Raw genomic sequence first — 57,671 nt, 5'->3', positions numbered from 1 at the left:
TCGCGATCGGTATGGGCGGAACGCTCCTTACGACCGCGCAGTCGGTCCCGGACCTGCGGGTGCATGCCCTCGTCCTTTCCGGCGGCGGGACACCTCGGGAAGCCGAGGAACGCTCGGCGCTTGCGGCGTTCTGTCCGGACACCGACCTCACCGTGACGATTCTGGACATTCCCGACGGTCGCGCGCCCGCGCATTGGAATCGAATCAAGGACGAACTCGCTGCCTTTCGCCGTACGTGCAACCCCGACATCGTGTTCGGTCCGCAGCGCGACGACGCTCACCAGGACCATCGGCTGCTCGCCAAGGTCCTGCCGACGGAATTTCGGGATCACCTGATCCTCGGCTACGAGATTCTCAAATGGGAAACGGATACTCCGCGCCCGACGATGTTCCATCCGATCGAGACACGGTCGGCGCAGGAGAAAGTGCGCCTGCTGCACGAGCACTACCCCTCGCAAGTGGTTCACGATTGGTTCGACGATGCGTCGTTCCTCGGCCTGTCCAGGCTGCGGGGCGTGCAATGCCGAAGCGAACACGCCGAGGCGTTCGTAATAGAAAAAGCGACGATTTCATTTGGAGGGCAATGACATGCGGGTTCTCGTAACCGGTCATCAGGGATATCTCGGCACGGTGATGGTGCCGATTCTGCAGGCGGCGGGGCACGATGTCGTCGGCCTCGACTCCGGGCTGTTCGCAGAATGCATCCTCGGACCGGCACCGGTGGACCCGCCAGGTCTCGCAGTGGATCTGCGCGACGTCACGGTCGATCAGCTGCGCGGCTTCGACGCCGTGATTCACCTTGCGGCGCTGTCGAACGATCCGCTTGGCGCCCTCGCCCCCGAAATCACCTACGACGTCAACCATCACGCGTCGGTCCGGCTCGCAAAGCTTGCGAAGGACGCCGGGGTCGCCCGCTTCCTCTACGCCTCCACCTGCTCCGTATACGGTTCCGCCGGTGAGGAACTCGTCACCGAGACCGCGCCGCTACGGCCGCTGACGCCGTACGCCGAAAGCAAAGTTCGTGTCGAGGACGACGTCGCCGCGATCGCCGATTCGGGCTTCACACCGGTATTTCTGCGCAACGCAACAGCATTCGGCTTCTCGCCACGGCTGCGCGCAGACATCGTGTTGAACAACCTTGTCGGCCATGCGGTTCTGACCGGTGACGTCCGTGTGTTGTCCGACGGCACACCGTGGCGACCCCTTGTGCACGCCCAGGACATCGCAGCGGCTTTCGCCACCTGTCTGACCGCTCCCGTCGACAAGATCAATTGCATCGCGTACAACGTCGGAACAGAGAAAAACAACCTCACCGTCGCGCAGATCGCAGAGGCCGTCGTCGACGCCGTCCCGAACTCGAAGCTGCTGATCACTGGTGAGAGCGGCGCCGACCCACGCTCCTACCGCGTCGACTTCTCGGCCATGCGCAACGCACTCGGCTTCGAAGCACAGTGGACGATTCCAGAAGGTGCGGTCGAGCTGTACAAGGAATACACGTCGGCTGGACTGTCGAGCGACGACTTCTTCAAGCGTTTCACTCGCCTGCCGCACCTCGAAAAGCTACAGGCGGCAGGGATTCTCGATGAGACGATGCGTCGGCGACCCACCGCAGAGGCGTGAACACGCTAGACCGATTGCAGCAACTGCGCCCAACTGCCTGCGGCGGCGTCACGTGCGGACACGATCGCGACGGCACGCGGCCACTCGATCGCCAGCTCAGGATCGTTGTAGGCGACGCCCAGATCCTCCGTTGGATCATGTGGTCTGTCGATCCGATAGCAGACGTCGGCCGTATCGGTGAGCGCTTGGAATCCGTGCAGAAAACCCGGCGGCACGTAGAGGTGCCGGAACTCGACGTCGTCGAGCAGAAAGGCTTGCTGCTCACCGAAAGTCGGCGATTCCCTTCGGATATCGACGAGCACGTCGTGAACGGCACCATTGGCGCATCGCACGAGCTTTGCTTCGCCACGACCCGATCGTCCATGCATGCCGCGGACAACCCCCGCGACCGAACGCGACTGCGAGTCCTGCGCAAACGACGCGGCACGCACCGGACCCGGAGTTGCACCGTCGAACACATCGACATCGAAGGTTCGGGTGAACAGACCTCGGTCGTCGCGGAACGGCTCCGGGATGAAAACGAGTACGTCCGCAAGGTCGGTCGATTCGATTCGCATCCATCAATGATGCCCGATTGGTTCGGAGGTACGTCGTGATCTGCAGAGCCTGCGCAAGTTCGGACACAGTGCGCGTGTTGGATCTCGGAAAGGCGCCCGCCGCAGACTTTTTCCCGCTCGCAGAGGATCCGGTGTCGACGTCGGAGACAACCCACGATCTCGCGATGGATCTGTGCCGTGTTTGCGGACTCGCGCAACTGGCCGACGACGACACCGTCACCGACGAACCCCGCGGCGTCGAACCGCAGGCGCTACGTGATCAAGCGGAAGACGCCATCGCACGCGTTGCAGCAGCCGGCTGGTTGCGCGGCACCACCGTCATCGAGTTCGGTAGCCCCCACGGCGGTACGTGGGTACCACTGTTGCTGGAGCGCGGTTTCTCGGAGGCTGTCGCCGATTCGGCCGCTGCGGTCGTGCTCGACTGCTTCGGGATCATGCACGAACCCGACCAACGCGCGGCTTTCGCGCGCCGTGCTGCGGCGACGGCGCGCGACGGCGTGCTACTGCTGCAGTTCCATTCACTCGCAGCGATCGTGCAGCAGGGGCAGTGGAATGCGCTGCGGCACGGCCACTTCGGCTACTACTCTCTCACCGCACTGACCGCACTGCTTCGCGACGCGGGGATGCACGTCCACGCAGCATGGGAGTTCGACCTGTACGGGGGCACCGTTCTAATCGCAGCGCGGCACGACGAAGTCGAGCCGGACGAATATGTGACTACGATCCTCTCGGCCGAAGCGGCGATGGGACTGCAAGATCCACATGTTGTCGCCGCGCTGCAGCGCGCTGCATCTGCCGAAACGAAAGCGTTGGACGAATGGCTCGACCACGAGGTCGCGGGTGGTCGGCGGGTGTACGCGTACGGTGCGGCGTCGCGTGCCGTCGCGTTGTTCGCACTTGCGGGCGTGAATGCGTCCCGACTAACGGCGGTCGCCGACGCTGCACCGGCCAAACAGGGGCGTCGAATGCCCGGCACCGATGTACCCATCATCTCGCCGGAGTCGCTTGTCGCAGCCGCCCCGGACACCGTGCTGCTGACTCTGCCCGATCTGCTACCCGAAGTTCGCCGACGCTATCCGGAAATCAGCGACCGCTTGACCCTCGGACCGGCCTGAAGGTGTCAAGCGTCAGGCGTGCGACGATTGAGGACCTTCGCGGGAACGCCGGCAACATGCACGTCGTCCGGCACATCCTTGATGACGACCGCTCCCGGCCGCACCTCTACTCGGTTGCCGACCCGCACACCGAATACACCGCAGTTCGGGCCGAGAAAAACGTCGTCCCCGATAACCGGGTAACTACCGTGGGCACCGCTACCGATGGTTACGCCCTGATGAATACGACAGCGCGCGCCGACCGTCGCTCCCCCGTTCACAGTGATCGTGCCGATGTGCGCGATCGACAGTCCTGGGCCGAAAACGTTGCGCGGAATCGTGTATCCAAGGCGCTCGGCAAGAAATTTCGTCCGCAACGCGTACCACACGAAGAAGCAGCGGCCGATCGGATCCCGACGCACATTCGCCCAGTACTCCGACTTCCGAAGCAGACGCTGGAAATACGCGCTGCGCTGCGTAAGTCGATACCGCAACCGCCACCGATCCAGATCGTGTGCAGCGAGGTCCTCCGCAAGAAACTGCTTCAAACTGTCTTTGGAGTCGATCACCGAATGATGATCGCTTATTGCGCAGTGTCAGCCAACTCCGGCATCGGCGTATTCTCCGTTTCCGGAACAGAACGGCGATTCGGTCGTCGTATTCGAAAGGGGTCGCTGTGAGCCGGATCGGTTGGTACGCGCGCCGATTGCGCACCATGAATGTGCGTGAAATCGCTTGGCGAGCAGGCCGGTTCGGGCAGAAGAAACTCGCGCGCGAGGTCGATTGGAAGTCTGCCGAACGCCGGCTGTTCTCTCGCGGCGAGCCGAATTGGGACGAACTCCTACGGCATTTCCGCACCGGCACAGGGCGGCCCGTGCTACTTGACGGCAAACGTGCCACCGACGTCGCAGTGGCTAACCCGGATGCGGCGAAGGCCGTGGTCGAGGCCGCAGAGCGGATACTTGCCGGAGAAGTCACCTATTTCGGCTACCCAGCTGCCAACGTAGGAACGCCGATCGATTGGAATCTCGATCCGCTGTCGGGTTATCGCTGGCCAACCACGCCGGCGGACAAGCTCGATCATCGGACGGCTGCGGGCGACCCCAAGTGGATCTGGGAACTGAACCGCCTTCAGCATCTGCCATGGTTGGCCCAGGCCTGGCTATTCACCGGCGACGACCGTTTCGCCGATGCGGCCTTCGATCAACTCGACGGCTGGATGGACGAGCAACTCCCCGGTGTCGGAATTGCCTGGCGTGGTGCCTTCGAGTGCGGTATCCGAGCCACGTCGGTCGCCATCGCACTGCAGGGTCTTCGCACCTCACCGGCTCTCACTCCGGAGCGGTATCGGCGCATCGTCACCTTGCTGCACGAGAGCGCTCGGCGCTGCTGGCGTGAACGCTCACTCTTCAGTTCTGCAAACAATCATCTGATCGGCGAACTTACCGGCCTGGCAACGGTCGCGATCTTGTTTCCGGAACTGGCGAACGCGCACAAGTGGGAACGACGCGCGCTTGGCTTGCTCGAGGAGCAGGCGCCGCTGCAGATTCTCGACGACGGTGCCGGCGCCGAGCAGGCTGTCGGCTACCAGGTTTTCACCGCCGAACTCATCGGTGTCGTCGTCGCGCTGCTGTCCTTGCGCGGCGACCAGCCCCCCAGTCGGCTCGTCGATGCAATCGACCGAAGTGCCGAATATCTAGGTGCCATCGTCGGTCCGAACGACCCGCAGCCTCGATACGGCGACGACGACGAGGGTTTCGCTCTGCGGCTCGGCCCCGAACCCCTCCGCACCGTTCGCGATCACCTCGGCATCGTCGCCGCTCTGACCGGAAACGACGCGGCGAGGCGCTACGGCACGCCCTCGATCACGTCGGCGTGGCTGTCCGAGGCGCTCGGCGTCACGCACGGCGACAGTTCGCCACCGGCTCTTGGAGTCGGGTTCTATGCGGCGACTGGCGGATTGGTCGTGCTGCGCGGTGGAAAGCGGCGAGCCACAATGGACGTGGGTCCTTTGGGGTACCTGTCGATCGCTGCGCACGGACACGCCGACGCGCTGGCGGTCACGCTGAGCATCGATGGGCACGACGTCATCGGCGATCCGGGCGCCGGAAGCTACTATGGCCACCCCGAACGCCGAGTTGTCTACCGCGGCACTCGAATGCACCCCACCGTCTGCGTCGACGGGCAAGATCAGTCACTGATCGGCGGACCCTTCATGTGGACAGATCAGGCCGATGTCGTGGTCCGTGCCGTCGACATCGACGGTGGCGTCGTGGACGCCGAGCACAACGGCTACCGTCGCTTGGCGGAGGCTGTCACTCATCGACGATGGCTGACGGCCGGACCGGACTTGTCCTACCTGGCCGTCGTCGACCTGCTCAGCGGCACAGGCCGACACGAAGCACACCTCGGTTGGCCGCTTCATTCGTCCTTGAGTGCGACATCGAGCGCCTCGGGGCACTTGGTCGACCGAGACGGTCTTCCTGTTCTTCAGCTCGAGTATGCGGCGACCGGTCCGATCGCCACCGAACAGACGAGGGGCGACACCGCAACACATCTCGGCTGGTGGTCGGAGCGGCTCGAAGCACAGGACCCCGCGTGGCTGATCGGAGCGCGCGCCGACCTAGCCACTCCCTTCGCGATGGTGACTATCCTCCGCCCGCTGGACGGTGAAACGGGCGCGCCGATAACAGAACTCGACGTCAAGGTCCATGGCAAGCAGATCGACATCGCGTGGTCCGACGGCGATACCCCCCACACGATCACTGTGGATACGACGGTCGATGGTGGTATCGAACTTACGCCTTGACAGCTGCAGGATCGACTCAACAGCTCCGATTGCCAAGTGCACGAACATAACCCGCCGTTTGGTACAGGTAGGCCCAGGCCCAGTAGCCGATCGAAAGCTCCTCGCGGCTCGGCGTCATGACCACGTCACCGTCGAAGCACTGTTCGATGATGTAGCGCGCTCGCGAGATGTGCGGCAGGTAGGTGACAACGATGACGGATGTCCAGCCCCGCTCTTCCGAAAGTTGGCGGAGTTCGCGCGCTTCACCTTTCGTCGTCGCAGGATCGGGCGCGAAACATTCGAGGGCGATCCCCTCGGGTGGAAATTCACATGGTTCGCGGACCTCGTCGATATCGGTATCCGGTCCGTACGGGTTGGAGAACAACACGACCGGGGCGTAACCCCGCCGCGCCAATTCGATTCCGTAGGTGTATCGATCGGTGCCGTAACCACCGAGAACCAGAATGACATCGGCTCGCTGCAGAGGATCGATCTGCGGCCGCACGAACACCGGAAATCCCGCTCCGACGAGCGCAAGCACCACAACGATGAACACGACAGCGCAACGCAGCAACCGTCGTTTCGACCGCTGTGGAGCAGACGGGGTCATTCCGTTGTCGTCGACTCTGCTGACTCGGTCGGCTTGTCAGCGGTTCCCGCTCGACGCGTACGCGCACGAACGGCGTCGACAATCGGTTCGAGCAACGCAGGCGCGAGCAGTCGAATCAGGACCAAGAAGATCAGCGCGAACACGACACATTCCGCCAGCACCAATCCGAGTCCGCCGATCAACCCGTGCTCACCCGCACGGAGCACGAAGTATTGAACCGGCCCGACGATTGCGACGGCAACGCATGCTGCGACCAGCGGCGGCAGGAGGCAACGAACGAGCTCGCCGACGTGCAATCCGACGACGGAGCGTGCGGCGGCCAGACCCGTCAAGCCGGTGAGCACGGCAGAAACCGAAATTGCCACGCCGACGCCGCTGAGTCGCCACGGCAGTAGAAGCAACAGCAGCGAAATCGCGCTGACAGCGCCGACGCCGGTCATCCAGTACAGCCGCTGCGGTTGACCGGCACCTTTCATCGCTTCGGCCGTCACCGACATCAGCACAACCCCGAGGCCCGCAGCCGACATCGTGACGACCATCGTGCCTGCCTCGTGCCATTGCGCACCGAGCAGCAGAACGATCGCGGGCTCGCCTATCACGGCTAGCAGACCGACAGCTGGAACAACGGCAAACCACATCCACGTCAGCGCGCGCATGAAGCCGGCGCGAAACCGCTCTGCGTCACCCGCAATCCTCGAAAACGCGGGAAACAACACGTAGGAACAGATCTGAATGATGGCCATGACCGGCGTGAACGCGAGCCGACGACCGTAGCGATAGTTACCGAGGGCGGCAGCGTCGAGCCGATGTCCGACGATCACGACCTCGAGCGATTCCACAGCACGATCGATCACACTGTCGATCAAGAGCGGGAACGCGAAACTTGCCATCTGCCGCCACAACCGAAACCTGAAACGGCCACGCAACGGTCGCCAACCGGACAGCCCCCACGCAGCGATCACCGATAGCACCAGCGACACGTAATAGCCGATGACGAGTGACCACACGCCGAAATCGTTGGCAGCGAGCACGATCGAAACGACTGCAAAGGAAATCGCGTTGATCGGATCGACGATGATGCGGCGCTTGAATTGGAAGGCCCTCTGCATCAATGCGTCCGGTACAGCCATCAACGCGGTCAACAGCACAGTTCCGGCTGTTACCGCCGTGACGAGGCCGACCTCCGGCTCGTCGAACACGTTCGCGGCGACGGGTGCACAGGCGAGGATCGCAAGTGCGAGCAGAACACCCGTCGCCAAGGTGACCCAGAAGACCGTCTCGGCGGCATCGTCGATATCGCCCTCGCGCTGAATCAGCGCGTGTGACAGCGTGCTGTGCGAAAAGATCACGACGAACGTGGTGAGAACCGTGCCCGCGGTGAAGATTCCGACTTCGACCGGAGTGAGGAGGTGCGCTAGTACGACTGTTTGGATCAACGCTGTCAACTGAACAGCGATGAGTCCGATCGCGGACAGTGCCGCACCACGGCGCAGCCCACCGCTCAAACCGCCGCTCGTCGCGCCACCGGCTTTCTCGCCGGTTTCGGGTCCCTCGGTAGGTGTCACCGCTTGATTGCCGAAACTAGCCTGCCGACGGCATGCGACAACTTCGTCGTGATCTTCTGCTTTGCCGGGTGCGCTACGCGCAGTGCGCCTGGCGCGATGTTGACCGCAGCAAGGACCATCGCCGCACGAACTGTTCTGCGTTGTGCGAATGCTTCGCGCGCGGCGAGGCGAGCGCCGACATCGTCGCCGGACAGCAACGCGAACCGCGCCCGTCGTAGCAGCACCCAGTAGCGCAGTGTCCGCAAAGTCGATTCCAGTGCGGCTTTGGCTTCTTCGTCAGATGGAGCCGCGTAGGAGAACGAACGCTCCAGTTCTTCGGCGAAGGCCTCGACCGCCTTGGGGTCGCGCGTCAACGAATCGCTGCGCAACCGGAAGCGTGCCAATCGCTGCGGCAGCACCCGAATGTCGTAGCGATCGACCATACGTAGCCAGATGACTACCGACTCGTGAAGTTCCTGGTCACCACGGTCGTAGCCGCCGACCTCTTCCCACACGCTCTGTCGAATCGCCGCCGTGTAGTACGGCACATATCCGCCGACGAGGTCGGTCAGGTTGAGCCGGTGTTTGGGATCAGGCTTCTTCTTGATGTTGGTGGAGCGGTAGTACCCGATCGGTAGGTCGAGGCCGTCGTCGTCGAATCGGAAGGCATCGCAGCCCACCGCGTCCACCCCAGGGTCGGAATCGACGAGTGCCGCCACTGCGCGACAGAAACCAGGCAGCACTTGATCGTCGCTGTCCAACACGACGAAAAAGTCACCACTCGCCGCCTCGGCAGCAGCCATGACGCCACCGGCGTAGCCCTTGTTCTCCTGACGCACCAACCGAATTCGTTCGTCGGACGCGTAACTCTGCACAATGGCGGCGATCGCGTCGTCCATACCGTTGTCGACGACGACGAGTTCCCAGTCGGGGCTCGTCTGTGCCAACACGGACTCGATGGTGTCGCCCAGGTAGGCCTCCGTTTTGTACGCAGTCGTCAAAAAGCTGAACTTCTTCGATTTCTGCGCGCTCATCTCGACTACCAGCCGATGCCCAGGTAGCCAGGCTGCAGGCGACGTTTCTCCGCATCCGGAAGCCTGACCACGTCGATCACCGTCTTGTCCGGTCCGATGTTGTCGATCGACTCGACGACGTTCGCTTCTTTGGTTCCCGCGATGAACACCTCGCCGTGTTCGACGACCGCAGCGATGTCGCCGGTCAGCAACTGGCCGATGTGCGGTACACGGTCTTCGATGTACTCGCGGTTGGCTCCCATCAGTCGAGACAGCGCCACGTTCGCGTCGTAGATCAGCACGTCGTAGCCTTTGCCGATCAAGCGCTCCGCGAGCTCGACCATCGGGCTTTCCCGCAGATCATCGGTGCCGGACTTGAAGGACAGACCGAAGATACCGACTTTACGCCTACCGAGGTTCGTCACCATGTCGACGGCCCGCTTCAACTGAGTTTCGTTGGAAGCGAGCAGGTTTGCCAGTACCGGAATGTCGATGTCGTTCTGTCGCGCAGTATGTGTCAGCGCTCTGACATCCTTCGGCAGACACGAACCGCCGAAAGCGAAACCGGGCTTGAGATAGGCGGGGCTGATGTTCAGCTTGGTGTCGGCGAGAAAGATGTCCATGACGGCATGCGAGTCGAGGCCAAGTTTTTGACAGACTGCGCCGATCTCGTTGCCGAAGGCGACTTTGAGAGCGTGAAAGCTGTTGTCCGCGTACTTCGTCATCTCGGCAACTGCGATAGGAACGCGGAATCGCGGGCCACCGAGCCCCTCGTACAGGTCCATCACGAGTGCACCGCTGCGCTCATCGCTCTCACCGACGACGGTCTTCGGCGGATTCTCGAAGTCGAACACGCTGCTGCCCTCCCGGAGGAATTCCGGATTCACACACACCCCGAAATCGATGCCGGCCTTCTTGCCCGACGCCTTCTCCAAAGCAGGGACCAGAATGCCCTCGCACGTTCCGGGAACCATCGTGCTTCGGAAGCAGACGACGTGCCAGCCGTCCTTGGTCGCGAGAGCGGCGCCGATCTCCTCGCTCGCACTCTCCAGATACGCCGTCGAAAGACCACCACCGGGAGCAGAGGGCGTACCGACGCACACAATCGAAATATCCGTGGCATGCACGGCCTTCGCCGCATCGTCGGACACGGTCAGGTGTCCCGATGCGACAACTTCGGCGGTCAGCTCGCCGATGCGCTCTTCGACCACCGGCGCCTTGCCTTGCCGAAGGAACTCAGTCTTCTGCGGATTGACATCCACGCCGATCACCGAGTGCCCTCGGGATGCGAGGCATGCAGCCGAAACACAGCCGACATAACCGAGCCAGAAAACGCTTACCGCCAGTACGTCACCCGAATGCGGGGTCAGTTCACCCGCCCTTGTCATCACAACGAGAATGATCGCAGAAAACACACCGCTCGTTAGCCAAAGAACGCACGCGGTCACACGCGGATGGATGAATAATTGGACATTGCGCCGTTAACGCTCGGCAACTCTGGTGGCCGACGCCGTTCGTCGTCACAGCAGAAGTCGAGTAGCCAGTTCGCTGTGAAATACTCGCGGACGCCGCAGCGATGGCATATCGAGACCTCGTCCACGCGCACGAAAGCAGGTCACATGACACCGCCAGGTGGAGCAAAGAGCCTCAAACATCGCATCAGGCGTGCACATCCCTTGCGTTTTCCGATGCGCCGCACGCTCGATGCACTCGATCACGCCGACGCGACGCGGATCAAAGGGTTTCAAGAGAAGCGCCTCCGCGCCCTCGTGCGTGTCGCTGCCGCACGGGCGCCCTTCTACCGCGAGTACTTCCGGACCTCCGGTATCGACCCGCGCGACATTCGCACTCTCGAAGATCTGGCACTGCTACCGCTCATCTCACGGACCGATCTGGCCGAACGAGCCGAAGATTTTCTCGTCTATCCGCGCAAGCTGATGTGGGCCGCCCGGTCGAGCGGAACGTCCGGCGCTCCGATCGCCAGCTATCGCACCATGGGATCGTCGGTCTACGAGTTGTCGGTGCTCGAACGCCAGTGGGGTTGGTTCGGTCTGCCGGCGGATTCGAAGCGTGTCGTACTACGCGGCAGCGACTTCGCCGCTGATCAGGACGGTAAGCCGACGCAGCTGCTGCCCGGCGCGCGGCAGCTGATGGTGTCGAGTTTTCACCTCACGCCGGAGCACCTCGGCGACATTCTCGACGAAATCCGTCGCTTTGCGCCGGACGCGATCGAAGGCTGGCCGTCGAGCATCGCACTTCTTGCTGCGCTGCTGCGTGAACAAGGTGAGAAAGTCCCCGTCACAGCGATCATCACGTCGTCCGAGGTGATGACGCCCGGTCAAATCGCACTCATGCGCGACGTCTTTGCCGGACCTATCGTCGACCACTACGGCCAGACCGAACGCGTCACGATGGCGGGAAGCTGCGAAGCGGGAAGCTTCCACGTCTTTCCCGATTACGGCATCGTCGAGCTGCATCCTGTCGATGGTTCCGACACGAGGTGGGAAATCGTAGGAACAGCGTTGCACAACTGGGGCTTTCCGCTCTTCCGCTATCGCACCGGCGACGAAGTCGGCCCCGCAGCGACAGGACCGTGCGCATGCGGTCGATCCTACGAACTTCTCGGCGCGATCGATGGCCGAGTCGAAGATTCGTTCACCGCTGCCGACGGCCGGCTCCTGCCGTTACCGTCGACGATCATCGACGACCTCGACGGCCTCCGCGAAGCGCAGATTGCCCAGCTTGCGCCGGGAAGGTTCGAGGTGAGAGTGGTTCCCGGCGACGGCTACGACGCTGACGCGACGATGGCGCATGCTCGGCGCAATGTCGATCGGATGTTCGGAGCGGACCAGATTTTGACGCTCAAGGAGTTCGACCGTCTGCAACGACCCGCGAGCGGCAAGCTCAAATCGGCCGTGGTGGAGAACGCAGTCCCGACGCCGACATCTGGACCCGTGCCAGAATGAAGCGTGAGTGACCCTGGCCGGCCCGAGCCGACGAACTGGTTCCGCCGTTGGCATCTCTACGCGATCACGCTCGGCGCAACCGTCGTGCTCGTCGTTTCGTACTTCTCGGATCTCGGGACCGAGTCGGTCCAATTGGTAGCGCCACCGATTCGTGACAACACCTCGCCGCTGCCCTATCCGCGCACAGGGACCTATTTCATCGAGCACGACGCGTTGCCGACCGTCGAAGAACTCGCGCGATACGACGTCGTCGTGATCGACAGCGAGTGGCAACACCGCGCACCGAAATCGTTCTTCGACGATCTGCGGCGAGCGAATCCCCAGGTGCGATTGCTCGCCTATGTGAACCCGGTTTATGCGCTTCGAGAAATTGGGTCGCGAGAGTACTGGGCTAACAACTACAAGATCTGGCAATTCGGCGACGACAAGGTGAGCCGCTTTCCCGACGAGTGGCTTGCCAGAACCGCGAACGGCGAACTGGCCGATGTCTGGGACGGCCGCTATCTGACCAACCTCACCGACGAAGCTCCGCGGGTGAACGGTCAGTTGTACGTCGAGTACGTCGCAGATTGGGTGATCGATCAGATCTGGTCGACCGGGATCTGGGACGGGATTTTTCTCGATGTGTGGGGCGATCGGCTCTACAACACCGATCACGAGTCGTGGGATATCGATCGAAACGGGACCGACGAACTACCAGAGCAGATCTATGGTCCCGATACACCGATGGACCGTGGCCTGACCATCGGTGAACAACGGATGCGCGCCGCGATGCCGACCGCGCTACTGGTGATCAACGGTGTCCGCGTACTTCGGTCGGCGATGATCGACGGACGGGTGTGGGAAAGTTTCACGGACCCGCTCGCTGATCGAGAGGCGCTGGCCGACCTGACCAATTACGTCGACGTCTCGACCGGAACCGACCATCGGCTACCCGGCATGATGATGACCATCGACACCCGCCGTGTCGAAGCCGGTTCGCCGCAGGATTACCAACGCGCCCGCTTCGAGTTGGGCGCAACGCTGCTACAGGACGGCTACTGGGCTCCGATGGGCAGCAACTACGGCGAGATCGCCTATTACGACGAGATGGACGGGGGTGGACTCGGCCGCGGATATCTCGGTCGAGCACGCGAAGACAATCCGGACATGGCCGCGTTGAGCAAGCCGAGTGTCGACGGCACCGGTTCGCCCGCGACAGGCGTCTTCCGGCGGGATTTCGACAACGGGATCGTGCTGGTCAATGCGGGCGATGCGCCGCAAACAATCACACTGGAGCGGACCTATCGACGATTGCGTGGAACGCAGGATCCGAACACGAACAACGGCGAAGAAACAACGGCGGTTACGCTCGCACCGAAGGACGGCATTGTCCTGCTTCGATAGTCTCTTCGACGTCCCTCCGACCGTTGGACGACCGCAAGTACGAGCACAAGTTACGGTGGTGAAAATGTCAGTACGACGGTACGGCGCAAAGGCTTCCGTGGCACGAAGCGCACTCGGCGCCGCCGCGATCATCGGGCTGGCGCTACTCGCCGGATGTACCGATTCGACGACTATCACCCTCCCACCGGTGACAACACAAGCTCCAGACAGTCCATACAACCAAGACCGCAAGACTGGTGTACCCGAAGGCGAGGCGGTCGGGATCTCGTTGACGAAGATCACCGTCCGCCGAAACGGCGACACCGATCGTGTCGAGTACCAGTTCACCGGCGACGCGATTCCTGGCTGGACCGTGCAATATGTGAGCCAGCCGGTTCAAAATGGCACGAACCAACCGTTCCCCGTAGCGGGCCGATGGATTCTAGAGGTCCTCATTCGCGAAGCACCGAACCCTTTCGGTACGACCGCACCGCCGTACTCGGGTCCGGACACCCTGACGAGTCCCGAAGCCAAGTCGATCGCCGAGGTCCGCTACTCGACTGTCGATCGGCAGGTGACTCAATCGTTTATCGGATTGAATGCCGATCAACCGGTGTTTCGAGTCACGTCGCTGGAGAATCCGACTCGAATCATTGTGGACATCGGCGCCTAGCAATCGGCATTCCTCGTCCCCACGACGGCCAAGTAACGTAGAACTCGTTATGCGGGATGAACATGCCGGGCGCGACTCGTACCGGTGCATCGTGCGGATCGATGCGATCACGTTTTCTCAACGCAGATCTTGACGGAGGGCAATTGTCACCCACACTAGGTACCCATATCGAAAGGGTCTGGCGGCGGCGTCGCATGGTCATCGCGATCACGCTGGTCTGCGCGGTCGGATCCGTAATTGCATCGCTTGGTAATCAGACGACTTATACCGGTCGTGCTCTGCTGTCGGCATCGACGCAAACACGTGCGCCCGAGCAGGACGCAATTCTTGCGCAGGGCTACTCTTTCTACTTCAACGATCCGTCATACCAAGAAGTCGTGCGTGAGCGGTCGGGTATTCCGGACGACGTCACATCGTTCGTCGCACAGTTCGTGTCGGCAGGTCCGCTCCTCTATGTCCAGGCAACCGCGACCGATGCCGAGGTAGCGCGCGAGGCCGCAGGGAAGCTGGCACAAACCTTCATCGGCGAGATCAACGGCCATCTCGACGCGAGTCGCCAGCAGACGATCGACGACATGACGACGGCCTTCGACAAAGTATGGGGACCGAAGCTCGCGGCCGACGATCCCGAGGCCGACACCGCCCTGCTACAGCTGCAGAAGGAGATCGACGACCTCAACGGCAACCAGACCAACCGGCTCACTATTCTGCAGACCGACAGCGGCACCGTCGCCATGCCGGCGAGCAAGGTGATACCGCTCGCGAGCGGCGTCGTCGGCGGGCTCGTCCTCGGCTGCGTTGTGGCACTTCTGCTCGGAGCGCGAACGCGTCGGCTCTACACCGAAGCCGATGTCGCGGAGAAGACCGGCGTACGGGTATTGGAGACGATTCCGGTCGGCGGCGGTGGAGTCGACGAGGAACGTCGCCAAGTTCGGCTGCGACACCTCGCCAACATCGTCGCCAAGTCGAGCGCACAGTCTCCGGCGGTTGTCGCTGTGTGCCCTACCACACCTGGCACGGTCGGCAGCGAGGTTGCATTCGCTATCGCCCAGCAGAGAGCAATTCAAGGCGTCCATACGGTTTTCGTCCGCGCGAATCTCCGCGACGGTGCACAGGACGGACCCGGGGTCGCCGAATTCTTGAGCACACCAGGCGCATTGCACGTCCAGCGCGCCGCGGGTCCAGCCGAACTGGACATCGTTTCCCAGGGCGAGACCACGGGCGACCCGTACGGTCTGTTCGATCGCGAGCGGGTTCGTGAGCTCATCGGGCAAGCGGGCGACAACGCAGATCTCGTTGTGGTCGAAGCACCCCCGATCGCCTCCGCCGCCGAGGGTCAAGTCATCTGTGACGTCGCCGATCGCACGCTGCTGGTGCTCGAAGCCGGACGTACGACCGTCGAGGACGTTGCCGAAGCCATTCGCGTGCTCGAGCAGATGGGCGGCGACGTCATCGGCGCCGTTCTCGTCGAACGAACTCCACACCCTGCCGACCATTCGCGGCACCGCGTTGGGGCCGGCGCAACCGAAACGGTTCGGGCGGCGGACGTCCGCAGCGCGCGATGACATCGACGACATCACCGAAATCGGAGACACCGATGAAATCGGCCGCCCTGGCGCGGGTGGGCGATACCGTCCGGCAGGGCACGATCGAGCACAAACCGACCAGGTTCGCCGTCGCCGCCTTTGCCGTCGTTCTCGGACTAGCGGTGACGTTTTATGCCGCACCTCTTGTACCCTTCGGCCTCGTCGGCGCTGTCACCGGTTTGTTGGTCGGCATCGCACTTGTTGTTATCGGGCTGCGAAACCCTGTGTGGGCGTTCGTGTTTCTCATCGTCAGCATGTTCGTCCGTGCTGCTTTGCCGAAATTCCTGCCGACCGATCCCTTTCTGTTCGCGTTTGCAGGTCTGATCGTGTCGACGATCTTCTGGGTCGCGGCGCAGCCGGAGCGCCGGATTCGATTCGGCGCCGTCGAACTGACCATGGCGCTGTACGTCCTGTGGAACATCCACTCGATTCTCACGCCGCACGAGTACCGCCCGATCATCTATCCGCTGACCGAGGAGACCCTCAGTGTCACGCGCTATCTGCTGATCGGAACGGCGATACCGTTCGCGACCTACGTGATCTCGCGAGCAATCTTCAACACCGAACGGGCAATGCGCATCCTGATCGCCGCAATTCTCGGTTGCAGCGCGTACTCGGCATGGGTCAGCATTCTGCAGTTCCATGGACCTCGTGCACTCGTCTGGCCGCGCTACATCGTGGACACGCCAGGCTGGGAGGGACGAGCAAACGGACTACCGAACCAACCCGAGGTCAACGGCCTGATCCTCACGGTCGGATTCGTTCTCGCTTTGGTGCTGCTCGGCATGAAAGACCAACCGCGCTGGCGCAAGCCGATCTACGTGGCAATCACCGCCGCCTGCGGCTACGGGGTGTTCCTCACCCATACCCGCGCTATCTGGCTCGGCTTCGCGGTCATCATCATCATGGGCCTCGTCCTTGCCAAGGGCTATCGAGCCGGCTTCGTCATCACGACGCTCGGTGTTGTCGGTTACATCGTGATGAACTGGTCGACCTTCACCAGCGCGGACCGTGACGCCGGGGGCGTCGGGTCGACGAACGAAGTTTTCGACAGGCTCAACGCCGCCGCGACGGCACTGTGGGCCTTCTCCGAGAAACCCTTCACCGGCTGGGGGCTCGGGCGGTTCGTCTCGGTCAACACATATCACCACCAGCAATGGTCACCGCAGACCAAATGGGAACGCGGGCTGGGTATTCCAGCCCACCTGAACGAACTCGGAATTCTTGCCGAACTCGGTCTCATCGGACTGCTCCTGTGGTTGACCGTCCTGTTTCTCGTCTCGAAGAAACTCCTCAGCAGCTACCGCAGCCTGCCGGAGCGAGGCATTCTGGGTCGCCCCGTCGGCTTCGCCGCTCTGACAGCCTTCGTTTCGATCGTCCTCGCAGGCCTGTTCGTCGACCTACGGATGTTCGACTATCCGAGCACCATGGTGATGGCGTTGGTCGGCGCTACCGTCGGCACCGCCGAACGACTGACCCGACCCTACGAGCTCCCGCCGGATCCCTTGCGACCGTTACGAAAGACTCCGCTGTGAGTGCCGCCGCGAACCGAGCTTCTTGACCGGAGCTTCGTGACCTACTTCTTGGTTACCGAGGTTGCGAAGACACGTTCGTAGAAGGCGATGAGATTGCCACGCGAGGTGTCCCAGGACAGTTCGCGCTGCACACGATCGCGGCCGAACTCCCCCATCTCCTTACGTCGGACGGGATCGTCGAGCAATTCGTCGATCGCGACCGCGAAGGCAGCTTCGTCGTTAGCCGGCACATAGACTGCAGCCTCGGCAGCGGACACGCGTGCTTCCACGAGTTCGAAGGACACCAAAGGCCTTGCCATTGCCATGTATTCGACAACCTTGTTCATCGTCGACACGTCGTTGAGCGGATTCTTCGGATCAGGCGAGAGGCAGATGTCCGCAGTCGACAGGCAGGTCTGCAGGAACTCGTCGGGCACCCGTCCGGTGAACTCGACGATGTCGTCGATACCGAGTTCCTTCGACAGCGCCACCATGTCGTCGAAAGCGTCGCCGCCACCCATGAAGACGAAATGTGTGTCCGTGCGCCCGATCTCGTTGCGCAGATGCGCGACTGCACGCAGCGCGTAGTCGACACCGTCCTGTGGTCCCATCACACCCAGATAGGCCCCGAGATACTTCTTGCCGCGCGACAAGCTCGGATCGGGGTCTCTGGGTATGAAACGCGAGAGATCAGGCGCACTTCGAACGACGGACACACGCTCGGCCGCCATCTTGCCTCGCTCGATGGCTACCTTTCGATAGCTCTCGTTCGTCGAGATGACGGCATCGGCCAACGCAAAGGTCATGCGCTCGACCAACTTCGATACCAAGAGCAACGGCCCGCCGCCGCTGGAGAACCGAGAAAGGAACAGCTCGGGTACCAAGTCGTGCTGATCGAAGACGAACTTGGTCCCGAACGGCCGCAGGACGAGGGCGATGAGGAACAGCAGGTCCGGCGGGTTGCACGCGTGCACGACATGAACGGGCCCGCGGCGACGCACCTGCACGGCAAGCCGAAGCGTGTGCCACAGCGCGAGCGAGTACTCGCGTAGATATCCGAGCGGTCCGCCCGTCGCGGCGCGTAGCGGATAGCGAAGGATGCGAACGCCTTCGATGGTCGCCTCTGCCTCGGTGTCCTGCTTCGCGCCCTTCGGGCAGATCACCGTGACCTGATATCCGGCCCCGACGAGCGCTCGGCTTTCCTGCCACACGCGGCGGTCGAAGGGAACCGAAAGGTTCTCCACCAGGATCAGAATGTGCCCACTCATCGAATCACTTCCGTCGATTTTCCGTTAATTGCTGTTGGTCAGCGGGTTTCGTGCAGGCTCGATGCCGGCAACATCTTCGAAGGCGCGCTCCGCCGCGGCCACACTGGTTTGCAGACTGAACTGCGACTCGACCCTCGCGCGAGCCGCGGCACCCATCCTTCGGCGCAGCTCCGGGTCGGAAAGAATATCGATCAGACGATCGGCCAACGCCGCTGAATCGCGGGGTGGCACAAGGTATCCGGTTTCGCCGTCCGCGATCATTTCCGGTACCCCGCCGACGGCCGTACATACTGCTGGCCGCCCAGCCGACATCGCCTCCAGCAACGCCATCGGGAAGCATTCGACACTGTAGGAGGACAGCACGAACACGTCCATCGCGCGCAGCAGATCAGCTACGTCCGAACGGGAACCAGCGAAGACCGTGCGGTCCGCGATACCGAGTTCGGCGGCCAGACTCGTCGTCTCCGCGCGCATGACGCCGTCGCCGACGATGAGGAACTTTGCATCGGGCAGCGCCTGCGCAACCAAGGCGGCAGCGCGCAGAAAGTTGGCGTGGTCCTTCTCCGGACGCAAGGCCGCGAGGATGCCGACGACCAGATCGGTCGGCCCGATACCGAGGTCGGCGACCGCACGACGATCGTCCGTCGGATCGAACGACGAGGGATCCACGCCGTTGTAGATAACTCGGAATTTGTCGGCTGGATAGCCGAGTTCGTCCACGACGTAGCTTGTTTGGGCCCGAGCAACACCGAAGTATGCGCTCGTGAACCGGTCGAGCACGCGATCGGCGACCACTCTGACTCGTCCCCTCGGCTCGGTGTCGCCACAGTTGTGCACCCAGACGACGGTTTTGTCGATTCCTGCCCGACGCGCTGCGATGCGGCCGAGCATCTCTGCGTTGTACCCGCGCATGACCAGCAGATCCGGTTTTTGCCTGCGAAATTCCCGCACGAGGTCGGCGAGGGCCGCCAACATCTGCCGTTTCGATCTGTGCAACGCAATGGCGGGGACACCTGCCGCGGCGAGATCACCGAAGAGGGCACCTTCTTCACCGAGGCAGATCACGGACGGTGCGAAGCGGGCGCTATCCAGATTCGGCATCAACGTCGTCACATGCCGTTCCGCGCCGCCGACACCGAGATCGGGAACGAGGTACAGAACTCGCAACAGTCGAACCTTCTCGCTATCGGTCATCCCTGGAGCTCCCTGTACAACTCGTCGAACTTGCGCCACAGGACGTCCGCGTCGAAATCTTCCCTGACCCGTTGCAGCGCAGCAGATCCCAGTCGGGTGCGCGCATCGTCGTCACGTACCAGCCAACCGAGTGCTGCCGCCAGCTTGTCGACGTCGCCAGGTGGAACAAGGACACCACACGTCTCGTCTATCAAATCGGTGATGCCACCGACAGGGCTGGACAGCACACACAGACCGTTCGCCATCGACTCGAGGATCGCCATCGGCTGGCCCTCGTTGTGGGATGGCAGTGCCAGGACCTGAGCCGTGCGTAGCAGTTGCGGCACGGTATCGGACGGGATCCAACCCAGCACGTCCACGCTGTCGTCGAGGCCTTTCGCGGTCACCAATGCTCTCGCGCGCTCGACCTCACCGTCACCTGCGATGGTCAGGCGGGCGGGGATGCGCCCGGCCGAGTACTCCGTCCCTATATCGGCAAGCATCGCTGCCCATGCTTCGATCAACGCGAAAGTGCCTTTACGGTCACCGACTCTGCCGAGGAACAGCACGTGGACAGGCTCGTCCGCTCCGGGTTGCGTGATCGGGGCTTGCGCTTGCACGCTGTTCGGTACCGCGACGATTCGCGCAGTCGGCGCGATTGCCGACAGCCGCGCGACCCAACTGCGACCGAGTGCGACAACGACGCTCGCGTGCGTCAACGAATCGCGGATCGCCCATTGCACCCATCGCGGTGATTTCTCGTAGAAGAGATCGAACTCGGCCCCATGGATGTGGACCACAACGGGAACCCGAAACAGACGAGCCAACAGGTGCAATAGGTATTTCCGGAAGAAACTTCCGTAGGAGGCCATGTGCAGATGCACAACGTCCGGTCGCCGAAAGATCAGTTGGAAGACGAAGTTCACTAACCCTGCCGCGAAGGTACCCACCTTCACTGTCGGATTGCCATCACGATGAGTCGCGACGTGATGGACGTTCCAGTCCGACCAGATCGGCATCCCAGCCATCACACGGACGAAGCTGGCAACGCCGCCGCGGGTGGACATACTGGTGGACGCCCACAGAGCTCGTTGTCGAGTCATGCGCACCACTGGATGCGACGTGCCGCGAGATCGACCATCGGTCAGTCGGATCCGTGGGACGTCGCGGTCGACGCGGTCTGCTCCACGCCGGCCGCGTCCTGGCCCGTCGACCGGTCGGCAGCTGCAGTCGGCGCGCTCGGAAGAGCCGGCGGGCCGTCGTCGCGAACGTCGATCAATACCGATCCGAGCAGTGTCGTATCGACCTGATCGAGCAATCGGAGTGCTTCTCTGGCCTCGTTCGAGCGCGACGCGGCGGTCTCGAGTACCAGCACTGCTTGTCCTGTCGCTGCGCAGATGACCTGTGTCTCCGCCGCATCGAGCAGCGCCGGTGCAGCGACGACGACGAGGTCGAATTGTGCAAGCAGTTCATCGACGAGGGCACCGAAGCGTTCGCGCGTCACTGCGGTAAAGGGATCGCCCGAGATGGTTCCCGGCGACAACTCGTACAAATCGGCGCTACCGCCGCTGACCAACACCGAGTCGAGAGATGCAGACCCGAGCAGGATCTCGCCGACGCCTCGACCGTGCGTGTGGCGGAGATCCGCGTGAACGAGCACAGTTCGTACGCCTTGTTTCGCGCGCGCAACCGCAAACGCACGAGCCACTTGTTCGGTTCCTACCGTCGCATGTGGCGATGTGAACGTGATGGCGCGTGTCGTGGCCGCTAGGGCCACCCGCGTCACCAACTGCCGAATTCGATGATCACGCAGTGCTGGTTCGGCAGCAGAGCGCGGGACGGTCGACAACGGCTCGAGTCCGACCTTGCTGACGACGTCGCCGGTGGACCGTAGTCGCCTGGAGAACGCGCCGAGACCGAGTGCGGCGATGACGCCGAGAACAATGCCGACGCCCAATCCGATTGCGGCCATGGGGGCGTGCGCCGGCGAATTCACGCTGGCTTCGGATTCGAGCTGCAGGTCGAGCAGTTTGTTCGAGGTGTCACCGTTGATCTGATTGATCTTGTCCTGCATCTGCGTCAGCGCGATTTCGCTGACGATTCCATTGGCGGCACGAATGTCGTCGAACGGCTTGCGGACCGACGCGATGGCCGAATCCTGCGCGGCTCGCAAACTTGCATTGATCTCGTCGCGGAATGCGGTCGCGGCCTTCGTCGCTGCAGCGGCGGCCAGCTCACTCGAATCGGCGGTCGCATCGATATACAGAATCGGACTCGATGCGGCAGTTCGAGCAGACAGGCTCACGTCGCCGGCAATTCCAGCAGTTTGCTTGAGCTTGTCCTGATATTGCGCGTCGCTGAAATAGTCGGCGTATCCGACTGAGAGAACAGCATCCTGCTCGGGCGCTCGATTGGGTGAGCCGATCGTGAGCGAAGCACGGCTGGTGTAGGTGGTCACATCGCTCTGAGATACGAAGAGCGACAGCGCAACCGTGACGAGGGCAACGCCGAGAACAACCCACTTTCGAGCCCACACTCGATCGATATGAACCCGTATGCCGCTGCTCAACTCGCCTCCATCGTACCGCTGATAGTTCTTTTGCCATGTTGCGCGCTGCGCCCGCGCGCCGAAAGGGGACCGAGCGATGCCGAACGGGACTGTCGCTATCCGTGCGGTACTCCTGGCCAACGAGAGCTTACGTTGAATTGGTTGCTCGGCACTCACTGATTCGCCGGTTTCCGAATCTCCGCCCCCCTTGGGTGGGCGCCGAATTGCTCGGCCGACGAGTCGCAGTCCGACTCGGAAGAGTTCGCGGGTAGCTGCCGGTGCAAATATTGCGAGAATGCCGATATAAACGACGAGGTATACGAACGTCGCTAGTGACAACAGTAGAACGGCCGTGAGCAGCGATCGGTACTCGGCTCGAAACACGAAGTTTTCGAGAGCCCACGTGACCGCGAGCGCGATCGCCGCGGCGGGTAGTGGCGGCAGGACCGCGAGGACGACCTGACGCACCGACACCTGGACAACCGGGATTGCGAGACCAACCACGACACACGCGACGATGAGCGCTGTTGCCGAGACGGCGATGCCGACCCCGATCAGTCCGAACAGATTGACCAGCAGCAGCAGTAGGCCGATGCCGAGCAAGATTTCGGTCATCGTCTGCCAGTTCAGCAGCCGTGTCCGGCCCGCACCTTTGATCGCCTCTTCGCTCACGCTCATCCAGGCTTTGCCCAAACCCAAGCCCGCCATGGCAACAACGAGTGTTCCCGCGGCACGCCACGGCTCGCCGAACACGACGACGACAGCCGGTTCACCGAGCGCAATGATCAGCCCGCAGATCGGTGCCGCGGCGGTCGTGGCCCACTTGAGTGCGCGAAGATAGGCAGCTTTGAGTCTCTCGGTATCGCCCGCGATACGGGAGAAGGCGGGGAACAAGGAGACCGCGCCGATCTCGATGACCATGCGGACCGGTATCTGGGCTATCCGCTGGCCGTATCTGTACTGGCCGAGCGCCGCCGAGCTCAAGGTCCGACCGACGACAGCGGACTCGACTGCCTGTTGAATTCGAGAACCCATCAAGCCGATGACGACAGGTGAGCCGAAGCGGGCAAGCTCCCGCCACAATTTGTACGACGCCTTACCTCGTCCCGGGCGCCAGTCGGTCAAAGTCCATACCGCGATGATCCAAACGATGTAGGAGACGTAGGTCCCCACGACCATGCTCCATACACCGAATCCGCAGGCGGCGAGGACAACCGAGACGACGGCGAAACTCAACGCTACGGCCGGGCTGACGATCAGTCGTCGTTTGACACTGAAATTTCGCTGCAGGAACGCGTCCGGAACGTTGGTCAAGGAGAAGAGCAGCAGCAAACCGGAAGTGAGCGCAGCAATCGCCGCGGCGGTGCTGCTCTTGAAGATCATCCCGATGATCGGTGCCGCAGCGAGCGCGCACAGACTCATCACGACGCCGCTGGCAATCGTGGCCCAGAAGACCGTTTCCGCTGCGTCCTCCAGATCGCCCTCTCGCTGCACCAGGCCCGCTCGCAGACCGCCTTCGACGAAGTTGCTCAACAACGCGGTCAGCACGGTGCCTGCCACGAAGAGTCCCACTTCGGTCGGGCTCAGCAGCCGAGCCAGAGCGACCGTCTGTCCTAGGGTCACGATCTCGCCGAATACGAGGGCCAGCGCCGACGCCCCCGCGACCCGTCCGATGCTCTTCGTCAGTGTGTTCGGGTCCGTGAGCGCGTCGTCACCGGATTTCGCCGTCGCACCGTCGACAGCAGCGTTGCTCACAGGGCTCCGTCGTGGCGGTCGACGAGATCGAAGACCGCGTCGAACGCACGCTTGCTCGCGTCGATCTGCACGACTGCGCGATCCCGCAGATCCGCACGAGTGGAGTCGGTCGTTTTCCACGCCGCGCTGATCGCGGTGTCGAGTCGATCGGACAGGTCGTCGTTGGAGAGGTGGACGAGGTCCAGTCCGCCTCCGAACATGTCGACGAGGCCGAGAAACTTGTCGTCGTAGTATTCGGTTGTGGTCAGTCCAACAACCGGGATGCCTTGGCTCAGCGCGAACACCGCCAGATGATATGCGCCCGTGACCAAGATCCGGCACTCGGCGACGCGAGCCGCGACCTGTTGCGGAGATGCGAATCTGCCGAGCGGTGCACGGACCCGCGCCGCGCCGCGCACCAGCGGCATCGTCGTCTTGCGATCGGGCGAACCTGGGTGCTCGGCAATCATCAGAGGGACAAGTCCGACACCGAACGAGGCCGCGGCAGCGCGCACGACGGTACCCACTGTCTTCTGCGCGACCTGCGCCACCGGCGCGTAGTCCGCAACACGCAGACATATTCCGATGTCTGCTCCAACACTGTTGCGCCGGGTCGCGTACGACATTTCGATCGCGTCGTCACCGGTGATCATGACCTTGTCGGGTGAAACGCCCAGTTCAGCGAGGAGCGCTGGTCCGCGGCGGCGTTCGCGGAGCGCAATAACGTCGACTCCTGGCAGCACCGCTGCTGCACGCGACCGCAGATCTGGATCACGTAGCGGTCCGAGGCCCTGGCCGATGACGGCGACCGGAACTCCGGAACGCTTCGCATAGCCGAGCAGGTCGAGCACACGCCTGGCTTGTGGTCGATCGGAATCTGTCAGGTAGCCACCGCCGAGCGCGACGACCAATGTTGCTTCGCGCACCGCGCGCGCCGCATCGGGAACCGCAGCACTGACGTCTGTCGGTTCGGTCGTTGCGGCGGCCGCGGTCTGCGGTTGCGCACTTCGTCGATGTGAGACGTTCGACACCAGATCGAGGAGCCGATCTCGACCGTGCCGTGCCCGTGGCGCGAACCAGGCGCACCCTCGCAGTCGAGCGACAACACCAGGGCCGACGAAGGCAGGTCCAGCAGTCGCCGCCAGCCGTTGGAGCCGCCCCGGTCGGGCCCACGGATCCTGGGAATAGCGGGTAATTCCCCGAGCCCCGGGGCAATATGCGGACAAGAGGAGCGGCGAATCGGTCATAACGCCGATTTGGGCGCTGGGCCAATGCTTCTGGAGCCTGTCGACCGTGACAGCCAGCATCGCGAGATCACCGTTGTTGCGCAGCCAATACTCGCTGTTTTCGATGAGGATACGGTATTCACGTCCGCTGCTCGGCCGCGCAGTCACTGCGTCGTTGTCCACCATTGTTTCTCCGAGCAATCGATTCGGCACGTCGAGCCAACGGTAACCCAGTTCGTTGAGAGGGACCTTATCGATGGAGTGTCCGATCGCATGGGAAAAAGCCAGTTGTCGTCCGAAAGTGCGCAGCGTCTCGGGAGCGGGTGCTGTGGCTACGGGAATCGCCGGGATTCGCGCTGACGTATCGTGACCACGGTAGCTGATGCTTCCAACAAGCAAGTTCGTTACGACGGCGGCGGCCTCCGGTGGCCTGATTGCCCGAAATTCGCTGGGTATGTGATCGGCATCGCATCGGTGTCCTGCTCATTTCCGATAGCTGCTAATGTTTCCGGACGCCTCCCGTGGCGGCCTCGCAGCTCCGAAAGCAGGTCTAGTTGGTGCGCTCCAGGGCTCTGTCGACACCCTCCGCCGTATCGATTCCACGAGCCGCGTTCTCGCAGGTCCATCTCGGACCCGTGTCGTTCGCGGGACGCGCTGTCACCGTGCGTACCACCCGCTACGCCGATTTCGCGCGCTGGCGCGACATTCGCCTGCGTGATCGGCGCTATATCGAACCGTTCTGGCTTACCTCACCACTCACGTGGGAGGAGCGCCACACCGAAGCGCACTGGATCCGCGAGTGCATGTACCAACGTAGGACGTTGATCGACCGGCGGACCCTTCCGCTTTCGATCGAGGTCGACGGCGAGTTCGCAGGCCAATGCAACCTGTTCCAGGTAGATCTCGAATCAGGTACCGCAGAATTGAGCATCTGGCTCGGATCGCACGCAGGCGCACACGGCGTCGGGGCGATGGCGGGCGCCATGGTCGCCGACTACGCGTTCGACACCCTCGGCCTGCGCCGGCTGATCGCGCCGGTCTGCACCGATAATCATGCGGCCGCACACACCGCCAAGCGCGGAGGAATGACGCGCGAGGCAACGTTGTCCAGTTTCTTGGACGTCGGAGGAAAGCGTCGTGACCACGACCTCTGGGCCGTGACTGCCGACCGCGTCCCGACTGGCGGGTTGATAGAGCTGGTTCTCGCCTCTGCAGGCAACGACGCCCCGAAACAAGCTGTCATGGCGACGACGACGAAGCATACGTTCACTCCTTCGCCTCCCGCACTGATCGGATTACCGAAATCCAGGGACGCAAAGGTTGCCATTGCACGCTTTTTCATCGGCTTTCCACGACGCCTCCTCGAAAGCCATCCAGGCACAGCGGGACCCGATCTGCTGCACTCCACCGGGTCGCAGGCCACGGCCGTCGCGCTGCGGTCGAGCCGGATCGCCGACGGCTCGGCGTGGCGGCTCAGCCGTCGGCACACCGACCTGATCCGTCCCGTCTCAGCGGAACTTTCGGCCCCGATTCTGCGCCGCATTCCCCTGCACGCGAACGCCTTCCGGATCCGGTCACGAGTCGCCCTGCGCCGAACATCTGCACTCGCCTACGCGCTGGAGGTTGCAGGACAACCTGTCGGCACGTGCGAACTGCGCGGCCTCGATCCGCACCACGGGACGGCCGAACTGCATGTCGTCGTCGACTGGACCAATCCCCTCGTCGACCCGAGTACCACTGCCACGGGGGTGGAACTACTTCTCGGCTACGCATTCGATGTATTGCGTCTCGAACGCGTCGCGGCGACCATCGACGCAGGCGATGCCCGCGCAATCGAGGTGGCATCTCGTTGCGGCCTGAGTCGAGAGGGAACCATGATCGGCGCAGAACTCGACGCGGACGGCAACCCTGTCGACCTCGATCTGTGGGCAAAGACATCCGGGCGCTCCTGATGTCGACGATCAACGACGACCCGACCTCACCGACACGCAGCTTCGAGCGGTCGAACGCATTGCAGTCCCGGCTGCACGAACTCGTGCCCGGCGGAGCGCACACCTACGCGCGCGGCGCCGATCAATATCCGGAGTTCATGGCGCCCGTTCTCACCGGGGGGTCCGGTTGCACCGTCTGGGACGCAGATGGCAACTCCTATGTCGAGTACGGCATGGGACTGCGGTCGGTCACCCTCGGCCACGGCTACCGGCCCGTTGTGGACGCCGTGTGCGCCACCATCGCGAACGGCACCAACTTCAGTCGACCTACCGAATTGGAAGTGCTTGCCGCAGAAGATTTTCTACAGCTGGTACCAGGCGCCGACATGGTCAAGTTCGCGAAGAACGGCTCCGATGCCACCACAGCCGCGGTCAAACTGGCTCGCGCAGCAACGGGGCGCGAGAAGATCGCGATCTGTGACCAGCCTTTCTTCTCCGTCGACGACTGGTTCATCGGCACCACCGAGATGGCGGGCGGGATACCTGGCGAAACCACCTCCCGAACGGTCACATTCCGCTACAACGACCTCGAATCGCTCGCCGCGGTGCTGAGCTCGGACGATGTCGCGTGCGTCGTCATGGAAGCAGCGACAGCAACAGCCGAACCAGCACCGGGCTTCCTGCAGGGTGTGCGCAACCTGTGCGATCGACACGGCACTCTGCTCGTCTTCGACGAGATGATCACCGGCTATCGGTGGTCGGCGGGTGGTGCACAGACTGTCTACGGAGTGCAGCCGGATCTGTCCTCGTGGGGGAAGGCCATGGGTAACGGGTTTCCCATCTCGGCTCTCGCAGGCAAACGCCGCTACCTGGAATTGGGCGGTCTGCGGACCGACGAAGATCGGGTATTTTTGCTGTCGACCACACACGGGCCCGAGACCGGAGCTTTGGCTGCGTTTCGGGCGGTCGTCCGCGCGTACGCAGAGGAGGACCCGATCGGTCGAATGGAAGCCACAGGGCGGTTGCTGGCGGATGGCGTGAATGCCGTTTCGGCCGACCTGAATCTTTTGGAATACGTTCATGTGGTCGGCCGCCCGTCGTGTCAGGTCTTTATCACCAAGGACACATCGAAACGACCGTCGCAGCCGTTCCGCACGTTGTTCCTGCAGGAGATGTTGCGCAACGGCGTACTGGGTCAGTCGTTCGTCAACTCGGCCGCCCACACTGTGACCGACGTCGAAAAGACGATCGACGCCGTCCGCGCGTCTTTGCAGGTTTACGGCCGAGCAATAGAATCCGGCAGCGTGGACGGTTTCCTTCGCGGTCGACCGGTCGCACCTGCATTGCGGCGCCATGCCGCGCCGCGCCGATTATGACTTTCCCGCGACCGTCGTTCGCCATATCGAATCTCGTCGCTATTCATTCGCGGACTGTGCAATTGCGGGTACGGTAGGCGTGCCCCGAATGACATCGTGGCCGCACAGAGCTTGTTATTTCGAGGAGAACACGTGGGCTTGAACGTCGTCATGATTGCGACCTATCCATTCGAGCCGGGCAAAATCGTCGGCGGTATCGAGTCCGTAACCAGCACGCTCGTGCCCGCGCTCGCCGCCCAGGACGACATCGACACTCTGACCGTCCTCCGCTTCCACGATGGGGAAGTGCCGGTACACACCCGCAAGGAGGGCGACAAAGTCGAGGTCCGCTATCTGCGTGGTCAACCTAGGCTCAGCGTCGCAACTCGATCGATCCTCGATGTGCGCCAAGCGCGCCGCATCATCAAGGAACTGCAGCCGGACGTGGTGCATGCGCAAGAGATAGGCATGCGTGGCGATATCGCCACTCAAATCACCCAGAATGCTGTTGTGACCGTGCACGGCCTGGTGCACGTCGAGACCAAAATGCAGGCGCAGGCCAGCTTCAAGGAGAAGCTGCGGTTCTATTTCGTGGAAAGCATGGTCAAACGAGTTCTGCGACGTGCGAAGGTCGTTATTTCGATATCGGAATACGACGCCAAAGAATTGGCTGGCCTGGTGCACGGCACACGGATGAGCATTCCCAACCCGACCGCGTCGGAGTTCTTCGAACTTTCGCCATCCGGTCCGACCGAGCCACGCCTGCTGTTCGCAGGTGTTCTGTCGCCTCGCAAGAACCCGGAAGGTCTGCTGAATGCGTTCGCGATCGCGCGCGAGAAGGTTCTGGCTGCCAAGCTGATCATGGTGGGGCCGCAGCCGGATGCGGCGTACGCGCAGACCATTCGCGATCAGGCCGACCGACTCGGCCTCGGAGACTCGATCGAATTCGTCGGACTAGTCGAGAACGAACGTCTACGCGACGAGATTCAGCAGGCAAGGGCCGTCGTTCTCTTCTCACGCGAGGAGACAGCACCCACAATTCTTGCCCAAGCAATGGCAGCGGGAAAGCCAGTAGTGTCCTCGCGCGTCGGCGGTGTGCCGGAGATGGTCAGCGACGGCGAGAACGGTTACCTCGTCGAACAGGGTGACGAGGCTGCTTTCGCCGAACGAATGATTGCGTTGCTGGACGACCAGAACTTGGCCCTCGAGCTGGGAGCCCGAGGGCACACGATGGCACTCGATCGCTTCGAGCCGAACGCAGTTGCACGTCGCACGATCGATGCCTACCGACACGCGATAGGTGCGCAGCAGCACTGACAGCGTCGACTCGGTAACAGAAGATCCGTTCGCCGAGATGATCAACCCGAAACCACTCGTCCAGGTAGCCAATTTTTGAAGGAGAACGTCTCTGTGACTCAGTCGAACGAACCGTTGGAGTGGCAGGGAAAGTCTGTCCTCATCACCGGTGGAGCCGGTTTCATCGGAAGCCATCTCGCGGGCCTACTCGTCGATGCCGGCGCCGACGTGACGGTGTTCGACACCTTCGCCTCGGGCAGCCGCGAGAATGTGGCCGCAATAAACGATCGAATTTCGCTGCAGGAGCGTGATATTCGTGAGCTCGACTGGGAGGCCTACCTCTCCGAGAATCACGTCGACGTGCTGTTTCACCTCGCTGCGAATGCCTACGTGCCACCGTCCGTCGAATCGCCGTCCTTCGACTACGAGCTGAACTTCGCGCCGGTGTTCCGTCTGCTCGAAGCACTGCGCAAGCTGAAGTGGCAGGGCCGGATGGTTTTTGCCTCGACCGCTGCCGTCTACGGCAACTCGGTACGGATCCCCATCAGCGAAGAAGACCTCACCGTGCCGATCTCGCCGTACGGCGTCGGCAAGTTGGCAGCCGAACGCTACCTCGCGGTATTCGCCAATCTCTACGGCTTGAAGATGGCATCACTCCGCTTCTTCTCGGCATTCGGTCCGCGACAGCGAAAGCAGGTCGTCTTCGATCTGCTCGCCAAGCTGAGCGCCGACCGCGAGAAGATCTTCATTCACGGCGACGGCACCCAGGTACGCGACTTCCTCTACGTCGAAGACGCGGCACGGTCGGCCATGATCGTAGCGGGACAGGGCGCGTTGACCGGTGAGGTGTACAACGTCGGTTCCGGCAAGGAATACACAATCGCTCAGCTTGCGAAGTCACTGTGCAAGCTCACGGGGCTCGATCCGACATTCGACTACAGCGGGACGAACCGCCCGGGCGACCCGGAGAAGTTGGTCGTCGACATCTCTCGGCTGCGGTCGATCGGCTACGAACCACAGGTCGACTTCGAGCAGGGACTCGCGAACACCATCGCCTGGTATCAAGAGCAGACCGGAGAGACCTGGAAGTAGGGACTCAGCGCCTCAGCTTGTCCGCGATCATCTCGGCGATAGGCAAAGCCGAGGTGGCAGCGGGCGAGGGTGCGTTGAGCACATGGACCGAGCACGGGGTCCGCTCGATCATGAAGTCGTGGACCAGGGTCCCGTCGCGCAGGACCGCCTGCGCCCTGATTCCGGCTTCGCGGGGCAGCAGATCGCTGCGGGTCAGTTCGGGGCAGTACTTGCGGCAGCGTGCGAGGTAACCGCGCTTGGAGAGAGAGTCACGCATCTCCCCCATTCCGGTCCGCATGTTGGCGCGGGCGACGGAGTAGAAGCCGCGGAATCTCAGGTACTCCCAGACGTCGCGGCCGTCGAAGCCGAACTTTCTGTACTTCTCGCGAGCAAGCCCGAGGACGGCATTGGGACCGACCGTCAGTTTCCCGTCGGCGGTCGGACTCAGATGCACACCGAGGAACGGCAGATCCGGGTCCGGGATCGGGTAGATGAGATGGTGCACCAGCTTCGATCGGTGCTCCGGAAGTTCGTAGTATTCGCCGCGGAACGGGATGATCTGAAAGTCGACCGCGATGCCTGCGAGGCGAGCCATCCGGTCGGCCTGCAAACCGGCACAGACGACGAGTTGCTTTGCACTCCAAGATTCTTCGAGGCTGTCGATCGCGACTCCGTCGGTCGACTCGGTGATGCCGACGACCTCGACTCCCAGCTTGATCTCGCCACCGGCGGCGCGAACCGAATCAGCTAGGACGTCGGTGATTCGCCGATAGTCGACGATGCCGGTCGTCGGGACGAACAGTGCGCCGGTCCCTGTGACTGCAGGCTCGCGACGGATCAGTTCGGCGCGGTCGATGACTTCGACATCGAGACCGTTGACCTTCGAACGCTCGTACAGCGCAACCATTCTCGCGTGCTCGACCGGATTCGTCGCGACGAGCAACTTGCCACGAACATCGAACGGGATGTTGTGTTCGGCGGCAAATGCTTTCGTCGCTTCCGCACCGCGACGGCTCAACTCGGCCTTCAAACTGCCTGGCTCGTAGTAGATGCCGGAATGGATGACACCACTGTTGTGGCCGGTCTGGTGGAAGCCGAGACTGCCCGCCTTCTCCAGCAGTAGCAGGCTCGCATCGGGGTGCCTGCGCAATATCTCACGCGCAGTTGCGACTCCGACGATGCCGCCGCCGATCACGCAGTAGTCGTACATCGCAACCTCGCCTAACGGTTCTGTTCTGATGTCGGCCAGAATCTGTGCCACTGCTTGGCGAACAACGCACGCCGCTCGCCCCGTTCGGCCTCTGCAGCATCTTCGGCCGCTCGGATGTCGGCAACGAAGGCGAGCACAGCCTTCCGAAGTTCCTCTTCCGCGCTGCCGTACAGACCGATCTCGACGCGCTTGAGCGTCTCGGGAACGAGGTCGTCGGGCAGACCGGCCTTGGCGCTGCGGGAGCGCACCTTCTCCGCTAGCGCCAGCGCGGGCAGTGCCATCGCGATGCCGTCGACGCACGAGCGACGCGCCTTCTCGCTGGCTTTCTGGTTCTCCCAAGCTTTTTCCTGTGCGGCGACGTCGATCGGGCCGACCATCGTGTCGTCGAGGTGCGGACTGCGATGGGAAAGCTTCGCCACCAGCGTCGCGGCAACGTCGTCGACGACGAAATCGCCTGCGGCCTGAGCGATCCGAGAATGGAACAACACTTGCAGTAGTAGGTCGCCGAGTTCTTCCTTGATCTCGGCCGCATCCGATCGACCGATGGCGTCGAGCAGTTCGTAGGTTTCCTCCAGCAGGTACGGTCGCAGCGAATCGTGGCTCTGCGTCACCTCCCAGCCGCCGAATCCCCACAGCCGATCCATGACGTCGACTGCTTCCAGCAAAGCGTCGCCGGGCAAGGACGGTGCAGCAATCACGTTCTCGCCGTTGCTGATCCGGGCGAGCACTGCCTCGCTGCGCGGGTCCGTGCTGATGAGCACGGCATCGACTGCGTCGGGCGCAAGTGTGCCGGGGATGCGCCAGCGCACCGAGACGGGAACCTCGACCGTGTACTGCACAGGCCCGCCGAGAAACTCGACAGCCTCCAACGGAACCAGCGTCGGTCGCAGCGGGTCGAGCAGAATCACCGTCACACGAGTACTCCGAGTGGAGCTGAAAGATTCACCACACCAGCAGGTTTACCATCCATGGCGAGAAGTAGGTCGGCAATGAACTGCAAAAGTGCCACATCGCGCACGCGCGCCGACCCGACGGAGTCCTCGACCCGAGGCAGGGGCAACGTCACCACATTTGTCGCCGCCCGATAGGTCGCGCTCGGATAGAGGCGCTTGAGTCGGGTCTGCTTGGAATCCGGCAGGATCATCGGCGTCAACTTCAACGACGTTCCAGCGACGGCGACTTCGGTGATGCCGTACTCCCGGCAGAGCAACCGCAGCCGCGCAACCGCGACGAGGCGATCGACCTCGACGGGAAGCGCGCCGTAGCGGTCCATCAACTCAGCAACGACGCCTGCGGTTTCCGAATCATCGTTCGCCGCAGCAAGTTTGCGGTACGCCTCCAGCCGAAGCCTGTCGCTCGCAACGTAGTCGGGCGGGATGTGCGCGTCGACAGGCAGGTCGATGCGCACCTCTTTGACAGCCTCGTCGGTGGTGATCGGCCGACCGTCTGCCGCAGCTCGATACGCCTCGACGGCCTCGCCGACCAACCTGATGTACAGGTCGAAACCGACGCCCGCAACATGTCCCGACTGCTCCGCGCCGAGAACGTTACCGGCACCACGGATTTCGAGGTCCTTCATCGCGACGGCCATGCCGGCACCGAGATCGGAGTTCTGCGAGATGGTCGCGAGGCGGTCGTATGCCGTTTCGGTCAACGGCTTTTCGGGTGGATACAGGAAGTACGCATAGCCACGTTCACGGCTGCGGCCTACGCGACCGCGCAACTGGTGCAACTGCGACAGTCCGAGCGCGTCGGCACGCTCGACGAGCAATGTGTTCGCATTGGAGATGTCGAGTCCGGTCTCGATGATCGTCGTGCACACCAGCACGTCGTATTCGCGCTCCCAGAAGCCTTGCACCGTTCGCTCGAGCGTGTCCTCGTTCATCTGGCCGTGCGCGACGACGATCCGGGCCTCGGGCACCATGTCGCGAATTCGCTTGGCCGCCTTGTCGATCGTGCTCACCCTGTTGTGCACGTAGAACACCTGGCCGTCGCGAAGTAGTTCACGCCGGATCGCGGCCGCTACCTGCTTGTCGTGATAGGCACCGACGTAGGTGAGCACGGGATGCCGCTCCTCCGGCGGAGTCAGGATCGTCGACATCTCACGAATACCTGCGAGGCTCATTTCGAGCGTTCGCGGGATCGGTGTCGCGGACATCGTCAGTACGTCGACCGCGGTCCGCATCGCTTTGATGTGTTCCTTGTGCTCGACACCGAAGCGCTGCTCCTCGTCGACGATGACAAGTCCCAGATCCTTCCACCGCACACCGGTCTGCAGCAGGCGATGGGTGCCGACGACGATATCGACCGTTCCGTCTGCAAGGCCCGCCAATACCTCGCGCGATTCCTTCGGGTGGGTGAACCGCGACAAACCTTCGACTTTGACGGGGAAGGCGGCCATCCGTTCGGTGAAGGTCTGCAGATGTTGTTGTGCCAGTAGCGTTGTCGGCACCAGGATGGCAACCTGCTTACCGTCCTGCACGGCCTTGAACGCTGCACGGACAGCGATTTCGGTCTTGCCGTAGCCGACGTCGCCACAGACAACGCGGTCCATCGGAACCGACTTCTCCATGTCGGCCTTGACCTCGGCGATCGCCGTCATCTGGTCGACGGTTTCGGTGAACGCGAACGCGTCCTCCATCTCCTTCTGCCACGGGGTGTCGGGCCCGAACGCATGGCCCGGCGCTGCCTGGCGGGCCGCGTACAACTGCACGAGCTCACCGGCAATCTCACGAACAGCCTTGCGCGCCTTACGTTTTGTGTTCGACCAATCCGATCCACCCAGCTTGGACAGCGACGGCATCTCGCCACCGACGTAGCGCGAGAGCTGATCGAGGGAATCCATCGGAACGAACAGTCGGTCACCCGGATGCCCGCGTTTGCTCGGCGCGTACTCGATGACCAGATATTCGCGCCGTGCTCCGCCGATGGTCCGTTCGATCATCTCGACGAACCGACCGATGCCGTGCTGGTCGTGAACGACCATGTCGCCTGCATTGAGCGCGAGCGGATCGACCTGATTTCGCCGTTTGGCGGCCAACCGCTTGCCGTCACCCGCGGCGGAAATACGGTTGCCGGTGAGATCCGACTCGGCGACCACGACAATGCCAGCATCGGGTAGTAGCAGGCCCGCACTGAGAGAAGCACACAGCACACCGACCACACCCGGCTCGGGTTCGGCACCGCCTGCCAACGTCCCCGCGGGGACCTCGGCCTCGGCGAGACGCTCGAGTATGCGCTGCGCGGTGCCGTGACCAGCAACGACGACAACGGCGCGCCCGCCCGTGGCGACATGCCCGCGCAGCATTGCGAACAGGGTCGCCAGCTCGTCTTCGGACCCGCGAGCCGTCGGAGCGTGCTGGACGGCGAGCTCGAGCTGATCGCCACTGCCCGAGGCGAGCGGACTGATCGTCCACCACGGATGCCCGCCCGCATCGGCAGCCTCGCGCACCTCGCGCAGCGGACGGTAGCCGGACGCCGCGAGATCGAGCCCCTGCCCACGCAGATTCGACGTGTCGATCGGAGCGGCACCACCGATCGACGCCGCGGTCCACGACGCCTCGAGGAACTCGATGCCTGTTCGGACGAGATCGGCTGCGCGCGTGCGAATCTTCTCCGGATCGCACAGCATGACGTGCGCACCGTCGGGCAGTACCTCGGTGAGCAACTGCAATCGACCGGGTATCAGAACAGGAAGCAACGCCTCCATACCTTCGACCGGGATGCCCGCCGCAAGCTTCTCGAGCATCTCGACCAACGCGGCGTCTGCCGGATTGTCCGTCGCCAACTGCGCGGCACGATCACGAACCTCTTCGGTCAACAGCAGCTCACGGCACGGCGGAGCGATCACGGCATCGACGGTCTCGTCGACGAGGGAGCGCTGATCCGCCACGGAGAACGCTCGCAACTCGGTGACCTCGTCACCCCAGAACTCGATCCGAACAGGGTGGTCTGCGGTGGGGGAAAAGATGTCGAGAATGCCGCCGCGGACAGCGAATTCGCCACGTTTGCCGACCATGTCGACGCGTGTGTAGCCGAATTCGACAAGCCTCGTGATCAGGTCGTCGAAGCTGTACTCGGTTCCGACCCGAAGGGTGATCGGGACGATGTGGCCGAGGCCAGGTGCCATCGGCTGCATCATCGAACGGATCGTGCTGACGACGACTCGAAGGGGCGGTCCGTAATCGGAGTCGTTCGGGGCGGCAAGACGTCGCAGCAATTCGAGCCGCTTGCCGACAGTGTCGGCACCTGGCGACAACCGTTCGTGCGGCAGCGTCTCCCACGACGGAAACTGTGCGACCGCGCCGCCGAGAATTTCCCGCAGCTCGGAGGTGAGGTCGTCTGCTTCGCGGCCCGTCGCCGTGACGAGAAGCACGTGCGTCCGCTTGGCGATCACAGAGGTAAGGAACGGCCTGACGGCATTGGGGCCGACGAAATCGAGCGACCGACTTCCGATTCGATCAGCGATACCGGCGAGCGCATCGTCGGCGCATACTGCGGCAGCCAAACCCGCCATGGGCGGTGAAATGGAAGACAACAGCATGCTCCTGAACGCAGGGGTAATCAGATCGGCCGTCGAACCGAGGACCGATCCACGATTCTATGAGGTTGCACCGACACCCGCCGTTGCGGTGTCACCTCTCGTGCCGTGTCAGAGCTGAGCGCTACGGCTCGTACCGTCGCAATCGTCGCGCGGCGAACTCACGGAAGTAGGACAGTTTTTCCTTCGGCACCAGTGAGGGCAGCAGGAAATACCAGAGCCGCTCCATCCGCGCTGCCATCTGATCGACGGAGTCGGTCCCGACCGCGACGACGTGAACGCCGGCTGTCAGTTCCTGCCACAGCATCCCGACGACCTCGGGATCGAGATCGGACTCCAGGTCACCCTGCTCGATCGCCCGCTCGGCGAGAATCCGATGCGTCTTCTCCCAGAACGCGGCGATGCTGTCACCCTGGGTGCCGCGGTAGTCGCCGATCTGATGATTCAGCTTCAACATCGCCGCAACCATCGGATCGTTCTGCGTCAGGTCCGCAATAACGTAGGAGATCCCGATGCAGGCCTCCAACGCGGGAACGCGGCTGTCGAAAAAGCCCTTGCAGGCTTCGTTGAGCCGTTCGCTGCCCTGATCGACGACCGCGCGCGCAAGTTCTTCCTTCGAGCCGAAATGGAAGTAGAGAGCGCCCTTGGTCACATTCGACTGCGCAATGATTTCGCTGAGGCTCGCGTTTGCGTAACCTAGACGCAGAAACACATCAGCGGCACCGGCCAGCACGGAGTCGCGAGTGATCTCCGCGCGTGCTTGCCTAGCCATTCTTGCCTCGCCATCCCCGGATCAACCCGACATTACGACCCCAACAGCACACAAAGGTTGAGTGAACCGTACCACCGGGGCGGATTTCACCCAGCGCTTCAGTCATCGGGTCGAGACCTCCTTTTACCGAAAGGTTGCCTGGCGCGTTTCCTATTTCTACTTGCTCGTGTCATCGCCGCCCAAACCGGGATCGGGCTCAGAACGCAACTGCGGGTTCGACTCCAGATTGGTGAGGCCGTTCCAGCAGACGTTCACCAGATGCGCCGCGACGACTTCTTTTGCCGGAATCCGTTCGTCGAGCCACCAGGTCGCCGTCGTCGACACCATGCCGACCAACGCCTGCGCATACAGCGGCGCCAACGCAGGATCGAGGCCGCGCCGGGAGAAGTCACCCGCGAGGATGTGACTGACGTGGCCGATCGCCTCGTTGAGCAGACTCGAATACGTTCCGTCGCTCGACGTCGCGCGTTGATCGCGGACAAGGATGCGGAATCCGTCGGTGCGCTCCTCCACATAGGAGAGCAACGCCAAGGTGACTCGTTCGATCCGCACGCGCGAGCGATTCTGGGTGAGGGAAGACATGATCATCTCGAGCAGAATCGACATCTCACGGTCGACGACGACGGCGTAGAGGCCTTCTTTGCCGCCGAAATGTTCGTAGACGACCGGCTTCGACACATTGGCCCGCTGCGCGATCTCCTCGATCGAGGTGGCGTCGTAACCGCGTTCGGCGAAGAGCGACCTGGCTATTTCGACAAGCTGCTCGCGCCGCTGCGTACCGGTCATGCGCGTCCGGGGCGCCCGCTCCGCTGGCTGTACGCCGCCGGTCAACGCAGAATCTCGCCGTCGCCGACCATGTTCTTCCGCCTTTCGAGCGCTGTGTCGAAAAATTGTTGCCCTGGATACGTGCTCTGGCTCAGCGTATCGACACACCTGTTCGAATCGCGCAAGCAGTTCGACGTACGCGTGCTCGGCATGCGAGGATCGTGGTCGCGGTGGCGGGGTTGTGCAACGTCTTCCTCGGTCAGAACCATAGGTTTTGTCGGGTACGGTCGAGCCTTGTCCGCTGGTCAGCAATCCGCCGTGGTGTAATGGCAGCACCTCTGATTTTGGTTCAGATAGTTCAGGTTCGAGTCCTGGCGGCGGAGCACGCTTGCGAGCAATGACGCTTCGCAGCGGCTTACGAACACTGCGCCGCACGAACACTGTTTGGCACCAGAGGAGCTTTATGCACCAGCAGACCGCCGTCGTCGTCCTCGCCGCTGGCGCAGGCACACGGATGCGGTCGAAGACTCCCAAAGTGCTGCATCCTCTTGCAGGTCGCAGCATGCTGGCTCATTCGATCCATGCAGCTCAGGACATAAAACCCGACTATCTCATCACCGTTGTCGGCCACGATCGCGAGCAAGTTGTCGCCGCGGTCGGCGCACTCGCCGACGACATCGGTCGAGAGATCGACATCGCAGTTCAGGAACACCAACTCGGCACCGGTCATGCGGTGCAGTGCGCTCTCGGCGCGCTACCCGCCGACTTCACCGGCGACATTCTCGTCACCGCGGCCGACGTGCCCCTGCTCGACGGCCATACCCTCGGCGCCCTTCTCGACGAACACCGCAGCTACTCCGACCGCGCTGCCGTCACAGTGCTCACCTTCGTCCCCGACGACGCAAACGGCTACGGCCGGATCGTCAGGTCGGCCGACGGCGGCGTCACCGAGATCGTCGAACACGCCGACGCCACACCCGAGCAGTCGGCCATCACAGAGGTCAACTCCGGTGTCTACGCGTTCGACGCCGCCGCGCTTCGCGCTGCGATCAGCCAGTTGAGCACCGAAAACGCGCAACACGAGCTCTATTTGACCGACGTGCTCAAGATCGCACGCACCGAAGGCAAGCCCGTCTACGGTGCTCAGCTTGCCGACCCCGCGAAGGTGACCGGCGTCAACGACCGCGTCCAGCTGTCGGAAGCGACGAGCGCTCTCAATCGCTACATCCTCGAACGGCACATGCGTGCAGGCGTCACGATCATCGATCCAGCGAGCACGTGGGTCGACGCGAGTGTCGTCATCGGCCGCGACGTGATCATTCGCCCCGGCGTCCAGTTGCTCGGACGCACGAACATCGGCGAGGACGCCGTGATCGGTCCCGACAGCACATTGACGGACGTATCGGTCGGTGAAGCCGCAACCGTCGTACGTAGCCACGCGGAAAAGTCGACTATCGCGTCACGCGCAACGATCGGACCGTTCAGCTACCTGCGCCCTGGCACGGTCGTCGGAGTCTCGGGCAAGCTCGGTGCCTTCGTCGAAACGAAGAACGCCGAAATCGGAGCGCATTCCAAGGTCCCGCATCTGACCTACGTCGGCGATGCCACGATCGGTGAGCACAGCAACATCGGCGCGTCGAGCGTCTTCGTCAACTACGACGGTGTGAACAAGCACCACACGACCATCGGCTCGCACGTTCGCACCGGAAGTGACAACACCTTTGTTGCACCCGTTTCGATCGGCGACGGTGCCTACACCGGCGCTGGCACAGTGGTCCGGCGCAGTATTCCGCCGGGGGCGCTTGCGGTGTCCGGCACGGCGCAGCGCAATATTGAGGGCTGGGTGCAGCGCAAACGACCCGGTACCCCAGCGGCAAGGGCGGCGGTGCAAGCACTGGCCGATCGTGACAAGGCACGCAACGACAGCAGCAGTTCGGATCAGCACACAGAGCCAAAGGACGGCGACAAGCAGTGAGCGCGTTTTCAGTAGACAACCAAAAGAGCCTGATGCTTTTCTCGGGCCGCGCGCATACGGAGCTCGCCGAGCAAGTCGCGAAGGAACTCGACGTCACGGTCACTCCGCAGACTGCACGTGACTTCGCGAACGGCGAGATCTTCGTCCGCTTCGAACAGTCGGTCCGCGGCTCGGACGCCTTCGTGTTGCAGAGCCACCCCTGGCCGCTGAACACGTGGTTGATGGAACAGCTGATCATGATCGACGCGCTCAAGCGTGGATCCGCCAAGCGCATCACCGCGGTGCTCCCCTTCTACCCGTACGCGCGTCAGGACAAGAAGCACCGCGGCCGCGAACCGATCTCGGCGCGGCTCGTCGCAGACCTGCTCAAGACCGCAGGCGCCAACCGCATCATCACGGTCGACCTGCACACCGATCAGATCCAGGGCTTCTTCGACGGTCCCGTCGACCACATGCACGCGCACAACCAGCTCGCGGAGTACATCCGCAACGGCTACAACCTCGACAACATCACGGTCGTCTCCCCCGACTCGGGTCGTGTGCGGGTGGCCGAGAAGTGGGCCGACTCCCTCGGCGGCGCACCGCTGGCGTTCATCCACAAGACACGCGATCCGCTGGTGCCGAACCAGGTCAAGTCGAACCGTGTCGTCGGTGGCGTCGAAGGCCGCACCTGCATCCTGATCGACGACATGATCGACACCGGTGGCACGATCGCCGGCGCAGTCCGGGTGCTGAAGGAAGCCGGCGCAGGCGATGTCGTCATCGCAGCGACGCACGGCGTGCTGTCCAGCCCTGCGGCCGAGCGTCTCGCCTTGTGCGGTGCAAAGGAAGTCATCGTCACCAACACGCTGCCGATCACCGAGGACAAGAAGTTCCCGCAGCTGACGGTGCTGTCCATTGCACCACTGCTGGCCCGCACAATTCGTGAGGTATTCGAGAACGGCTCTGTCACAAGCTTGTTCAACGGCAACGCGTAAGAGGCGGCTACGCCGCTCGTGAGTCCTTTCGGTGGTCCCGACCTCCGAAAGGACTCACGACGAGCTACGCTCGCTAGGTGTTCACGGGCATACCGATCGAAGCGCTCGACTTCTACGAGGACCTGGCTGCGGACAACAGCAAGACCTTCTGGACGGCGCACAAGGAGATCTACGACACCGCGGTTCGCGCCCCCATCGCGGCGCTCGTCGCGGAACTCGAAGCGGAGTTCGGTACCGCCAAAATCTTTCGACCGCATCGCGACGTTCGATTCGCAAAAGACAAGTCTCCGTACAAAACCGCGCAGGGCGCTGTGGTCCACGTCAACGCGGGCAGCGGCTATTACGTCCAGATCGACGCGGCCGGACTCTATGTCGGCGGCGGCTTCTATTCGGGCGAGACCGCGCAGATCGCGAGATTCCGAGCAGCGGTGGATGATTCGTCGCGCGGAGCCGAGCTGGTCGAGATTCTCGCCGACCTCGAAGCGAAGAAGTTCCGCATCGGCGGCGACAAACTGAAGACGGCACCACGGGGGTTCGCGGCCGACCACCCGCGAATCGACATACTGCGCCACAAGTCGCTGACGGCCGGCAGAGAGTTTGGCGCGCCTGCGTGGCTGTCGACGCCGCGCACCGTGAAAGAGGTCCGCGCATCATGGAATGCGATCCGGCCACTCGTCGACTGGCTCGGCGACGTGTTCGCGTAAAGACAGAATCGTGTGGGATTCGGCCCGGAATCCGAGAGTGATCGGACTCTATTTGCCAGGGCTCAGGCCCGCGGGCGCAGACCGTCCAGCATCTGGGTCACGACGTCGGACAACATCTCCTCGGCAAGTTCCGCCGGGGCGAAGCCCGAGCTGACGAAGGTCGCGAGTCCCTGCATGCTCGCGAACGCGGCGAGGCCGATCCGCTGAATGTCCCCCGCGACGACGTCGCCGTCGGCCTGACCCCGGGCGATCAACGCGACCGGTACGAGAAACGCCGCTTCGGCCGCCGCAGGCAATTCGGTGCCGGCATTCGGGCTGTGCTTTCGGGCGAACATCAGCTCGAGCAGAGCAGAGTTCTCGATCGCGAACCGTAGGTATCCGCGTGCGATACCTTCGAGCTGTTCGGCAAAGGTGCCTCCGAGGACCGCGGTCGAGAACAACGTGTCCAACCGCTGAAACCCACTGAGTGCCAGCGCATCCAGCAGCGCTTGCTTGTCGCGAAAGTGACGGCTTGGCGCACCGTGGCTCACGCCGATATCGCGCGCGAGTTGACGCAGCGACAGGCCGTCGACACCGGACTCGCGCAACGTCTCCTCGGCGCGAACGAGGAGTTCACCGCGCAAGTCCCCGTGGTGATAGGAGCGGGGGCGAGTGAAAGTCATAGCCACTGCAGAATACCGAACATTCCGCAAAATGTTGGCATTGACTACTTTGTTGTCAGTGCCTACATTGGTGGCATGACAAATTCCAAGTGGACCTCGGCTCAACTCCCATCCTTCGACGGCCGGACCGTCGTCATCACCGGCGCCAACAGCGGTATCGGCCTCGTGACCGCTCGCGAACTCGCTCGGGTCGGCGCGCGCGTCGTCCTTGCGGTCCGCGACCCGAAGCGCGGCGCCGAGGCAGCCGCCTCCATCACAGCGGGCTCGACCAAGGGCAGCGTCGAAGTTCGCCAACTCGACCTCGCCGACCTGACCTCGATTCGGCGTTTCGCCGACGAGTGGACCGGCGACATCGACGTCCTCGTCAACAACGCAGGCGTGATGATTCCGCCGCACGGCGAAACCAAGGACGGCTTCGAAACCCAGTTCGGCACAAACCATCTCGGCCACTTCGCACTGACGAACCAGCTGCTCCCCCATATCACCGACCGCATCGTCACGGTCGCCTCGCAGGCGCACCGACGCGGCACGATCAACCTCGACGACCTCAACTGGAAGACGCGCAGCTACAACCGCATGGGCGCCTACGGTCAGTCGAAGCTCGCGAACCTGCTGTTCGCCCTCGAACTACAACGTCGACTCGACGACGCAGGCTCACCGCTGCGCGCGCTCAATTCGCATCCGGGCTGGTCCGCGACGAACCTGCAGTCCCACGCCGCCAACCCGATCGCAGACTTCGGGATGAAGATCGGGAACATGGTGCTTGCGCAGGACGCCGACGCAGGCGCATGGCCGAGCCTCTTCGCCGCGAGCCAGGACATCCCCGGCGGCAGCTACGTCGGACCGAAGGGTCTCTACGAGATGCGCGGCAACCCGAAACTGGTCGGCCGCACCAAGGAAGCGGGCGACAAGGAACTGGCCAAGCGCCTGTGGACCGCATCCGAGGACCTCACCGGCGTGAGTTTCCCAGCGGCGCAGCTCACGAGGCGCTGACCTCGCCTACCGCCTCCCTGCGCAGATCAGAGCGAAACGCTCGTCGGCATCGGTCCAGGTTTGTTCGACGTCGAAGCCGGCGGCGGCAAGCTCGCGACCGATTCCGTCGAGGGTGAACTTCGCGGAGATTTCCGTTCGCAATTGTTCGCCTGTGCCGAATGCGACCGTCAGTCCGAGATCTTCGACGTGGACCGTCATGTCGGCCGTCGCTTCGAGACGCATCTCGATCCACTCGTTGTCCGCATCCCAATAGGCGACGTGGGAGAAACGATCGGGCTCGAAGTTCGCCGACAGTCGATTGTTGAGGACATGCAAGACATTTCGATTGAACTCCGCGGTCACACCCGCGGCGTCGTCGTAGGCCGGAACGAGTATCGCCGGGTCGATCACCAAACCGACGCCAACGAGCAACTGCTCGCCCGTTTCGAGAACCGCGGCGATGCTTGCCAGAAACTCCGCCCGCTCGGCGGGCACCAAATTACCGAGCGTGCCGCCGAGAAACGCGATCATCCGGCGCCCGCCGGTCGGCAGGTTATGCAGGGTGTCGGTGAAGTCGCTGACCACGCCGTGCACCTGTAGTTCTGGATAGTCGCGACTGAGCGCCTCGATGGCGCTACCCAATGCGGCCGGTGAAACATCCTGCGGCACATACTGTTCGAGGGTGCCGTGCGCGGTCATCGCATCCAGGAGCAGTCTGGTCTTGTCCGACGATCCCGAACCGAGTTCGACGAGGATCTGCGGTGCACTCACCGCGGCGATCTCGGCTGCGCTGGCTCGCAGCAGCTCACGCTCGGTGCGAGTCGGGTAGTACTCGGGCAGTTCGGTGATCTGTTCGAACAGTTCGCTACCCCGTGCATCGTAGAACCACTTGGGCGGCAACCACTTCGGTGACGCCGTCAGACCGACACGCGCATCGGTTCGCAGCGCCTCTGTCATCTGCTCCTCGGAGAGGTGGATCTCCAGGGTCGGTGCTGTCATCGAGCAACTCCTCGGTATCGGTCGTCTGCACAAGACGAGGTCATAGGGATTCGATCGCAACGTGCCCAGGACGGACCGTGACGACCGAGCGGTCGTCGATCGGCTGCCATCGGGGATCGTCGTCGTACGGTTCGGAACTCACAACTGCACTCGTGTCGTCGACGAGGACCGACAGTGAGTGGTAACAGGTTGTCGCCCATAGCTGTTCGCCGTCACCGAGCAGCAGATTCGCCCGCGCCTCACTTCGCTCGGCGACGACGCGGCGGACCACTTCGGTCAAGGCCTCCGACGGGTCGGCGCCGCGCTCGAGCAACGCCCGGACCAACAACCACAGCGCGGCCGAATCGGTGGAGGCTTCGAGTTCGAACGGGTCGACGCCACCGACCTCCTTCGACACGGCTGCGCATACCGCTCGCCAGTCGGGCACTACACCGTTGTGGCTGAAGGCCAAGCGACCCGAGGTGAAGGGCGCACACGCAGTACGTTCGACCGGCATGCCGACCGTTGCCGACCGCACCGCGCCGAGCACGGCAGTCGCCTCGATCTGCGACAGCACGTCGTCGACGGCAGGATCGGTCCAGATCGGCGCGGCGTTGCGGTAGCGAGTCGGCTCAACATCCTGGGCATCGAGGGCATCCGTGTCGCCCGGAGCCTGCGCAGGCCACCACGCGACGCCGAACCCATCAGCATTGATCGTCCCGCCACCACGCATCTCGCGTGGGGCCCACGACTGCACGCGGAGCGAGTGCGGACCGCGGGTGATCGGTTCGCTCACCGGCACAGCCGGACCGAGATAGCCGAGATGACGGCACATGCCCGCTCGCTACCGCCCGCCGCGGGTCGTATCGAGAACATCACGCGCACAACGGAACCCGGCAAAGATCTGCCTGCGGATCGGGTGGTCCCAGTTGCGGAACGTCCCGCGGCAGGCGACCGAATCGGTTCCGAACGAGCCGCCGCGCAACACCCGATAATCGCCGCCGAAGAAGACCTGCGAGTACTCGGCATAGGGAAACATTTCGAAGCCCGGGTACGGCTCGAAGCTCGACGACGTCCACTCCCACACGTCACCGATGAGCTGGTGCACACCAGCCGGTGACGCACCCGCCGGGTACGCACCGACATCGGCAGGTTCGAGATGACGCTGACCGAGGTTGGCAGAAGAGTCGGTCGGATCGGCATCACCCCACGGGAATCGACGTGACCTTTCGGTGTCCGGATCGAACCGGGCAGCCTTCTCCCATTCGGCTTCGGTCGGCAGTCGTTTGCCTGCCCACGTCGCGTACGCCTCCGCTTCGAAGTAGCAGACGTGCATGACGGGTTGGTCGGGACGAAGGGGGGTCATCGTGCCGAACCTGCGACGCCACCGCCGCCCGCCTGCATCTCGTTCCCAGAATTCGGGCGCGACCAACTGCGCCTCCATTCGATGCGCCCAACCGCGGTCGGACCACAGTTCAGGCCGGTCGTAGCCATCGTCGGCGATGAAGGCCAGGTATTGCTCGTTGGTCACCGGTGCGACATCGATGGCGAATGCAGGAACGTGGCGTCGATGGGCAGGCCGCTCGTTGTCGAGCGCCCACGGTTCCGTCGAAGTGCCCATCGTGAACTCCCCTGCGGCGATGACAACCTCGCCGCCGACTACGCGTCGACTCGGGGCGGGCGGTGCGGCGGCGGCCAAAACCGCGTGGCCACTGCGTAATTGGTGCGTCGCCAACATCGTCTCGGCATGCTGTTGCTCGTGCTGGGCGATCATTGCGAACGCGAAGCCGTCGTGTTCGAGCCGATTTCCGCGCAGTGGTGACGTGTCGAGAATGTCCCAGACCTTGTCGCGAACCTGCCCGACGTAGGTCCGAGCTTCGACAGGACCGAGCAGCGGCAGCTGCGGCCGATTCGAGCGGGCGTGTTTGAAGGCGTCGTACAGCTCGTCGATGTCGCTCCGGACCGGCTCCCGACCCCCGACGTCACGCACCAACCACAGTTCCTCCTGGTTCCCGATGTGCGCGAGATCCCAGATCAACGGACTCATCAGCCGAGAATGCTGAGCAACCAGTTCGTCTTCGTCCAGACAATCCGTCAGCGCAGCCGATCGAGCCCTGCTCCTCGTCAGCGCGGCCGCAAGTTCGGTCCGCAGTGCTTCTGTCTCACTCATCGACCTGCGTCCTCTCCTCGTTCGTCCGCTCCCGGTGCAACCCCGTTGCGACAGCGCTGTGCCGCTGCACGCAACGCCGTGCACGCATCGGGCCACTCCGTGTGCTCGGCGGCCAACTCGAACAGGGATACCCCCGTCGCACGAAGCTCTGCGTCTGCCAGCCCGAACTCTGCAGCGTCCCACCATCTGTGCGCGGTACCCGCTGCCAGCGCCGTCGCCGATGCGACCGATTCCGGAGTGGACAGCAGCGCATCGAGCACGTGGATCGGAACCGCCCACAGGTGCCCGGGCTGGGCATCGATGTAGCGAACCTCCAGATGACCGGACGCCCGCACAGGTGGAAACAGCGTGGTCAGGTGATAGGAGAGATCGCACCGGGTCGGACGCCTGTCGATGAGGTCGTCGAGCGATCCTGCAATCCAGTCTGCGAACGTCGCGTCGGGCGGTGCCGCCCAGTTCGCGCCCTGCTCGCCGACCACGCAGAGCAACGGAACGTCGAGCGCCCACTGCGCGTATCGGGCGATCGGATCGGTCGAATCACCGAGCGGCGGCGAGGTTCGGGATCGATCCAACTGCAGCCACGTCCGCATGCGCTGCGACGCCCACCGGCCTGCCGGCGCGCCTGCCAAGGTCGGGGAACATGCAAAGGCAGCGAGCAACGCCGGGCCGATGGCATCGAGTGCGTTCCACCGTGCAGCGACGTCGGCAGCATCGCGGCCTGCATCGACGCTGACCTGAGTGGCTGCGGTGTTGCACATCATCAGGGTTCCGAACGGGCCGATGCTCGCGAACCGATCCTCCATCGCGGTGTAGCGGGAGGCTCGCAGCAACCGCTCGGGCGGCCGATCTGCGTCCGTCGGACGCGCGAGGGCTGCAATGGACTCGGTGGCGAGGAGTGTGCGCAAATATTCTTCGTCTTCTTGCAACGACCGGCACAGTTGCTCGGCGGAAGAAAACGGTGCGCTCGAGATTTCGATCTGGCCGCCGGGTTCGATCGTGATGTAGCTGCCACGAGGAAGTGGGTCGGCGGGCGAGGAGGGATCGAGCGACTTCGGTGTGTGCGGTCCCAGTGCCGCCGCGATCGTGGCAAGGCTGGGTCGGGTGGAGAGTGTCGGCGAATTCGGACAGTCACCGTTAGTAGAGGCTTGCCGGACGGTGAGCCATTCGAGTTCGGCACCGATGAGTGCGGGTGGACCGAGTTTGAAGCACACACCCCCGACGAACGCTTCGGCAGCAGCCCGCGTCGTGAGCAGAGAGTTGTCCAGTGCCATCGCCATGATGACCTCCGATCCTTGGCGGGTGGGTCCGGTACAGGCGATCGTAGAGACTGCCACCGACAGTAAATGGATATCAGCGTGACGGCGAGCATGACGTTCATGAACTCGTCATAACTTCCGTGCACAGCGAACGCTGTATCCAGCTGTAGGTACTGTCGCGATCATGTTCGATCTCGAGCGCGTACGCGAGGACACGCCCGGCTGCCGGGAGACCGTGTTTCTCGACAGCGCTGGTTCGTCGTTACCCCCGCAGGTCGTCGTCGAAACCATGGTCGACCACCTACGACGCGAGACGCAGATCGGCGGCTACCGCGCGGGCAGCGAGCGACTCGAGGACCTGGCCGAGGTCAAACGCTCGATCGCAACGTTGCTGAATGCGGCCGAGCCAGCGACGTCGATCGCGTTGAGCGACAGCGCATCACGGTCCTGGACCGACTTCTTCTACGCCGTCCCGCTCCACGCGGGCGATCGCGTCCTGATCAGCGAAGTCGAGTACGCGAGCAACGCGATCGCGGTACTGCAACGGGCGCGGGCAACCGGTGCGATCGTCGATGTAATTCCAAGCGATTCCACCGGGCAGATCGACCTCACCGCGCTGGAAAGCTTGCTCGACGATCGAGTGCGGTTGGTGTCGCTCGTTCACGCGCCGACCAACGGCGGCCTGGTGAACCCGGTCGCCGAAGTCGTCGAACTTGCCCACCGAGTCGGCGCGCTCGTGCTCCTCGACGCCTGCCAATCGGTGGGACAGTTGCCCGTCGACGTAGCGGCGCTGGGTGTCGACGCCCTGTCCGCTACGGGCCGCAAATGGCTGCGCGCACCTCGTGGAACCGGGTTCCTCTACGTCCGTGCCGAGCTGGCCGCGGCACTGCAGCCTGCAACCCTCGACCTCGGTAGCGCCGCGTGGACGGCGGCGGACGAGTACACGGTCGCCGCAGGCGCCGCGCGGTTCGAATTCTGGGAACACGACGTCGCCGCCCGACTCGGCTTCGGAGCCGCATTGCGGTACCTGCTCGACCTCGGCCCCGACACGGTCTACGCCCAGGTCGCCGAGCGCGCGGACTACTTGCGCACCAGCCTCGCCGAGCTACCGAACGTCACGCCCCTCGACCTCGGCAACCACCGAAGTGGGATCGTGTCGTTCACCGTGGCAGGCGTCGAGCCCGAAAACGTCAGGGACCGACTCGCCGCCGACAACATGATCGTGACGGTCAGCCACCGCAGCTCGACACTGCTCGACATGACCGCGCGAGGCATCTCAGCGCTCGTCAGGGCTTCGCCGCACTACTTCGTTTCCCATGACGATCTCGACAGCTTCGTCGCCGCTGTCGCGTGCCTGTGACAGCTCCGAGAGCTCGAACCGAAGCAACCGAATTCGTGTCGTCGCAGGTAGAACACACCGGTTAACAACGCCAACGAGCGATGCGGTAAAGTTCTCGCGTTGTCTCGGCGAGGGTGACTGTGAAGTGTCAGCTTGCTTCGCTCACCGTGATCGACGCGGACACGGCTCCCCGGCCGTCCTGTCCTCGTCTGTCCACTCTGCCGAGACGAGTAGACCATTGCCGGATCGTAAATCGAAGTTCTAGGAGCCGTTTCATCATGTCCTCAGACGTCAATCGTCTCGAAGCCATCGTCCGCACCGAGTTCGGTAAGGGCGCTGCGCGTCGTACCCGTCGTGCCGGCCAGGTTCCCGCCGTTCTCTACGGCCACCAGACCGATCCGCAGCACCTCGCTCTGGATTCCCGTTCGTTCGCAAAGGTTCTGCGCGACAACGGCACCAACGCCGTGCTCCACCTCGACATCGCGGGCAAGGAGCAGATCGCACTCACCAAGTCGGTCGTCGTTCACCCGATCCGTCGCTACATCGAGCACGCCGACCTCCTCGTGATCAAGAAGGGCGAGAAGGTCACCGTCGACATCCCCGTCGTCGTCACGGGCGACGCCGCACCGGGTGCGGTTGTCGCACAGGACGCGAACACCATCTCCATCGAGGCCGACGTCATGTCGATCCCTGAGCAGATCGAGGTCTCGGTCGAAGGCTTCGAGATCGGCACCCAGGTCCTCGCAGGCGAGCTTGTGCTGCCGAAGGGTTCGACGCTGCAGGCCGACCCCGAGACGCTGATCGTCAACGTTGTCGCACCGCAGGCCGAGGAAGAAGAAGAGACCGAAGAGGCTGAAGGCGAAGGCGCCGAGGGCGAAGGCGACGCCGCCGACGCCTCGAGCGACTCCGAAGAAGGCTAGAACCCACTGCCCATGTCCGATCCGACAACGGGCTCAGCGCTCGTTGTCGGGCTGGGCAATCCGGGTGCGCAGTACGAGAACACCCGCCACAACGCCGGATTTATGGTCGCCGACGTTCTGGCAGCTCGCTCGGCGAGCACATTCGGCGTTCACAAGAAGTCCGGCACAGATGTTGTCGAAGCGCGGCTCGGCGATCGCAAAGTTGTGATCGCCAAGCCGCGCTCGTACATGAACGTGTCCGGCCCGCCGGTGGCTGCGCTCGCCCGATTCTTCTCCATCGATCCGGGCAGCATCGTCGTCGTCCACGACGAACTCGACCTGGACTTCGGAACCGTTCGGCTCAAGCTCGGCGGCGGCGAAGGTGGCCACAACGGGCTCCGCTCGATCTCGAGCTCGCTCGCAACGAAGGACTACTTGCGCGTGCGCTTCGGTGTGGGTCGTCCACCGGGCCGGATGGATCCCGCCAGCTATGTGCTGAAGCCGTTCTCCACTGCGGAGCGCAAAGATCTGGGTGTCGTCTGTGAAGAAGCTGCCGACGCCGTCGAGCTGCTGCTGCAGGTCGGCCTGGAAGCCGCGCAGAACCGACTGCACTGAGTCGGACTACCCTCGACACCTGACTGCTTCACCTACGAAGAGGACCTCCCGTGACTACCCCGCCCGATTCGGCCGACGTGTTCGCTGACGACGCCGCCGACGGTGCACCGGTGGAGCGGAGCGAGGGGGATATTGCGCCGGTGGAGCGGAGCGAGGGGGATATTGCGCCGGTGGAGCGGAGCGAGGGCAAAGCTTCGCAGGTCCTTGCGGAGGAAGTGTCGCGTCGTCGTACGTTCGCGGTCATCTCGCATCCCGACGCTGGTAAGTCGACGCTCACCGAAGCCCTTGCGCTGCATGCAAAAGTCATCTCCGAAGCCGGTGCGATCCACGGCAAAGCGGGCCGTAGGTCCACGGTGTCCGACTGGATGGAGATGGAGAAGGCTCGCGGTATCTCGGTGAGTTCGACTGCGCTGCAGTTCAATTACCGTTCCGCAGGCAGTTCGGTCGACAACGTGATCAACCTCGTCGACACCCCTGGTCACTCCGACTTCTCCGAGGACACCTACCGCGTCCTCACTGCCGTCGACGCCGCGGTCATGCTCATCGACGCCGCGAAGGGTCTGGAACCGCAGACCTTGAAGCTCTTCCAGGTCTGCAAGCATCGCGGCATTCCGGTGATCACCGTGATCAACAAGTGGGACCGTCCGGGTCGGGCGCCGCTGGAACTGCTCGACGAGATCAACGAACGTATCGGCCTCGTCCCGACTCCCCTGTTTCTTCCTGTCGGCATTGCCGGCGATTTCCGTGGGCTGCTGCGTCGAGGCGAGGACGGCGTCGCCACCGAGTACATCCGCTTCACGCGTACCGCAGGCGGAGCGACTATCGCGCCCGAGGAAATCTTGACTGCCGAGGCCGCCGCGATCCGCGAGGGCGAAGAGTGGGAGACGGCTGCCGAGGAGAGCGAGCTGCTCTCCGCGACCGGCCAGGACCACGACGAAGAATTGTTCCTCGCGGGACAGACGTCACCGGTCATCTACGCCTCGGCGATGTTGAACTTCGGCGTCCGTCAGATCCTGGACACCTTGATCGAGCTGGCGCCGCCACCACGCGGGCGCGCGGCAATCGACGGTCGGGAACGTGAGGTCACCGATCCGTTCAGCGCTGTTGTATTCAAGGTGCAGGCCGGCATGGATGCCGCCCATCGCGACCGCCTCGCGTTTATGCGCATCGTGTCGGGAGTGTTCGAGCGCGGCATGGTCGTCACCCATGCCCAGACAGGCAAACCGTTCACGACCAAGTACGCGCAGACGGTGTTCGGCCGCGAGCGATCGACGGTCGAGAGTGCGTTTCCGGGCGACGTCGTCGGACTGGTCAATGCCACTGCACTGGCACCGGGCCACACGCTGTATGCGGACAAGAAGGTCGAGTATCCGCCTATCCCGTCGTTCGCTCCCGAGCATTTCTCTGTGTTGCGTGCGGAGAGCGCGAGCAAGTACAAGCAGTTCAGGCGGGCGGTCGACCAGCTCGATTCCGAAGGCGTTGTTCAGGTGCTACGCAACGAGATTCGTGGCGACGCCGCGCCGGTGCTTGCTGCGGTCGGGCCGATGCAGTTCGAGGTCGTCTCCGCTCGTATGAAGGCGGAGTTCAACGTCGAGGCACGGATGGAACCGCTCGGCTACGGGATTGCTCGGCGCACCGACGCGGAATCGGCGGACGAGTTGGGTCGCCAGCGAGGGGTCGAAGTCTTCACCCGGTCCGACGGTGTGCTCCTCGCACTCGTCAGCGACAAGTGGCGACTGCAGTACATCCAGAAGGAAATGCCGGAACTCACCCTCGAACCGCTGGTCGCTACGGCCGACTAGGCCGCGGCGCCGGTCGTGCGTCTTTTCGGCGCGCCCGCCCACCAAAGGACTCACGAGGCGCGGAGCGCCCTTACGGCCACAGTGTCTCCCGGAGCCAGCCATCGGACGTGCGCCGATAGCGCCAGCGCTGATGACGTCGGCCCGGTTCGGCTTGCCAGAACTCGACCGTGTCGGCTTCGAGGCACCAGGCTCGCCAGTGTTCGGGTACCTGATCCGGATGCTCGTCGAGCACGGTCGCCGCCTCGTCGACACGCGCTGCATAGTCACCCTCGTTGCTGAGCACCTCGCTCTGCTTGCTTGCCGTTGCCACGGCCTTCGCGGTTCGCGACCGCTCGTGAAAATCACGCGCAACAGCAACGGCCGAGCCTTCGCTCACCCGGCCTGCGATGCGTACCTGACGCCCGACCGAACTCCAGTAGAACGTCAGCGCCGCAGCAGGATTGGCGGCAAGCTGCCTCCCTTTGGGCGAGAACGACGGACCGGAGAACCACCAACCTTCGGGTGTCACGTCCCGCAACAACAACACCCGCGCATCCGGCGCACCGGAACCATCGACGGTGGCCAACACCGCGACATGCGGCTCGGCGACACCAGCATCGATCGCGTGCCCGAGCCAGTCGAGAAAGACCGCGTCGGGGACTGCGTCGGGATCGGGTTCACTACGTCCGTCCTCGACGAGCTGCGCCATCGGAACCGTCCGCAACCAGGCGCGAACGTCGCGGGACGCACTCAATCGGACCCGGCTTTCGGCGGACCGCTCAACATCCAGCGATGGCCGAACGGATCGATCAGCGTCGCGTTTCGTCGACCGTGGCCTTCGGAGATCCACCGCTCGACGGTTCCGCCCGCATCGTGCGCGCGCTGGAGCACCACGTCGGTATCGGCGACCGGAAGCATCAGGCTCACCGACGTCGACCCGGACTCCGGCGCAGTGAGGCCCATCTCTGGAAACTCCTCGGCCAGGTAGACCACACCGCTCGGCAACTGCAGTTCGGCATGCCCGATCCGGCCGTCGTCCATCACGATCGGATCACCGATCACAGTGGCGCCGAACGCACTTCGGTACCAGTCGATCGCCGCCTGCGCACCACGAACCGTCAGATAGGGCAGGGCACCCGGTCGAGGAAAGTCCGCAGGCGACGTCATCACGCCGACCGTGGCTGGTGCATCGCCCAGCGATTGGACGTCAGCTGGAAGCTCGGCACATCCTTGAGCGAGACCACAACCTCGTAGGTGCGCTCGTAGCCGGTGTGGGCGATTCGCCACTCGCCGTCGTCACACAGGACGTACCGGTCGGAGTAGAAGGCGGCGCCGCGCAGCACCATGTTGTGTTCGGGAATCAGGACGGTGTCCGCGAGATACCAGATGCCGGTGGCTGTTTCGCCATCGATATCGATCTCGGGATGATCGCAGTGGTGCTCGGTAATGACGTGCGGGCCCAACGTATTGCGCATGAAGTCGACGAGGGCGTCCCGCGACTCGAATTGCAGGTCGACCCCGTAGGTAGCGGTCGCGTCAGGGGTGAGGGTGTCGGCGAATTCGTCCCAAGATTTAGTATCGAGGCAACGAAGATAGCGATACTTCAGTCGACTGATGGCCGCAACGGCCTCGAGGTCCATGCTGCATACCATCTCACCCGCGACCGGATATCGATAGCCGAATTACAAAGTTCAGCTGTGCTTTTCGACCGGGAAGCAGGTTTCGCAGAAATCCTCGCCGAATGCGGACAGCCGCATGCTCTTACGAGCGATCTTGGGAACGCGACCGGCCTTCTTCATAGCGTCGGCAACATTGGGCTGCACTTCGACGACCATGTACAAACTCAGTTCGGTCGGCTCGTCGGAAACCCAGACCAAACCGAGTCGAACGAGGTTCACGAGATAGGACTTCGCGCGTTCGGGACGACGGCAACCCGCCTTCTCCGGAACCATGCTGAGATTGGACGCGATGGTTTCCGAGCCGATTCCGAGCGGACGATTGGTGCGCACGTCGACGCACGGCTGCGGACCGTTCATCGCGAGATACCGAAGAATGCGTGCTTCGTCGGGAGCCAATTCTTCGAGAATTCGGTCGAAAGCCGGGTGCAGGTCGTCGGAGCTGTACACGTCGGCCGATTGCGCAAGAAGCGCTTCGCCACGCATCCGCAATTGATCCGAGGTGGCACGCGCCGTTATCGCCTGCATCGGCTGAGTCGGCGACGAACCGAGTCCGGACGGGACGTAGGAAACGATTTCGCGAACCGAGGCGTCGGTGACGCCGAGCGTGTTGCGTGCCAGCGACCGAATCGCCGAGCCTGCCCGCTCCGCGATCTCCTGGTTGGATTCGCCGTCCATCGCGGCTTGCACGATCTGCCGACCGACGTCCACCGCGGATCCCGTAGCGCGAAGCGCCGATCCCGCGAGCAGGCTCGCAAGCCTGAAGCCACCGCGTATGAGGCGTGCCTCGTTGCTGATCTGACGCTGCCCGTTCAGTGCTATCTCGTTGCTCATCATTCTCACATCGGAAATATCGCTAGATGAAGGAACCCGGCGAAGGCTCCAAGTACACCACCATGAACAAACAGCAACCACTCGTCTTGCTTGACTGCTGCACGAAGCAGCTCACCGAAGTCTCTGTTGCTGAGCTTACTCATCTGAGTTTGCACGAATGTGCTGATCTTCTTCGCCTGTTGGTCGGCAAACTCCGGGTCGTTCAAGATCTGCGGCATAAATTCCAGCGCTGCAGGCATCACCGCGGCCTTCATCCGCTCGTACTCTTTGCTGCCGACCGCTGTCTTGACGGCGAATCGGGCACGACCGACAGCTTCGTCGACCGTGTCGCGCATCGTGTTCTCCAGCAACAACAGCGAGCGATCCGAGCGCGGACCGGTCAGCAGTTCCTGGCTGATGTTGTCGAGCGTGATCACGTGTTTGGAGAACGTCTCACCGAATCCGACCGCGATCTCGTCTCGCCGCTTGAGCAGAAGCCCTTGCTTCCACGGCACCCATTTGTTGCGTTCGAGTGGTTCGAAGATCATCGTCAGACCGATGTAGTTGACGACCCACCCGATGATGATTCCGCCGATCGGCAACACCCACCAGTGCGGCAGCAGTTGCAACACGCCGACGAGGACGAAGCCGCACGGCAGTCCGAAGTAGAAGCCGAAGTTCTGCATGAAGCGCAGTTCTTTTGCGCCCATCGTTCTGAAGATGTCGTTGAGCAGTTTGGGGTTCTCGGTGAGAATTCGAATCGCCATGTACTTCGCGTCGATCAATTCTTCGAGATGTTCGCCGATCTGATCCGCGATCTTTGTCGCATTCGCGGGAAGATCGTCTTCGACTTTCTTGTAGACGACTTCTTTCGCAAAATTCGGCAGGTTGTACCAGAGCCGAGGATTTTCTTTGATCATGATGCTGTCGACGACGGCGCGGATCTGCGGCAGAAACGTCTGCGCGAAATGTTGGGCGATGCTGTCGGGATCGAGCTCGCGGTAGAAGTCGGAGATATTGCCGACCTTCACAAGGCTCTTGTCGACGGCGATGCTCGCCATCTTCTCCGCACGTGAGGGCACCATCCCTTGCCATCCGAAGCGGTGACCGTCCTTGAATACGGGAAGGACCTGCACTCGTCGCGGCCAATAGGGGAACAAGAACTTGAGGCCGGGAAGGTGAAACCCTTTGAACTCGATCGGCACGAACAACATCAGGACGCCTGTCCAGTTCGTGATGTACCCGATGACTCCCGTGAACAACGGGATGGTGATGAGCTCCATCAACAGGTGATGGTCCACGAACTACGCACCTCCGAACTATCATTCTCGAGCCGGTCGCCCTGATTCCATTCACCGTTCACCGGGCGTGGTAGAAACAACTGCGGCCGCGGTAGACGCACGCGAACATTACCGTGCCCATCCCCCGATTCCCCATTTCGCGGATGTGTGGTAGGCCATTGCCACCGGGCGCTCTGCATCGACATTCGACACCGGCTCGCCGTGCCCTGGTGGTAGCGTCGAGTCGCGCCGTACGGTGTCGATCAGGGGCTTTCCGAACTGCAGTAACAATCGATCAGAACGAGACCGGCAGTATTGCGGCCTGCGGTGGCGACAGTGAAAAGGACGAGCGGAATGGACGCGTATCCAGGCATTTTGGTCGGGGCAGACGGAAGTTCGGATTCCGAGGTCGCGATAGAACTGGGTGCGACTCTCGCCGTCGGGCTCGCTGTCGGCGTCACGGTCGTGACGGTGTGGGACGGCTACACGAACGTTCCGGAACCGCAGAGTTTCGAGTGGGCACGCGAGGCTTCCGAGACCGCGCAGGCAAAGCTGCGCTCGCTCGGCGTGACGGATGTCTCTGTCCTGCAACCCACGGGAACCCCGGCGGACCAGCTGGTTGCGGTGAGTGCGGACCATCCCGATTCACTTCTGATCGTGGGTGGCGCAAGCCTCGGCAACGCGAAGGACCGCGTGCTCGGCAGCGTCGCCAACCGCCTGTCGCACCACAGCGAGTCCGACGTCTTGTTCGCCCACCACACGTTGCCTGCACGCTGGCAGTCGATCGCCCTCACCACGGATGGATCGACGACGTCACGTCAGTCGGTCAGGCGCGGAATGCAACTGGCGCACGCGATGGGGGCAACCCCGCACCTCGTCACGGTCGCGAAAGATCAGGAAGAGGGCGAACGACTGATGTCGGCGAGTATCGGTGAACTCGAGTTCGACGAGCCCGACACCGAACTCGTTCGTGACGTGCTGATCGGATTGCTGCCTGCCAAGGCACTCGTCGAGGCAGGCCCGGACTACGACTTGATGGTCATCGGCAACCGCGGCATGAGTGGGGCATCGAGGCTGCTCGGTTCGGTCGCAAACAAGGTCACACACGGCCTGGAGACGAACCTACTGCTCGTGAACACCTCGTCGGACTGACGTTCGGTCAGCGGTACCGCTGTCGGCCGATGCTGTGACGCTCGCCGCACGGTAGACGTTTCGCGCGGTTACATAAACTGCATCCGCGCCGATAACCCCAGCTAGCCTCCGGCTTTCACCGTAATTCAGTCTGAGACTGTGTCATTCATGAAGAAAGGTGCTCTGAGCTGGGATAATTCGTCTTGCTGAGGGACGATTTACAT

At 63.0% G+C, this 57,671-nt stretch carries 48 protein-coding genes and 1 tRNA gene (1 of these 49 running past the window's edge); 23 read left to right on the top strand and 26 right to left on the bottom strand.

From position 1 onward, the window contains the following. Nucleotides 1-587 carry the 3' portion of a PIG-L deacetylase family protein gene (locus ACHIRB_RS29955; RefSeq protein ID WP_395125207.1) on the top strand. Its footprint begins 64 nt before the window's first position, so the window shows 587 of its 651 coding nt (coding positions 65-651); the start codon falls outside the window, past its left edge; the stop codon is at nt 585-587. Nucleotide 588: 1 nt separating this feature from the next. Beyond that, nucleotides 589-1,620, top strand: a complete 1,032-nt coding sequence (locus tag ACHIRB_RS29950) for an NAD-dependent epimerase/dehydratase family protein (protein WP_395125208.1) — start codon at nt 589-591, stop codon at nt 1,618-1,620. Between the two features lie 5 nt (nt 1,621-1,625). Here ACHIRB_RS29950 and ACHIRB_RS29945 read toward each other — a convergent pair whose 3' ends face one another. Then, nucleotides 1,626-2,177 carry a dTDP-4-dehydrorhamnose 3,5-epimerase family protein gene (locus ACHIRB_RS29945; protein ID WP_395125209.1) on the bottom strand — a complete coding sequence of 184 codons (552 nt, stop codon included), beginning with the start codon at nt 2,175-2,177 and terminating at the stop codon, nt 1,626-1,628. Nucleotides 2,178-2,212: 35 nt separating this feature from the next. Between ACHIRB_RS29945 and ACHIRB_RS29940 the strand changes: the two genes are divergently transcribed. After that, nucleotides 2,213-3,292 (top strand): class I SAM-dependent methyltransferase, encoded by a 1,080-nt coding sequence (locus ACHIRB_RS29940; protein WP_395125210.1) that lies wholly within the window; start codon nt 2,213-2,215, stop codon nt 3,290-3,292. Between the two features lie 5 nt (nt 3,293-3,297). On the opposite strand, the gene ACHIRB_RS29935 is transcribed toward ACHIRB_RS29940, so the two are convergent. Next, complete coding sequence (locus ACHIRB_RS29935) at nt 3,298-3,840, bottom strand: DapH/DapD/GlmU-related protein (RefSeq protein WP_395125211.1); 543 nt, start codon at nt 3,838-3,840, stop codon at nt 3,298-3,300. A gap of 107 nt (nt 3,841-3,947) precedes the next feature. On the opposite strand from ACHIRB_RS29935, the gene ACHIRB_RS29930 reads away from it, so the two are divergent. Further along, complete coding sequence (locus tag ACHIRB_RS29930; protein ID WP_395125212.1) at nt 3,948-6,080, top strand: heparinase II/III domain-containing protein; 2,133 nt, start codon at nt 3,948-3,950, stop codon at nt 6,078-6,080. Nucleotides 6,081-6,096: 16 nt separating this feature from the next. Here ACHIRB_RS29930 and ACHIRB_RS29925 read toward each other — a convergent pair whose 3' ends face one another. The 4 genes from ACHIRB_RS29925 to ACHIRB_RS29910 are packed head-to-tail and all read right to left on the bottom strand — an operon-like array spanning nt 6,097 to nt 10,614. After that, complete coding sequence (locus ACHIRB_RS29925) at nt 6,097-6,669, bottom strand: YdcF family protein (protein ID WP_395125213.1); 573 nt, start codon at nt 6,667-6,669, stop codon at nt 6,097-6,099. Next, nucleotides 6,666-8,234, bottom strand: coding sequence for a lipopolysaccharide biosynthesis protein (locus ACHIRB_RS29920; RefSeq protein WP_395125214.1), 1,569 nt, complete (start codon nt 8,232-8,234; stop codon nt 6,666-6,668). The genes ACHIRB_RS29925 and ACHIRB_RS29920 overlap by 4 nt, the downstream gene beginning before the upstream one ends. Beyond that, the gene (locus ACHIRB_RS29915) at nt 8,231-9,247 is read right to left on the bottom strand and encodes a glycosyltransferase family 2 protein (protein ID WP_395125215.1); all 1,017 of its coding nucleotides are present in this window, start codon (nt 9,245-9,247) and stop codon (nt 8,231-8,233) included. The genes ACHIRB_RS29920 and ACHIRB_RS29915 overlap by 4 nt, the downstream gene beginning before the upstream one ends. A 5-nt stretch (nt 9,248-9,252) precedes the next feature. Further along, nucleotides 9,253-10,614, bottom strand: a complete 1,362-nt coding sequence (locus tag ACHIRB_RS29910; protein WP_395127820.1) for a nucleotide sugar dehydrogenase — start codon at nt 10,612-10,614, stop codon at nt 9,253-9,255. A 231-nt stretch (nt 10,615-10,845) separates the two neighbouring features. On the opposite strand from ACHIRB_RS29910, the gene ACHIRB_RS29905 reads away from it, so the two are divergent. The 5 genes from ACHIRB_RS29905 (at nt 10,846) to ACHIRB_RS29885 (ending at nt 17,351) form a co-directional block, all read left to right on the top strand. Then, entirely contained in the window at nt 10,846-12,192 is a 1,347-nt protein-coding gene (locus ACHIRB_RS29905; RefSeq protein WP_395125217.1) for a phenylacetate--CoA ligase family protein, read from the top strand. A 3-nt stretch (nt 12,193-12,195) separates the two neighbouring features. Further along, the gene (locus tag ACHIRB_RS29900) at nt 12,196-13,578 is read left to right on the top strand and encodes a putative glycoside hydrolase (RefSeq protein WP_395125218.1); all 1,383 of its coding nucleotides are present in this window, start codon (nt 12,196-12,198) and stop codon (nt 13,576-13,578) included. Between the two features lie 64 nt (nt 13,579-13,642). Further along, nucleotides 13,643-14,230: an AMIN-like domain-containing (lipo)protein gene (locus tag ACHIRB_RS29895; RefSeq protein ID WP_395125219.1), complete on the top strand. Its 588-nt coding sequence runs from the start codon at nt 13,643-13,645 to the stop codon at nt 14,228-14,230. A 143-nt stretch (nt 14,231-14,373) separates the two neighbouring features. After that, nucleotides 14,374-15,795, top strand: coding sequence for a hypothetical protein (locus ACHIRB_RS29890; protein ID WP_395125220.1), 1,422 nt, complete (start codon nt 14,374-14,376; stop codon nt 15,793-15,795). A gap of 32 nt (nt 15,796-15,827) precedes the next feature. Beyond that, nucleotides 15,828-17,351 (top strand): O-antigen ligase family protein, encoded by a 1,524-nt coding sequence (locus tag ACHIRB_RS29885; protein ID WP_395125221.1) that lies wholly within the window; start codon nt 15,828-15,830, stop codon nt 17,349-17,351. Between the two features lie 41 nt (nt 17,352-17,392). On the opposite strand, the gene ACHIRB_RS29880 is transcribed toward ACHIRB_RS29885, so the two are convergent. The 5 genes from ACHIRB_RS29880 to ACHIRB_RS29860 are packed head-to-tail and all read right to left on the bottom strand — an operon-like array spanning nt 17,393 to nt 25,465. Next, entirely contained in the window at nt 17,393-18,598 is a 1,206-nt protein-coding gene (locus ACHIRB_RS29880; protein ID WP_395125222.1) for a glycosyltransferase family 4 protein, read from the bottom strand. 24 nt (nt 18,599-18,622) lie between these two features. Next, on the bottom strand, nt 18,623-19,792 hold the full coding sequence (locus ACHIRB_RS29875; RefSeq protein ID WP_395125223.1) for a glycosyltransferase: 1,170 nt from the start codon (nt 19,790-19,792) through the stop codon (nt 18,623-18,625). Further along, entirely contained in the window at nt 19,789-20,874 is a 1,086-nt protein-coding gene (locus ACHIRB_RS29870; protein ID WP_395125224.1) for a glycosyltransferase family 4 protein, read from the bottom strand. The genes ACHIRB_RS29875 and ACHIRB_RS29870 overlap by 4 nt, the downstream gene beginning before the upstream one ends. A 41-nt stretch (nt 20,875-20,915) precedes the next feature. Further along, nucleotides 20,916-24,074, bottom strand: coding sequence for an oligosaccharide flippase family protein (locus tag ACHIRB_RS29865; protein WP_395125225.1), 3,159 nt, complete (start codon nt 24,072-24,074; stop codon nt 20,916-20,918). After that, nucleotides 24,071-25,465 carry a polysaccharide pyruvyl transferase family protein gene (locus tag ACHIRB_RS29860; RefSeq protein WP_395125226.1) on the bottom strand — a complete coding sequence of 465 codons (1,395 nt, stop codon included), beginning with the start codon at nt 25,463-25,465 and terminating at the stop codon, nt 24,071-24,073. Before ACHIRB_RS29860 ends, ACHIRB_RS29865 begins: the two co-directional genes overlap by 4 nt. Before the next feature lie 371 nt (nt 25,466-25,836). Here ACHIRB_RS29860 and ACHIRB_RS29855 point away from each other — a divergent pair, with 371 nt between their 5' ends. From ACHIRB_RS29855 to ACHIRB_RS29840, 4 genes are all read left to right on the top strand, one after another. Beyond that, nucleotides 25,837-27,231, top strand: coding sequence for a GNAT family N-acetyltransferase (locus ACHIRB_RS29855; protein ID WP_395125227.1), 1,395 nt, complete (start codon nt 25,837-25,839; stop codon nt 27,229-27,231). Next, the gene (locus tag ACHIRB_RS29850) at nt 27,231-28,586 is read left to right on the top strand and encodes a glutamate-1-semialdehyde 2,1-aminomutase (RefSeq protein WP_395125238.1); all 1,356 of its coding nucleotides are present in this window, start codon (nt 27,231-27,233) and stop codon (nt 28,584-28,586) included. The genes ACHIRB_RS29855 and ACHIRB_RS29850 overlap by 1 nt, the downstream gene beginning before the upstream one ends. Nucleotides 28,587-28,718: 132 nt before the next feature. Further along, complete coding sequence (locus ACHIRB_RS29845; protein ID WP_395125228.1) at nt 28,719-29,882, top strand: glycosyltransferase family 4 protein; 1,164 nt, start codon at nt 28,719-28,721, stop codon at nt 29,880-29,882. 93 nt (nt 29,883-29,975) lie between these two features. After that, entirely contained in the window at nt 29,976-30,953 is a 978-nt protein-coding gene (locus tag ACHIRB_RS29840; RefSeq protein ID WP_395125229.1) for a GDP-mannose 4,6-dehydratase, read from the top strand. A 4-nt stretch (nt 30,954-30,957) separates the two neighbouring features. Here the strand turns inward: ACHIRB_RS29840 and lhgO are convergent, their stop codons facing one another. From lhgO to ACHIRB_RS29815, 5 genes are all read right to left on the bottom strand, one after another. Next, nucleotides 30,958-32,193: an L-2-hydroxyglutarate oxidase gene (gene lhgO, locus ACHIRB_RS29835; protein ID WP_395125230.1), complete on the bottom strand. Its 1,236-nt coding sequence runs from the start codon at nt 32,191-32,193 to the stop codon at nt 30,958-30,960. Beyond that, the gene (locus tag ACHIRB_RS29830) at nt 32,154-33,056 is read right to left on the bottom strand and encodes a nucleoside triphosphate pyrophosphohydrolase (protein WP_395112271.1); all 903 of its coding nucleotides are present in this window, start codon (nt 33,054-33,056) and stop codon (nt 32,154-32,156) included. Before ACHIRB_RS29830 ends, lhgO begins: the two co-directional genes overlap by 40 nt. After that, nucleotides 33,053-36,685: a transcription-repair coupling factor gene (gene mfd, locus ACHIRB_RS29825; protein WP_395125231.1), complete on the bottom strand. Its 3,633-nt coding sequence runs from the start codon at nt 36,683-36,685 to the stop codon at nt 33,053-33,055. The genes ACHIRB_RS29830 and mfd overlap by 4 nt, the downstream gene beginning before the upstream one ends. Nucleotides 36,686-36,806: 121 nt before the next feature. Then, nucleotides 36,807-37,454 carry a TetR/AcrR family transcriptional regulator gene (locus ACHIRB_RS29820; RefSeq protein ID WP_199705370.1) on the bottom strand — a complete coding sequence of 216 codons (648 nt, stop codon included), beginning with the start codon at nt 37,452-37,454 and terminating at the stop codon, nt 36,807-36,809. A 156-nt stretch (nt 37,455-37,610) separates the two neighbouring features. Further along, a complete protein-coding gene (locus ACHIRB_RS29815) occupies nt 37,611-38,240 on the bottom strand; it encodes a TetR/AcrR family transcriptional regulator (protein ID WP_395125232.1) in 630 nt (209 codons plus the stop codon). A gap of 291 nt (nt 38,241-38,531) precedes the next feature. On the opposite strand from ACHIRB_RS29815, the gene ACHIRB_RS29810 reads away from it, so the two are divergent. From ACHIRB_RS29810 to ACHIRB_RS29795, 4 genes are all read left to right on the top strand, one after another. Continuing rightward, nucleotides 38,532-38,602 (top strand) — tRNA-Gln (locus tag ACHIRB_RS29810). An 80-nt stretch (nt 38,603-38,682) separates the two neighbouring features. Continuing rightward, nucleotides 38,683-40,194, top strand: a complete 1,512-nt coding sequence (glmU, locus tag ACHIRB_RS29805; protein ID WP_395125233.1) for a bifunctional UDP-N-acetylglucosamine diphosphorylase/glucosamine-1-phosphate N-acetyltransferase GlmU — start codon at nt 38,683-38,685, stop codon at nt 40,192-40,194. Further along, nucleotides 40,191-41,171 carry a ribose-phosphate diphosphokinase gene (locus ACHIRB_RS29800; RefSeq protein ID WP_395125234.1) on the top strand — a complete coding sequence of 327 codons (981 nt, stop codon included), beginning with the start codon at nt 40,191-40,193 and terminating at the stop codon, nt 41,169-41,171. Before glmU ends, ACHIRB_RS29800 begins: the two co-directional genes overlap by 4 nt. Nucleotides 41,172-41,248: 77 nt before the next feature. Next, nucleotides 41,249-41,875, top strand: coding sequence for a DUF2461 domain-containing protein (locus ACHIRB_RS29795; RefSeq protein ID WP_395125235.1), 627 nt, complete (start codon nt 41,249-41,251; stop codon nt 41,873-41,875). A 62-nt stretch (nt 41,876-41,937) separates the two neighbouring features. On the opposite strand, the gene ACHIRB_RS29790 is transcribed toward ACHIRB_RS29795, so the two are convergent. Continuing rightward, entirely contained in the window at nt 41,938-42,537 is a 600-nt protein-coding gene (locus tag ACHIRB_RS29790; RefSeq protein WP_395125236.1) for a TetR/AcrR family transcriptional regulator, read from the bottom strand. Nucleotides 42,538-42,612: 75 nt separating this feature from the next. Here ACHIRB_RS29790 and ACHIRB_RS29785 point away from each other — a divergent pair, with 75 nt between their 5' ends. Then, on the top strand, nt 42,613-43,530 hold the full coding sequence (locus tag ACHIRB_RS29785; RefSeq protein ID WP_395112278.1) for an oxidoreductase: 918 nt from the start codon (nt 42,613-42,615) through the stop codon (nt 43,528-43,530). A gap of 6 nt (nt 43,531-43,536) precedes the next feature. Here the strand turns inward: ACHIRB_RS29785 and egtD are convergent, their stop codons facing one another. From egtD to egtA, 4 genes are read right to left on the bottom strand one after another with little or no spacing between them, the layout of a single operon-like run. After that, on the bottom strand, nt 43,537-44,508 hold the full coding sequence (egtD, locus tag ACHIRB_RS29780; protein ID WP_395112279.1) for an L-histidine N(alpha)-methyltransferase: 972 nt from the start codon (nt 44,506-44,508) through the stop codon (nt 43,537-43,539). Between the two features lie 40 nt (nt 44,509-44,548). Then, on the bottom strand, nt 44,549-45,322 hold the full coding sequence (egtC, locus tag ACHIRB_RS29775) for an ergothioneine biosynthesis protein EgtC (protein WP_395112280.1): 774 nt from the start codon (nt 45,320-45,322) through the stop codon (nt 44,549-44,551). Between the two features lie 9 nt (nt 45,323-45,331). Next, a complete protein-coding gene (gene egtB / locus ACHIRB_RS29770) occupies nt 45,332-46,657 on the bottom strand; it encodes an ergothioneine biosynthesis protein EgtB (protein WP_395112281.1) in 1,326 nt (441 codons plus the stop codon). Beyond that, nucleotides 46,654-47,934, bottom strand: a complete 1,281-nt coding sequence (gene egtA / locus ACHIRB_RS29765) for an ergothioneine biosynthesis glutamate--cysteine ligase EgtA (protein WP_395112282.1) — start codon at nt 47,932-47,934, stop codon at nt 46,654-46,656. The genes egtB and egtA overlap by 4 nt, the downstream gene beginning before the upstream one ends. Before the next feature lie 163 nt (nt 47,935-48,097). Here egtA and ACHIRB_RS29760 point away from each other — a divergent pair, with 163 nt between their 5' ends. From ACHIRB_RS29760 to ACHIRB_RS29745, 4 genes are all read left to right on the top strand, one after another. Then, complete coding sequence (locus ACHIRB_RS29760; protein WP_395112283.1) at nt 48,098-49,273, top strand: aminotransferase class V-fold PLP-dependent enzyme; 1,176 nt, start codon at nt 48,098-48,100, stop codon at nt 49,271-49,273. Between the two features lie 257 nt (nt 49,274-49,530). Further along, nucleotides 49,531-50,172 carry a 50S ribosomal protein L25/general stress protein Ctc gene (locus ACHIRB_RS29755; RefSeq protein ID WP_199705382.1) on the top strand — a complete coding sequence of 214 codons (642 nt, stop codon included), beginning with the start codon at nt 49,531-49,533 and terminating at the stop codon, nt 50,170-50,172. 12 nt (nt 50,173-50,184) lie between these two features. Then, on the top strand, nt 50,185-50,766 hold the full coding sequence (gene pth / locus ACHIRB_RS29750; protein ID WP_199705383.1) for an aminoacyl-tRNA hydrolase: 582 nt from the start codon (nt 50,185-50,187) through the stop codon (nt 50,764-50,766). 161 nt (nt 50,767-50,927) lie between these two features. Beyond that, entirely contained in the window at nt 50,928-52,568 is a 1,641-nt protein-coding gene (locus ACHIRB_RS29745) for a peptide chain release factor 3 (RefSeq protein ID WP_395112296.1), read from the top strand. Between the two features lie 70 nt (nt 52,569-52,638). Here the strand turns inward: ACHIRB_RS29745 and ACHIRB_RS29740 are convergent, their stop codons facing one another. From ACHIRB_RS29740 to ACHIRB_RS29720, 5 genes are read right to left on the bottom strand one after another with little or no spacing between them, the layout of a single operon-like run. Further along, nucleotides 52,639-53,256 carry a pyridoxine/pyridoxamine 5'-phosphate oxidase gene (locus ACHIRB_RS29740; RefSeq protein WP_395125239.1) on the bottom strand — a complete coding sequence of 206 codons (618 nt, stop codon included), beginning with the start codon at nt 53,254-53,256 and terminating at the stop codon, nt 52,639-52,641. 41 nt (nt 53,257-53,297) lie between these two features. Then, entirely contained in the window at nt 53,298-53,714 is a 417-nt protein-coding gene (locus ACHIRB_RS29735; protein WP_199705385.1) for a VOC family protein, read from the bottom strand. Further along, nucleotides 53,714-54,187 (bottom strand): nuclear transport factor 2 family protein, encoded by a 474-nt coding sequence (locus ACHIRB_RS29730; protein ID WP_199705386.1) that lies wholly within the window; start codon nt 54,185-54,187, stop codon nt 53,714-53,716. Before ACHIRB_RS29730 ends, ACHIRB_RS29735 begins: the two co-directional genes overlap by 1 nt. Before the next feature lie 51 nt (nt 54,188-54,238). Further along, on the bottom strand, nt 54,239-55,057 hold the full coding sequence (locus tag ACHIRB_RS29725) for an Abi-alpha family protein (protein ID WP_199705387.1): 819 nt from the start codon (nt 55,055-55,057) through the stop codon (nt 54,239-54,241). 5 nt (nt 55,058-55,062) lie between these two features. Continuing rightward, nucleotides 55,063-56,337, bottom strand: a complete 1,275-nt coding sequence (locus ACHIRB_RS29720; RefSeq protein ID WP_199705388.1) for a DUF445 domain-containing protein — start codon at nt 56,335-56,337, stop codon at nt 55,063-55,065. Nucleotides 56,338-56,670: 333 nt separating this feature from the next. Between ACHIRB_RS29720 and ACHIRB_RS29715 the strand changes: the two genes are divergently transcribed. Next, entirely contained in the window at nt 56,671-57,468 is a 798-nt protein-coding gene (locus tag ACHIRB_RS29715) for a universal stress protein (RefSeq protein ID WP_395112285.1), read from the top strand. Nucleotides 57,469-57,671: the final 203 nt, after the last annotated feature.

The sequence above is a fragment of the Antrihabitans spumae genome (assembly GCF_043944905.1).
GTDB classification, from domain to species: domain Bacteria; phylum Actinomycetota; class Actinomycetes; order Mycobacteriales; family Mycobacteriaceae; genus Antrihabitans; species Antrihabitans spumae.
Note: the sequence above shows the minus strand (reverse complement) of the source record. Positions and strands in the feature narration are given on the sequence as shown.

What these genes read in the sequence shown, in the direction of transcription:
- ACHIRB_RS29950 (WP_395125208.1), top strand. Translation starts at nt 589, where the DNA reads ATGCGGGTTCTCGTAACCGGTCATCAGGGATATCTCGGCACGGTGATG.
- ACHIRB_RS29945 (WP_395125209.1), bottom strand. Translation starts at nt 2,177, where the DNA reads ATGCGAATCGAATCGACCGACCTTGCGGACGTACTCGTTTTCATCCCG.
- ACHIRB_RS29925 (WP_395125213.1), bottom strand. Translation starts at nt 6,669, where the DNA reads ATGACCCCGTCTGCTCCACAGCGGTCGAAACGACGGTTGCTGCGTTGC.
- ACHIRB_RS29915 (WP_395125215.1), bottom strand. Translation starts at nt 9,247, where the DNA reads ATGAGCGCGCAGAAATCGAAGAAGTTCAGCTTTTTGACGACTGCGTAC.
- ACHIRB_RS29910 (WP_395127820.1), bottom strand. Translation starts at nt 10,614, where the DNA reads ATGACAAGGGCGGGTGAACTGACCCCGCATTCGGGTGACGTACTGGCG.
- ACHIRB_RS29905 (WP_395125217.1), top strand. Translation starts at nt 10,846, where the DNA reads ATGACACCGCCAGGTGGAGCAAAGAGCCTCAAACATCGCATCAGGCGT.
- ACHIRB_RS29895 (WP_395125219.1), top strand. Translation starts at nt 13,643, where the DNA reads ATGTCAGTACGACGGTACGGCGCAAAGGCTTCCGTGGCACGAAGCGCA.
- ACHIRB_RS29885 (WP_395125221.1), top strand. Translation starts at nt 15,828, where the DNA reads ATGAAATCGGCCGCCCTGGCGCGGGTGGGCGATACCGTCCGGCAGGGC.
- ACHIRB_RS29880 (WP_395125222.1), bottom strand. Translation starts at nt 18,598, where the DNA reads ATGAGTGGGCACATTCTGATCCTGGTGGAGAACCTTTCGGTTCCCTTC.
- ACHIRB_RS29875 (WP_395125223.1), bottom strand. Translation starts at nt 19,792, where the DNA reads ATGACCGATAGCGAGAAGGTTCGACTGTTGCGAGTTCTGTACCTCGTT.
- ACHIRB_RS29870 (WP_395125224.1), bottom strand. Translation starts at nt 20,874, where the DNA reads ATGACTCGACAACGAGCTCTGTGGGCGTCCACCAGTATGTCCACCCGC.
- ACHIRB_RS29860 (WP_395125226.1), bottom strand. Translation starts at nt 25,465, where the DNA reads ATGGTGGACAACGACGCAGTGACTGCGCGGCCGAGCAGCGGACGTGAA.
- ACHIRB_RS29850 (WP_395125238.1), top strand. Translation starts at nt 27,231, where the DNA reads ATGTCGACGATCAACGACGACCCGACCTCACCGACACGCAGCTTCGAG.
- mfd (WP_395125231.1), bottom strand. Translation starts at nt 36,685, where the DNA reads ATGCTGTTGTCTTCCATTTCACCGCCCATGGCGGGTTTGGCTGCCGCA.
- ACHIRB_RS29820 (WP_199705370.1), bottom strand. Translation starts at nt 37,454, where the DNA reads ATGGCTAGGCAAGCACGCGCGGAGATCACTCGCGACTCCGTGCTGGCC.
- ACHIRB_RS29815 (WP_395125232.1), bottom strand. Translation starts at nt 38,240, where the DNA reads ATGACCGGTACGCAGCGGCGCGAGCAGCTTGTCGAAATAGCCAGGTCG.
- glmU (WP_395125233.1), top strand. Translation starts at nt 38,683, where the DNA reads ATGCACCAGCAGACCGCCGTCGTCGTCCTCGCCGCTGGCGCAGGCACA.
- ACHIRB_RS29790 (WP_395125236.1), bottom strand. Translation starts at nt 42,537, where the DNA reads ATGACTTTCACTCGCCCCCGCTCCTATCACCACGGGGACTTGCGCGGT.
- ACHIRB_RS29785 (WP_395112278.1), top strand. Translation starts at nt 42,613, where the DNA reads ATGACAAATTCCAAGTGGACCTCGGCTCAACTCCCATCCTTCGACGGC.
- egtD (WP_395112279.1), bottom strand. Translation starts at nt 44,508, where the DNA reads ATGACAGCACCGACCCTGGAGATCCACCTCTCCGAGGAGCAGATGACA.
- egtC (WP_395112280.1), bottom strand. Translation starts at nt 45,322, where the DNA reads ATGTGCCGTCATCTCGGCTATCTCGGTCCGGCTGTGCCGGTGAGCGAA.
- egtB (WP_395112281.1), bottom strand. Translation starts at nt 46,657, where the DNA reads ATGAGTGAGACAGAAGCACTGCGGACCGAACTTGCGGCCGCGCTGACG.
- egtA (WP_395112282.1), bottom strand. Translation starts at nt 47,934, where the DNA reads ATGGCGATGGCACTGGACAACTCTCTGCTCACGACGCGGGCTGCTGCC.
- ACHIRB_RS29760 (WP_395112283.1), top strand. Translation starts at nt 48,098, where the DNA reads ATGTTCGATCTCGAGCGCGTACGCGAGGACACGCCCGGCTGCCGGGAG.
- ACHIRB_RS29755 (WP_199705382.1), top strand. Translation starts at nt 49,531, where the DNA reads ATGTCCTCAGACGTCAATCGTCTCGAAGCCATCGTCCGCACCGAGTTC.
- pth (WP_199705383.1), top strand. Translation starts at nt 50,185, where the DNA reads ATGTCCGATCCGACAACGGGCTCAGCGCTCGTTGTCGGGCTGGGCAAT.
- ACHIRB_RS29740 (WP_395125239.1), bottom strand. Translation starts at nt 53,256, where the DNA reads ATGGCGCAGCTCGTCGAGGACGGACGTAGTGAACCCGATCCCGACGCA.
- ACHIRB_RS29735 (WP_199705385.1), bottom strand. Translation starts at nt 53,714, where the DNA reads ATGACGTCGCCTGCGGACTTTCCTCGACCGGGTGCCCTGCCCTATCTG.
- ACHIRB_RS29730 (WP_199705386.1), bottom strand. Translation starts at nt 54,187, where the DNA reads ATGGACCTCGAGGCCGTTGCGGCCATCAGTCGACTGAAGTATCGCTAT.
- ACHIRB_RS29725 (WP_199705387.1), bottom strand. Translation starts at nt 55,057, where the DNA reads ATGAGCAACGAGATAGCACTGAACGGGCAGCGTCAGATCAGCAACGAG.
- ACHIRB_RS29715 (WP_395112285.1), top strand. Translation starts at nt 56,671, where the DNA reads ATGGACGCGTATCCAGGCATTTTGGTCGGGGCAGACGGAAGTTCGGAT.